Annotated in this window: 58 protein-coding genes, 4 pseudogenes and 2 other annotated features (2 of these 64 running past the window's edge); of the genes and pseudogenes, 18 read left to right on the plus strand and 44 right to left on the minus strand. The window is 45.7% G+C overall.

Features of this window, described 5'->3' with window-relative positions:
* A protein-coding gene (locus UJ203_RS12530; protein ID WP_024123206.1) for a Crp/Fnr family transcriptional regulator crosses the window boundary here: on the minus strand, positions 1-39 show its 5' portion. It extends 438 nt beyond the left edge of the window; only the first 39 of its 477 coding nucleotides appear in the window; its start codon is at positions 37-39; its stop codon lies off the left edge, out of view.
* Positions 40-181: 142 nt separating this feature from the next.
* Here UJ203_RS12530 and UJ203_RS12535 point away from each other — a divergent pair, with 142 nt between their 5' ends.
* Positions 182-901: a YwiC-like family protein gene (locus UJ203_RS12535; protein ID WP_322011193.1), complete on the plus strand. Its 720-nt coding sequence runs from the start codon at positions 182-184 to the stop codon at positions 899-901.
* Positions 902-933: 32 nt separating this feature from the next.
* Here the strand turns inward: UJ203_RS12535 and UJ203_RS12540 are convergent, their stop codons facing one another.
* The 4 genes from UJ203_RS12540 to UJ203_RS12555 all read right to left on the minus strand — a co-directional run bounded on the left by UJ203_RS12540 (position 934) and on the right by UJ203_RS12555 (position 5178).
* Positions 934-1650 (minus strand): Crp/Fnr family transcriptional regulator, encoded by a 717-nt coding sequence (locus UJ203_RS12540; protein WP_101864901.1) that lies wholly within the window; start codon positions 1648-1650, stop codon positions 934-936.
* 110 nt (positions 1651-1760) lie between these two features.
* On the minus strand, positions 1761-2948 hold the full coding sequence (locus tag UJ203_RS12545; RefSeq protein WP_322011197.1) for a nitrate/nitrite transporter: 1188 nt from the start codon (positions 2946-2948) through the stop codon (positions 1761-1763).
* Positions 2949-3082: 134 nt separating this feature from the next.
* Positions 3083-4753, minus strand: coding sequence for an arginine--tRNA ligase (argS, locus tag UJ203_RS12550; protein ID WP_059353713.1), 1671 nt, complete (start codon positions 4751-4753; stop codon positions 3083-3085).
* Positions 4750-5178: a DUF1934 domain-containing protein gene (locus UJ203_RS12555; RefSeq protein WP_322011200.1), complete on the minus strand. Its 429-nt coding sequence runs from the start codon at positions 5176-5178 to the stop codon at positions 4750-4752. The genes argS and UJ203_RS12555 overlap by 4 nt, the downstream gene beginning before the upstream one ends.
* 311 nt (positions 5179-5489) lie before the next feature.
* Here UJ203_RS12555 and sboA point away from each other — a divergent pair, with 311 nt between their 5' ends.
* From sboA to UJ203_RS12595, 9 genes and pseudogenes are all read left to right on the plus strand, one after another.
* Positions 5490-5621: a subtilosin A gene (gene sboA, locus UJ203_RS12560; RefSeq protein ID WP_003222002.1), complete on the plus strand. Its 132-nt coding sequence runs from the start codon at positions 5490-5492 to the stop codon at positions 5619-5621.
* Positions 5578-5718: pseudogene (locus UJ203_RS20915) on the plus strand (bacteriocin biosynthesis protein). Before sboA ends, UJ203_RS20915 begins: the two are co-directional and overlap by 44 nt.
* Positions 5719-5755: 37 nt before the next feature.
* Positions 5756-7102 (plus strand): subtilosin maturase AlbA, encoded by a 1347-nt coding sequence (gene albA / locus UJ203_RS12565; protein ID WP_322011203.1) that lies wholly within the window; start codon positions 5756-5758, stop codon positions 7100-7102.
* A 12-nt stretch (positions 7103-7114) separates the two neighbouring features.
* Complete coding sequence (gene albB / locus UJ203_RS12570) at positions 7115-7276, plus strand: antilisterial bacteriocin subtilosin biosynthesis protein AlbB (RefSeq protein ID WP_322011205.1); 162 nt, start codon at positions 7115-7117, stop codon at positions 7274-7276.
* On the plus strand, positions 7273-7992 hold the full coding sequence (locus UJ203_RS12575; RefSeq protein WP_322011207.1) for an ABC transporter ATP-binding protein: 720 nt from the start codon (positions 7273-7275) through the stop codon (positions 7990-7992). Before albB ends, UJ203_RS12575 begins: the two co-directional genes overlap by 4 nt.
* Entirely contained in the window at positions 7985-9298 is a 1314-nt protein-coding gene (locus tag UJ203_RS12580; protein ID WP_105990794.1) for a bacteriocin biosynthesis protein AlbD, read from the plus strand. The genes UJ203_RS12575 and UJ203_RS12580 overlap by 8 nt, the downstream gene beginning before the upstream one ends.
* Complete coding sequence (locus tag UJ203_RS12585) at positions 9288-10451, plus strand: insulinase family protein (protein ID WP_322011463.1); 1164 nt, start codon at positions 9288-9290, stop codon at positions 10449-10451. The genes UJ203_RS12580 and UJ203_RS12585 overlap by 11 nt, the downstream gene beginning before the upstream one ends.
* A gap of 5 nt (positions 10452-10456) precedes the next feature.
* On the plus strand, positions 10457-11734 hold the full coding sequence (locus tag UJ203_RS12590; RefSeq protein WP_322011210.1) for a pitrilysin family protein: 1278 nt from the start codon (positions 10457-10459) through the stop codon (positions 11732-11734).
* Entirely contained in the window at positions 11731-12432 is a 702-nt protein-coding gene (locus UJ203_RS12595) for a bacteriocin biosynthesis protein AlbG (protein ID WP_322011217.1), read from the plus strand. Before UJ203_RS12590 ends, UJ203_RS12595 begins: the two co-directional genes overlap by 4 nt.
* Positions 12433-12438: 6 nt before the next feature.
* On the opposite strand, the pseudogene UJ203_RS12600 reads toward UJ203_RS12595, so the two are convergent.
* The 3 genes and pseudogenes from UJ203_RS12600 to UJ203_RS12605 all read right to left on the minus strand — a co-directional run.
* Positions 12439-12794, minus strand: a pseudogene (locus UJ203_RS12600) (YncE family protein); the annotation flags it as partial.
* A pseudogene (locus UJ203_RS20920) lies at positions 12786-12953 on the minus strand (YncE family protein); the annotation flags it as partial. The pseudogenes UJ203_RS20920 and UJ203_RS12600, both read right to left, overlap by 9 nt.
* A 34-nt stretch (positions 12954-12987) precedes the next feature.
* Entirely contained in the window at positions 12988-14346 is a 1359-nt protein-coding gene (locus tag UJ203_RS12605; RefSeq protein WP_322011219.1) for a YncE family protein, read from the minus strand.
* A gap of 228 nt (positions 14347-14574) precedes the next feature.
* Here UJ203_RS12605 and UJ203_RS12610 point away from each other — a divergent pair, with 228 nt between their 5' ends.
* Together UJ203_RS12610 and phrF are read left to right on the plus strand one after the other, a co-directional pair.
* Positions 14575-15720, plus strand: coding sequence for a tetratricopeptide repeat protein (locus UJ203_RS12610; protein ID WP_105990790.1), 1146 nt, complete (start codon positions 14575-14577; stop codon positions 15718-15720).
* Positions 15704-15823, plus strand: coding sequence for a phosphatase RapF inhibitor PhrF (phrF, locus tag UJ203_RS12615; protein WP_059292327.1), 120 nt, complete (start codon positions 15704-15706; stop codon positions 15821-15823). Before UJ203_RS12610 ends, phrF begins: the two co-directional genes overlap by 17 nt.
* A gap of 109 nt (positions 15824-15932) precedes the next feature.
* On the opposite strand, the gene speB is transcribed toward phrF, so the two are convergent.
* Together speB and speE are read right to left on the minus strand one after the other, a co-directional pair.
* On the minus strand, positions 15933-16805 hold the full coding sequence (speB, locus tag UJ203_RS12620; RefSeq protein ID WP_105954411.1) for an agmatinase: 873 nt from the start codon (positions 16803-16805) through the stop codon (positions 15933-15935).
* 60 nt (positions 16806-16865) lie between these two features.
* Positions 16866-17696 carry a spermidine synthase gene (speE, locus tag UJ203_RS12625; RefSeq protein WP_059335162.1) on the minus strand — a complete coding sequence of 277 codons (831 nt, stop codon included), beginning with the start codon at positions 17694-17696 and terminating at the stop codon, positions 16866-16868.
* A gap of 200 nt (positions 17697-17896) precedes the next feature.
* On the opposite strand from speE, the gene UJ203_RS12630 reads away from it, so the two are divergent.
* The gene (locus UJ203_RS12630) at positions 17897-19972 is read left to right on the plus strand and encodes a transglycosylase domain-containing protein (protein ID WP_322011226.1); all 2076 of its coding nucleotides are present in this window, start codon (positions 17897-17899) and stop codon (positions 19970-19972) included.
* A 32-nt stretch (positions 19973-20004) separates the two neighbouring features.
* Here the strand turns inward: UJ203_RS12630 and UJ203_RS12635 are convergent, their stop codons facing one another.
* The 3 genes from UJ203_RS12635 to UJ203_RS12645 form a co-directional block, all read right to left on the minus strand.
* Complete coding sequence (locus tag UJ203_RS12635; protein WP_322011228.1) at positions 20005-20427, minus strand: hypothetical protein; 423 nt, start codon at positions 20425-20427, stop codon at positions 20005-20007.
* A gap of 152 nt (positions 20428-20579) precedes the next feature.
* Positions 20580-21098: a YwhD family protein gene (locus UJ203_RS12640; RefSeq protein WP_322011230.1), complete on the minus strand. Its 519-nt coding sequence runs from the start codon at positions 21096-21098 to the stop codon at positions 20580-20582.
* Positions 21099-21110: 12 nt separating this feature from the next.
* Complete coding sequence (locus UJ203_RS12645) at positions 21111-21770, minus strand: site-2 protease family protein (protein ID WP_101864913.1); 660 nt, start codon at positions 21768-21770, stop codon at positions 21111-21113.
* 108 nt (positions 21771-21878) lie between these two features.
* On the opposite strand from UJ203_RS12645, the gene UJ203_RS12650 reads away from it, so the two are divergent.
* Positions 21879-22067, plus strand: a complete 189-nt coding sequence (locus tag UJ203_RS12650) for a 2-hydroxymuconate tautomerase (protein WP_003222038.1) — start codon at positions 21879-21881, stop codon at positions 22065-22067.
* Between the two features lie 42 nt (positions 22068-22109).
* On the opposite strand, the gene UJ203_RS12655 is transcribed toward UJ203_RS12650, so the two are convergent.
* From UJ203_RS12655 to UJ203_RS12690, 8 genes and pseudogenes are all read right to left on the minus strand, one after another.
* Positions 22110-22529 (minus strand): MarR family transcriptional regulator, encoded by a 420-nt coding sequence (locus tag UJ203_RS12655; RefSeq protein ID WP_024123229.1) that lies wholly within the window; start codon positions 22527-22529, stop codon positions 22110-22112.
* Between the two features lie 118 nt (positions 22530-22647).
* A complete protein-coding gene (thrS, locus tag UJ203_RS12660; protein ID WP_322011235.1) occupies positions 22648-24564 on the minus strand; it encodes a threonine--tRNA ligase in 1917 nt (638 codons plus the stop codon).
* A 53-nt stretch (positions 24565-24617) separates the two neighbouring features.
* Positions 24618-24842 (minus strand) — a binding site (T-box leader).
* Between the two features lie 32 nt (positions 24843-24874).
* Positions 24875-25101, minus strand: a binding site (T-box leader).
* 137 nt (positions 25102-25238) lie between these two features.
* Positions 25239-25332, minus strand: a pseudogene (locus UJ203_RS12665) (hypothetical protein); the annotation flags it as partial.
* Positions 25333-25409: 77 nt separating this feature from the next.
* Complete coding sequence (locus UJ203_RS12670; RefSeq protein WP_322011243.1) at positions 25410-26807, minus strand: MFS transporter; 1398 nt, start codon at positions 26805-26807, stop codon at positions 25410-25412.
* Positions 26804-27277 (minus strand): Rrf2 family transcriptional regulator, encoded by a 474-nt coding sequence (locus UJ203_RS12675; protein WP_105990784.1) that lies wholly within the window; start codon positions 27275-27277, stop codon positions 26804-26806. The genes UJ203_RS12670 and UJ203_RS12675 overlap by 4 nt, the downstream gene beginning before the upstream one ends.
* Before the next feature lie 111 nt (positions 27278-27388).
* Complete coding sequence (locus UJ203_RS12680; RefSeq protein ID WP_024123233.1) at positions 27389-27889, minus strand: YwgA family protein; 501 nt, start codon at positions 27887-27889, stop codon at positions 27389-27391.
* Between the two features lie 36 nt (positions 27890-27925).
* The gene (locus tag UJ203_RS12685) at positions 27926-29227 is read right to left on the minus strand and encodes an HD domain-containing protein (protein WP_202852779.1); all 1302 of its coding nucleotides are present in this window, start codon (positions 29225-29227) and stop codon (positions 27926-27928) included.
* A 161-nt stretch (positions 29228-29388) separates the two neighbouring features.
* Entirely contained in the window at positions 29389-29613 is a 225-nt protein-coding gene (locus UJ203_RS12690; protein WP_024123235.1) for a DUF1450 domain-containing protein, read from the minus strand.
* Positions 29614-29827: 214 nt separating this feature from the next.
* Here UJ203_RS12690 and zapB point away from each other — a divergent pair, with 214 nt between their 5' ends.
* Complete coding sequence (zapB, locus tag UJ203_RS12695) at positions 29828-30604, plus strand: cell division protein ZapB (RefSeq protein WP_322011250.1); 777 nt, start codon at positions 29828-29830, stop codon at positions 30602-30604.
* Positions 30605-30746: 142 nt separating this feature from the next.
* Here the strand turns inward: zapB and UJ203_RS12700 are convergent, their stop codons facing one another.
* The 4 genes from UJ203_RS12700 to pta form a co-directional block, all read right to left on the minus strand.
* On the minus strand, positions 30747-31637 hold the full coding sequence (locus UJ203_RS12700) for a carboxylate/amino acid/amine transporter (protein WP_322011252.1): 891 nt from the start codon (positions 31635-31637) through the stop codon (positions 30747-30749).
* Between the two features lie 151 nt (positions 31638-31788).
* Complete coding sequence (locus UJ203_RS12705; RefSeq protein ID WP_105990781.1) at positions 31789-32634, minus strand: biotin/lipoate A/B protein ligase family protein; 846 nt, start codon at positions 32632-32634, stop codon at positions 31789-31791.
* A 47-nt stretch (positions 32635-32681) separates the two neighbouring features.
* On the minus strand, positions 32682-33581 hold the full coding sequence (gene cysL, locus UJ203_RS12710; RefSeq protein WP_322011255.1) for a cysJI operon transcriptional regulator CysL: 900 nt from the start codon (positions 33579-33581) through the stop codon (positions 32682-32684).
* Between the two features lie 129 nt (positions 33582-33710).
* Complete coding sequence (gene pta, locus UJ203_RS12715; protein ID WP_322011257.1) at positions 33711-34682, minus strand: phosphate acetyltransferase; 972 nt, start codon at positions 34680-34682, stop codon at positions 33711-33713.
* A 269-nt stretch (positions 34683-34951) separates the two neighbouring features.
* Here pta and hemQ point away from each other — a divergent pair, with 269 nt between their 5' ends.
* Together hemQ and bacG are read left to right on the plus strand one after the other, a co-directional pair.
* The gene (hemQ, locus tag UJ203_RS12720; RefSeq protein ID WP_003235942.1) at positions 34952-35716 is read left to right on the plus strand and encodes a hydrogen peroxide-dependent heme synthase; all 765 of its coding nucleotides are present in this window, start codon (positions 34952-34954) and stop codon (positions 35714-35716) included.
* 132 nt (positions 35717-35848) lie between these two features.
* A complete protein-coding gene (gene bacG / locus UJ203_RS12725; RefSeq protein ID WP_322011260.1) occupies positions 35849-36628 on the plus strand; it encodes an NADPH-dependent reductase BacG in 780 nt (259 codons plus the stop codon).
* A 14-nt stretch (positions 36629-36642) separates the two neighbouring features.
* On the opposite strand, the gene UJ203_RS12730 is transcribed toward bacG, so the two are convergent.
* From UJ203_RS12730 to UJ203_RS12760, 7 genes are all read right to left on the minus strand, one after another.
* Positions 36643-37842, minus strand: coding sequence for a pyridoxal phosphate-dependent aminotransferase (locus UJ203_RS12730; RefSeq protein WP_322011263.1), 1200 nt, complete (start codon positions 37840-37842; stop codon positions 36643-36645).
* A 12-nt stretch (positions 37843-37854) separates the two neighbouring features.
* The gene (bacE, locus tag UJ203_RS12735; RefSeq protein WP_322011271.1) at positions 37855-39036 is read right to left on the minus strand and encodes a bacilysin exporter BacE; all 1182 of its coding nucleotides are present in this window, start codon (positions 39034-39036) and stop codon (positions 37855-37857) included.
* On the minus strand, positions 39033-40451 hold the full coding sequence (locus tag UJ203_RS12740) for an ATP-grasp domain-containing protein (protein ID WP_322011273.1): 1419 nt from the start codon (positions 40449-40451) through the stop codon (positions 39033-39035). The genes bacE and UJ203_RS12740 overlap by 4 nt, the downstream gene beginning before the upstream one ends.
* A 22-nt stretch (positions 40452-40473) precedes the next feature.
* Entirely contained in the window at positions 40474-41235 is a 762-nt protein-coding gene (gene bacC / locus UJ203_RS12745) for a dihydroanticapsin 7-dehydrogenase (protein ID WP_322011275.1), read from the minus strand.
* Complete coding sequence (locus UJ203_RS12750) at positions 41232-41945, minus strand: cupin domain-containing protein (RefSeq protein ID WP_024123247.1); 714 nt, start codon at positions 41943-41945, stop codon at positions 41232-41234. Before UJ203_RS12750 ends, bacC begins: the two co-directional genes overlap by 4 nt.
* Positions 41935-42549, minus strand: a complete 615-nt coding sequence (locus UJ203_RS12755; RefSeq protein WP_095712765.1) for a bacilysin biosynthesis protein BacA — start codon at positions 42547-42549, stop codon at positions 41935-41937. Before UJ203_RS12755 ends, UJ203_RS12750 begins: the two co-directional genes overlap by 11 nt.
* A 150-nt stretch (positions 42550-42699) precedes the next feature.
* Entirely contained in the window at positions 42700-43941 is a 1242-nt protein-coding gene (locus tag UJ203_RS12760) for an MFS transporter (RefSeq protein ID WP_322011279.1), read from the minus strand.
* 267 nt (positions 43942-44208) lie between these two features.
* Here UJ203_RS12760 and UJ203_RS12765 point away from each other — a divergent pair, with 267 nt between their 5' ends.
* Positions 44209-44508, plus strand: a complete 300-nt coding sequence (locus UJ203_RS12765) for a hypothetical protein (RefSeq protein ID WP_415859190.1) — start codon at positions 44209-44211, stop codon at positions 44506-44508.
* An 80-nt stretch (positions 44509-44588) separates the two neighbouring features.
* Here UJ203_RS12765 and UJ203_RS12770 read toward each other — a convergent pair whose 3' ends face one another.
* From UJ203_RS12770 to UJ203_RS12825, 12 genes are all read right to left on the minus strand, one after another.
* Positions 44589-46001: an amino acid permease gene (locus UJ203_RS12770; RefSeq protein ID WP_322011281.1), complete on the minus strand. Its 1413-nt coding sequence runs from the start codon at positions 45999-46001 to the stop codon at positions 44589-44591.
* Positions 46001-47701, minus strand: coding sequence for a M20 family metallopeptidase (locus UJ203_RS12775; RefSeq protein WP_322011283.1), 1701 nt, complete (start codon positions 47699-47701; stop codon positions 46001-46003). Before UJ203_RS12775 ends, UJ203_RS12770 begins: the two co-directional genes overlap by 1 nt.
* A 71-nt stretch (positions 47702-47772) precedes the next feature.
* Positions 47773-49320, minus strand: coding sequence for an L-glutamate gamma-semialdehyde dehydrogenase (gene pruA / locus UJ203_RS12780; RefSeq protein ID WP_227598559.1), 1548 nt, complete (start codon positions 49318-49320; stop codon positions 47773-47775).
* 230 nt (positions 49321-49550) lie between these two features.
* Entirely contained in the window at positions 49551-50825 is a 1275-nt protein-coding gene (rocG, locus tag UJ203_RS12785) for a glutamate dehydrogenase (protein WP_322011288.1), read from the minus strand.
* A gap of 183 nt (positions 50826-51008) precedes the next feature.
* A complete protein-coding gene (gene bslB, locus UJ203_RS12790; protein ID WP_024123256.1) occupies positions 51009-51473 on the minus strand; it encodes a biofilm surface layer hydrophobin BslB in 465 nt (154 codons plus the stop codon).
* 327 nt (positions 51474-51800) lie between these two features.
* A complete protein-coding gene (locus UJ203_RS12795; RefSeq protein WP_010332322.1) occupies positions 51801-52256 on the minus strand; it encodes a dTDP-4-dehydrorhamnose 3,5-epimerase family protein in 456 nt (151 codons plus the stop codon).
* Positions 52249-53100 carry a dTDP-4-dehydrorhamnose reductase gene (gene rfbD / locus UJ203_RS12800; protein WP_095712760.1) on the minus strand — a complete coding sequence of 284 codons (852 nt, stop codon included), beginning with the start codon at positions 53098-53100 and terminating at the stop codon, positions 52249-52251. The genes UJ203_RS12795 and rfbD overlap by 8 nt, the downstream gene beginning before the upstream one ends.
* Before the next feature lie 13 nt (positions 53101-53113).
* Positions 53114-54061 (minus strand): dTDP-glucose 4,6-dehydratase, encoded by a 948-nt coding sequence (rfbB, locus tag UJ203_RS12805; RefSeq protein WP_322011300.1) that lies wholly within the window; start codon positions 54059-54061, stop codon positions 53114-53116.
* A 2-nt stretch (positions 54062-54063) separates the two neighbouring features.
* Positions 54064-54801 carry a sugar phosphate nucleotidyltransferase gene (locus UJ203_RS12810; protein WP_202852789.1) on the minus strand — a complete coding sequence of 246 codons (738 nt, stop codon included), beginning with the start codon at positions 54799-54801 and terminating at the stop codon, positions 54064-54066.
* Between the two features lie 24 nt (positions 54802-54825).
* A complete protein-coding gene (locus tag UJ203_RS12815; RefSeq protein ID WP_322011305.1) occupies positions 54826-55845 on the minus strand; it encodes a PseG/SpsG family protein in 1020 nt (339 codons plus the stop codon).
* Position 55846: 1 nt separating this feature from the next.
* The gene (locus tag UJ203_RS12820) at positions 55847-56587 is read right to left on the minus strand and encodes a cytidylyltransferase domain-containing protein (RefSeq protein ID WP_024123261.1); all 741 of its coding nucleotides are present in this window, start codon (positions 56585-56587) and stop codon (positions 55847-55849) included.
* Positions 56580-57671, minus strand: the 3' portion of a protein-coding gene (locus tag UJ203_RS12825) for an N-acetylneuraminate synthase family protein (RefSeq protein WP_322011308.1). It continues 30 nt past the right edge of the window; 1092 of the gene's 1122 nt are visible here — the last part of the coding sequence; the start codon falls outside the window, past its right edge; its stop codon occupies positions 56580-56582. Before UJ203_RS12825 ends, UJ203_RS12820 begins: the two co-directional genes overlap by 8 nt.

Here is a 57671-nt window from a genome sequence, read left to right on the forward strand (position 1 = left end):
AAGTTGTTTCAAAAAAAATAAATAGTCACACTGATTCATAGGGAAGCCTCCTGTGCTAAGGATAGCTTTAGTGTAGCCCGGCCGATCCATGACAGCAGTGATATATTTCACAGATGATATGATGAATGTCACTTATTGGCGTATTTTTGCTTTTATAATGAAACAAGAAAGGAGTGTTTCGATGAAGGCGCTTATTCCGAAGCAGCACGGCGCTTGGGCCATGCTGCTGATTCCGTTTTGCCTCGGTATGGTGAAGGGAGGAGCGGTTCTTTGGCATATCCCCCTATTTTTAGGCTGGCTTTTTCTTTATTTAGCTGTTTATCCTGTTACGCTGGCATTAAAAAAGAAACAAATCAACCCCTATCAAAAGTGGATATTTTCTTACAGTTTTCCAGCCTGCAGCTTTTTGCTTGCCGCTGTCATCCATAAGCCGTCTTTTATCTGGCTTGCCTTTTCTTTGCTGCCGCTGTTTCTCATTCATGTGTATTATGCCCGACAAAAAAATGAACGAGCGCTGCTGAATGATTTTGCGGGCGTCTTATTCTTTTGTACAGGCGGACTCGCCAGCTGCTGGCTGGGGACGGAGACTCTTGACGGCTGGGCATGGTCTATTTTCGCACAATCTGCTTTGTTTTTTATCGGAAGTTCATTTTATGTGAAGTCGGTGATCCGGGAGAAGAATAATAGAGTATTTGCCTACTGGTCGTGGGGCTATCACCTGATCCTCCCCTTACTTTCCGCAGCTCTCGGAGGTGGATGGGCCGTTCTCGCCTTTATCCCCAGCAGTTTGCGTGCATGGTTTTTTCATGGAAAGAAGTGGCCTGTTCAAACGATCGGCATTCTTGAAATCGTCAATGCGTGCTTCTTTTTCGCCATCATGTGTATTTGGCTGACAAGATAAAAACAAGGACATATTGCTGTCCTTGTTTCCTCTTAATCAATATTACAAATCTCTAACGGGCAATTTTCGCACTCAATCTCACACCGTAAATAGTCCCGCTGATGCAGTACAATCTTTCCGGAATCCTCTATTGAAATAACCCCTTGTTTGCGGAGATCACCCAGCATGCGGTTGACGCTCTCTCTTGCAGCCGCGCAAAATTTCGCCAAATCCTGGTTTGTCAGGGCAATGTTAATGAGAATGCCGTCACTCCGGTTCACCCCATAGCTGTTTGACAAGCGGATAAGGGTGGAGTAGAGCGCCCCTTTTTTGCCATGAAGAAGAAGGTCTCTGATTTTGGATTGAATTTTGCGCAAATGGGTGCTCATCCATTTCATAAATTCAAATGTCAAAGCACCGTTGTGGATAAGTTCCTTTTCAAGTCTGCTCTTATTGATGACGAGCACTTCGCCATCCTCCAGCACTTTTGCACTGAGCATATATCTCGGTTCTTCTGTGAAAAGTGTTAATTCACCGACAATATCATTTTTTTGGCAGATTCTAAGCGTCAGGTCTTTGCCGTCAGCCGTAAGCTTCCCGATTTCAATGAGTCCTGACTGAATCAGATAAAGCTCTTCTGCATCCATTCCTTCTCGAAACAGGTATGTGTGTTTTTCGATTTTTCTTTTTGTGCTGATGGATTCCAGCAATTGATGAAGATCACTGGAAATAAGATCCTTATCAGATGTTCGAACAGAGAGAAAGTTCATGAGCTCACCTCGAAGAAAAGTCACGTTGTGTATCTATTGTAACGTGAAATCATTTGCGCTTTTCAGAAAAAACTTACAATCTCGTGAATTCCCCAATCGCCGGCGGCCCGTCAGTTTACGCTGTGCCCGCTTCTCTCTGTATGTGTTTTCATTCTTTCCTGCCAATACATCCATATAACAATGACAAAGCTTGCTAACGCGACTTCCGAAAGCGCCATAAATCCGATGGCGTATTGTCCCGTCGCCTGAAATACACTCGCCAGGATCAGCGGAGGGAAAAAACCGCCTAATCCGCCCATGGCAGACACAATTCCGTTGGCAATTCCCGCCTGCTTAGAAAAATAGAAAGGAACCAGTTTAAAAACCGTCCCGTTTCCAATCCCGGAGCACACCGCAACCGTTAACGCCCCAAAGGCGTAAATGCCGATCGTCGGCGAAAACGACAGGATGACGCCCGATAATGTCAGGCCTGCAAAGACAAACATCAGGATACGGAGCGGACTCACTTTATCAGCCAGCCACCCGCCCGCCGGCCTGAGCAGCGTGGATACAGCAATAAAACCTGCCGTCCGCAGCCCGGCATCCGCAGGACTCAGATCAAACTGCTCAACAAGAAAGTTTGGCAGATAGATTGTAAAAGCAACAAAGGCGCCAAACGTAATAAAATAAAAGAGACTCAGAAACCACAGCACATGATTTCGGTAAACGGCTTTGATTTGAGTCTTTACGGACACCTTCACTTTCTTCTCATGCCGGTCACCGAAGAAAAAGTGCAGCAAAGCAAATAAAGCCAGCAGAACCATATACATTTGCACCGTACTTTTCCACCCCGCCGCTTGAGCAATCACGGGAGCTGCAAATGTAGTGATCGCGGTTCCGATATTCCCGGCACCGTAAATACCGTTTACAACGCCATGTTTTTCTTTAGGATAGTACTTCGGAAGAGATGTAACCCCAATGGAAAAAACGGCTCCCCCAATCCCTAAGAAAAAACCGCCCGCGATTAAATCAAACAGGGAATCTGCAATACTGATCCAAAATACAGGGAATAAAAGCAATATAAAGCTAATCATAAAAATGATCCGCGCGCCAAACCTGTTGGTCAAATACCCCAGCGGAATGCGAAGAAGCGATCCTAATATAACGGGTATGGCCGTTACCAGGGAGATTTCGCCTTTGCTCAAATGAATATCTAATGTGATTTGGGAAATAAGTGACGAAATCAGCACCCAAACCATAAACCCTGCCACCAAGCTTAATGACTGCAGCGATAATTGAAAGTGTTGACGGTTAATCATTCGGCTTGCCCCTTTCACTGATTCAATAATCAGCCTTATCATACAAAAACTCGGCGAAGAAGATTGTGAACTATATCACACGATTTTTTAACAAAAAAAGGACAAAGCCCTCTGGCTTTGTCCTTTCAGCTTGATTACATTTTTTCAGGAGCCGATACGCCGATCAATTGAAGCGCGTTGTTCAGCGTGATTTGCGTTGCTTTCATTAAAGCTAAGCGCGCACGGCTTTTCTCTTCGTTTTCAGGGTCGATGACTTTCTCCGCATTGTAGAAGCTGTGCAGAGCTGAAGCCAAGTCATAAATATAATTCGTCACACGGTGCGGAATTCGTTTTTCCGCCGCTTCCGCCACTGCCTCTGGGAAACCGCCGATTGTTTTCAGCAGATCATATTCTTTTTCTGATTGAATAGGGCTGAAATCAAGATCTGCCGCCGGCTTAAGTCCCTGCTCTTCCCCTTGGCGAAGCATGCTGCAAATGCGGGCATGTGCGTATTGCGCATAATATACAGGGTTTTCGTTAGATGTTGATACAGCAAGATCCAAGTCAAAATCCATATGCGTATCAGCGCTGCGCATCGCGAAGAAATAACGCACGGCATCAAGGCCGACTTCGTCAATCAGGTCGCGCATCGTTACCGCTTTCCCCGTCCGTTTGCTCATTTTCATTTTCTCGCCGTTTTTGTAAAGGTGCACGAGCTGAATGATTTCTACTTCCAACGTTCCTTTTTCATAGCCAAGTGCTTCGATTGCCGCTTTCATACGCGGGATGTAGCCGTGGTGGTCGGCGCCCCATACGTTGACCAGCTTATCAAAGCCGCGGTCAAGCTTGTCCTTATGGTAGGCGATATCAGGAAGCAGGTATGTGTATGTGCCGTCCTTTTTGATCAGTACGCGGTCTTTGTCATCACCGAACGTTGTGGAACGGAACCAAGTCGCACCGTCTTCCTCATAGACATGGCCTTTCTCACGCAGCGCGTCCAGCGCCTTATCGATTTTTCCGTTTTGGTACAGTGATGTTTCAGAATACCACACGTCAAACGGCACACGGAAGTTTTCCAAGTCTACGCGAAGCTTTTCCAGCTCGTATTTCAAACCGTACTCACGGAAAAATGCGAGGCGTTCGCTTTCTTCTTCGTTGACGAAACGGTCGCCGTATTCCTCAGCGAGACGCTTTCCGATTGAAATGATATCCTCACCGCGGTAGCCGTCCTCCGGCATCGGTTTTTCCAGTCCAAGCGCTTCAAAGTAACGGACTTCTACAGAAAGCGCCAGGTTGTTAATCTGGTTTCCGGCATCGTTAATGTAGTATTCGCGGCTCACATCGTAACCCGCTTTTGCAAGCACATTGCACAAGGAATCGCCGACAGCCGCACCGCGCGCGTGGCCTAAGTGAAGGTCCCCCGTCGGATTTGCAGATACGAATTCCACTTGAACGCGTTCGCCGTTACCGATGTTTGTTTCTCCATACGCGTCTCCCGCTTCCAATACAGACGGGATCAGCTTCGTTAAATATTGATTGTTCATATAGAAATTGATAAAACCAGGACCGGCGATATCAAGCTTTTCAATAGAAGCCTTTCCTTTATCAAAAGAAGCGACAATTTCCTCAGCGATTTGGCGCGGCGCTTTTTTCGCGATTCTCGCGAGCTGCATCGCCATATTTGTTGAATAATCGCCGTGTGTTTTATCCTTCGGTGTTTCTAAAATGACATTTGGAATCTGGCTTTCTTCAGCCAGTCCCGCTTTCAGAACGGCTGCTTTGATTTCTTCTTTCAGCACGTCCTTCATCTGTTCCGCAATGTTCATGCGTGAGTTCCTCCCTCATACGTGATCGTCATATTATGTAAATGCTGCTGCTCTTCTCCGACATGCATATCATATGCGATACTGATACGGCCTTGTTCTTCGCCGAGATCAGATTGAATCGATTTTGTGCTCGTTTTCAGCTCAAGCTCACCAAATGACATTTTATATTTGGCGATTGTAGAAGCTCCAGTTACGAAACGCTGGTTCATTTTGACAGCGCCTGATCTCATGACAAGCACTTCGCCTTCGCTTACTTTTACAATCGTTTTCACTTTGCCTAAGTCGTGTTCTTCATAATAAGATAGATACACTTTATTCTGTTTCACATAGTAAAATCCGGTGGTGCGGAATTCGATCACTTCTTCGTTTCCGTCATCCTCGATTACAGATTTCACATGGATTGTTATCGGTGTCTCTTGCTTCATTCTGACACGTCCTTTTCATCTTTCCACTTTGACTTGAATAGTATAATCATTCGGTTTGTAAACTTCAACTGCTTCTATCTTACCATCATTGCTCATCAGATTTGAAGATAAACCTCAGAAAAAGCAATTCCTTTATAGAAGAGAAAATCATACCACTGATTACCTTTAGGAAATATTACATTTTTCCGAATTCTACCGTTTGCAATTCACATTTTCTTCAAAATATATGTATTGAAATGGTAATTTGATAGTTTTAATATAAAAGTACATCAAAGATCTGCTAGAAAAACAAAAAAAGGGAGGATTCAATTATGAAAAAAGCTGTCATTGTAGAAAACAAAGGTTGCGCGACATGTTCAATCGGAGCCGCTTGTTTAGTGGACGGACCTATCCCTGATTTTGAAATTGCCGGTGCAACAGGTCTATTCGGTCTCTGGGGATAAGGTTCTCCGGAAAAGGGCATAGTAAATTACTATGCCCTTTTTAACTAAAATACAAATTTTAACTAAAATCTACATCTTAGTTATACATACACAGTGATTTTTATATTTGAATCATATGTATAGGGGATGGTATTTTGTTTATAGAGCAGATGTTTCCATTTATTGATGAAAGTGTAAGAGTCCACCAGTTGCCTGAGGGCGGCGTGCTGGAAATTGACTACTTGCGTGATAACGTCTCGATCTCTGATTTTGAATACTTAGATCTCAACAAAACGGCTTACGAGCTTTGTATGCTGATGGACGGTCAAAGAACGGCTGAACAGATTTTAGAAGAGCAATGCGCAAAGTATGATGAGTCGCCGGAAGACCATAAGGACTGGTACTATGACATGCTCAGCATGCTTTTGAACAAGCAGGTCATTCAGCTTGAAAACCGGCCCCGCTTTCACAAAATCGCCACCAGCGGAAGCAATGAATTTCCGATGCCGCTGCATGCCACCTTTGAGCTGACGCACCGCTGCAATTTAAAGTGCGCCCACTGCTATTTAGAAAGCTCGCCGGAAGCGCTCGGCACCGTATCCATTGATCAATTTAAGAAAACGGCTGATATGCTGTATGATAACGGCGTTTTAACGTGTGAAATCACAGGCGGCGAAATTTTCGTCCATCCAAACGCCAATGAGATTCTTGAATATGTGTTAAAGAAATTCAAAAAAGTCGCCGTCTTAACCAACGGAACGCTGATGCGAAAAGAAAGCCTGGAGATGTTAAAAGCCTATAAGCAAAAAATCATCGTCGGCATATCACTGGATAGCGTACAGTCCGAAGTGCATGATTCATTTAGAGGGAGAAAAGGCTCTTTTGCCCAAACCTGTAAAACGATAAAATTGTTGAGTGATCATGGTATTTTTGTCAGAGTCGCCATGTCGGTTTTCGAAAAAAACATGTGGGAAATCCACGATATGGCCCAAAAGGTGCGCGATCTCGGGGCGAAAGCGTTCTCTTACAATTGGGTTGATGATTTCGGAAGAGGCAGAGATATTGTCCATCCGACGAAAGATGCCGAACAGCACCGCAAATTTATGGAGTACGAGCAAAATGTCATTGATGAATTTAAAGATTTGATCCCGATCATTCCGTATGAAAGAAAACGCGCGGCGAACTGCGGCGCCGGCTGGAAATCGATTGTGATCAGCCCGTTCGGAGAAGTACGCCCGTGCGCGCTCTTCCCGAAGGAATTTTCATTGGGAAATATATTTCATGATTCATATGAAAGCATCTTTGACTCCCCTCTTGTCCATAAACTGTGGAAAGCGCAGGCGCCGCGGTTCAGCGAGCATTGCATGAAAGACAAATGCCCGTTCAGCGGCTATTGCGGAGGCTGTTACTTAAAAGGGCTGAATTCCAACAAATATCACAGAAAAAACATCTGCTCCTGGGCCAAAAATGAACAATTAGAAGATGTGGTCCAGCTTATTTAGGAGGGAAACAATTTGTCACCAGCACAAAGAAAAATGTTACTGTATATCCTTTCAATTATTTTTGTCATCGGCGCGGTCGTCTACTTCGTAAAAAGCGATTATGTGTTTACGCTGATTTCTATCGCCATCGCCATTATTTTCGGTATGCGCGCGCGGAAGGCTGACTCGCGATGAGCATTTTGGATATACACGATGTATCCGTGTGGTACGAGCAAGACAACGTTATCTTAGAAAACGTAGATTTACATTTAGAAAAAGGCGCCGTTTACGGACTGCTTGGGGTAAATGGCGCCGGAAAAACAACGCTGATCAATACGCTGACTGGGGTTAACCGCAATTTCAGCGGACACTTTACGCTGTGCGGCATTGAAGCGAACGCCGGCATGCCGCAGAAAACATCAGATGAGCTGAAGATCCGCCGCTACTTCGCTGCCGATTATCCGCTTCTTTTTACAGAAATTACGGCGAAGGACTATGTTTCTTTCGTTCATTCTTTGTATCAGAAAGATTTCTCAGAGCAGCAATTTAACAGTTTGGCAGAGGAATTTCACTTTTCCCAATACACAAACCGGAGAATTTCCGAGCTGTCCCTCGGCAACAGGCAAAAGGTTGTGTTGATGACCGGTCTATTGCTCGGGGCTCCCCTGTTTATATTGGATGAGCCGCTTGTCGGCTTGGATGTGGAGTCAATAGAAGTCTTTTATCAGAAAATGCAGGAGTATTGCAAGGCAGGCGGAACGATTTTGTTTTCTTCCCATTTGCTCGATGTGGTGCAGAGATTTTGTGATTATGCGGCCATCCTTCATCACAAACAGATCCGGAAGGTCATTCCGATTGGAGAGAAGACTGATCTTCGGCGTGAATTTTTTGAGGTGATCGGCCATGAATAACCTGTTTCCGATTCTGTCATTGCTGTTCAAACAGCTTTACGGCCGCCAAGGAAAAAAAGACGCTATTCGCATCACCGCAGGGCTTGCCGTTCTGGCCTTGTTTGAAATCGGGCTGATCCGCCAGGCAGGCATTGATGAATCAACCTTAGGAAAAACATACATCACGCTCGCGCTTCTGTTTATGAATGCGTACATGGTGTTTCTCTCTGTTACATCCCAATGGAAGGAATCTTACATGAAGCTGAGCTGTCTATTGCCGATCTCTTCCCGGAGCTTCTGGCTCGCTCAGAGTGCGGTTTTGTTTGTTGATACTTGCTTGAGAAGGACGCTCTTCTTTTTCATATTACCGCTGTTCTTATTCGGAAACGGAACGCTGTCAGGAGCACAAACCCTGTATTGGCTCGGCAGATTTTCGTTTTTTACTGTCTATTCGATTATTTTCGGCGTTTTGTTAAGCAATCTTTTCGTCAAAAAAAGGAGAACGGCACTCCTGCTGCATGCGGCGGCATTCACCTGCGTGTGCTTCAGTGCGGCTTTGATGCCTGCCGTGACGATCCCGCTATGTGCGATTCATATGCTCTGGGCTATTGCGATTGACTTCCCTTCATTTTTGCAGGCGCCTCAGCAGCAGAGCAAAATGCATTCTTTTATGCGGACATCAGAATTTTCATTTTATAAAAGAGAATGGAACCGATTTATTTCCTCCAAAGCGATGCTGTTAAATTATATCGTGATGGGAGCATTCAGCGGCTTCTTTTCGTTTCAGATGATGAACACCGGCATTGCCGATCAGCATGTCGTCTATATCGTAATTAGCGCTCTTCTGCTGATCTGCTCACCGATTGCTTTATTGTATTCTCTTGAGAAAAATGACCGGATGCTGCTGATCACGCTTCCGATTAAACGCAGAACGATGCTTTGGGCGAAATATCGCTTTTATTCCGGTTTATTGGCCGGCGGGTTTATTTTGATTGCCATGATAATGGGCTTGATCAGCGGCCGGCCGATTTCACTTTTGACTTTTTTGCAGTGTATGGAATTGCTGCTGGCAGGGGCTTATATTCGGTTAATTTCAGATGAAAAAAAGCCGTCCTTCAGCTGGCAGACGGAGCAGCAGCTCTGGAGCGGTTTCTCTAAATACCGTTCCTATGTATTTTGTATTCCTCTTTTTTTAGCTACTTTAACAGGCACTGTTATTTCCTTGGCAGTCATTCCGATTGCCGGGCTGATCATTGTCTATTTACTGCAAAAACAGGATGGTGGTTTCTTTGATACAAGCGGAAAAAGAGAACGGCTTGGAAGTTAACCTGCTGACGACTGATCAATTTTCAACCATCTCGATCGCCGCGAGCTTTCTGAAGCCGATCGAAAGCGCGGCGGAACCTGAAGAAGAAACGATCTATTTTTATGGCGCGGCTGCATACCAGAAGCAAAACATCATCGACACTTTCGGCTATGCCGCCGGCCGCCGCTTCATGTATTCAGCAAATCTCTTTTTTGACCGGCAGCTGAAAACGTACGGGACCCGCATGATTCATCCGTTATATGCTGAGGAGATTCATACAGATGCCGTTCTGAACACCTTTGTTGACATGTCCTCCTTTCCTGCTTCTCTTTCTGCCAGCGCAGCGGAAAAGGCAAAAGCCGAACTGCTGCTGAAAATGGAAAAGACATTCGCTGACCCGTTCTCCTATTCAGCAGCCCGTCTGGCGGAGGAAGCCTTTGGGAACCCGATATACGGCACTGCCATGTTTGGCCGGAAAGACAAGCTTATGGCTGTGCATCCTAAACGTTTTCTGGATGCGTCGGAATTTATCGCTGATTTATTTTCTCAGCAGAAACAGCTGAACATATTAGGAAACATACAGTCCTGTGATGTTCAGGGACATGCCCCACAGGCGTCCGCCATGTCTGCTGTAAGAAAACCCGTGAATCAGGATATTTTCGAAACAGAGACACGCAGCACAGCAGGTCCGTCCGTTATGACACTTGGCTTTGACTGCGGAGACATGAAAGATGTCCGCGATTATTTAGCCATCCAGCTGATAGACGGATTGCTCGGCAAGTACGGCCATTCCGCTTTATTTCGGCATTTTCGCGAAAAAGATCTGGCCGTTTATCATGTGATCACCCGCTATGACATCATGAGCAATATGCTGCTTGTTTCCGTATGCACCGACCAGCTTCGTGAAAACGAGATTCCTCCAAGAGTTTTGGAAGCTGTATCGCATTTCCATGCGGATGAACCGGAATTAAAAAAGGCACAACAATTTTTAATCAATGAAATCCTGCTGCAATTTGATTCTCCTGAAGGACTCTTAGCCTATATGGGAATCCTGCGCCGTTTCTCTTGCAAAAAAGAAGACTTGCTGGACAGCATCTCAGCGGTCACGTGCCGCGATTTGCTGCAATTCATCAAAAATCTTACATATATCGGAGCTCATGTAGTAAGGGGATGAGAGATATGGAAAAGGAAGCCTTTTTTCAACAGCTGGATGAACGAACCGATATCAGATACACAGACAAGGGAATGAAAATATTCAGGTTACAATTCCCCCGCGCCCATTTAAGATTGTGCAATGTCAAAACCGGCTTTGGAAGCCGGGATATCCGTTTACAGTCAGAAACCGGCGGCCGGATGCTGCCATATGGCACAGCGCACTTTTTAGAACATCTCCTCTTTTGGCATAACGGCCGGAACCTGTATAGTGATTTTTTTGAACACGGCGCGCTGTTAAATGCGTTTACCACTTACACTGATACAAATTTCATGTTTACCTCATTGCCGGATCGGCTTAGACAAACCATTCCAATCCTGCTTGACGCTTTATGGAACCACTCGTTTGACGAGCAGATCATCGCTCAGGAAAAAGCCGTGATTACAAGTGAAATAGAAACGGCGCTTCTCAACCAGTGGCTTCATTACCATTATCAGCTGATCCAGATGCTGTCTCCTGCCTCACCAGCCGCAGTCTTCCCCGCAGGCAGAAAAAAAGACATTGAGGCTCTGACGATCTGTGATCTGCAGGAAGCCTATGCTGCCGCCTACCAGCCCCATCGGATGACGCTGTTTCTGATTGGCGGCCCAGAAGATGTGGAAACTCTTTTGCCTTCTCAGCTCAGGCTGGAAAAGCGCTCTGGCAGCCGCTCTGACAGAAAGATCGTCCCTGCGTGCCCTCCCCTCTCACCAAAAGAGGTAAAGGGTGATCTGGAGCGGCCGGAAGACACTTGGACCGGAATACAAATCGGGGCGCTCCCAGGAGAAAACGGACTTTTGACCTTGAAACTGTACTGGGACATTGCCTCTCGCATCCTGTTTCACATGGATTCGCCGTTTTTTCAAGAGATCCGGCAAACGTACCGCTTGAATATCCAAAGCCTATCAGCGGATGTTCACTTATCAGAGGATGGCGGCTTTTTGATCCTTCACAGTAAAGGGGCGCATTCTTCCGCATACATCGATGTGGCATCTTACTATATCACGCAGCAGAAAAACAGTACCGAAGCCTGGCTTGAGTACGGCAAGGATTCTTTAGTCAACGCGATCATCTATGACAGTGATTACACGCGTAAATGCTTTGAATGGGCAGCAGAGTGTGAACAGTACGATTGCTCGTTTCTCGGCCTTTACCGCACCATTCAGCAGATGAATTCTCATGATTTCTTGGCTCTCATTGAAGCAATGGCTTCTTCTCACAAAGCAGTCATTCATGTACCCCAGAAAGAAGTGATGAGACAATGAAAAAAAGCACTGTCTTTACTTTATTATTGCTGCTTGCGGCCATGGCGGCTTATTCCTTCGGCTGGTTTCACTCAGGTGCCGAAGCCGCGGGCCAATATGTACAGCTGATCAAAAATGACGCTGCCCGCCTTGGGCTGTTGGGTTGTGCAGCTTCCGTACTGATGCTGCCCGCCTTTTTGTATCTTCACTACGTGACGCAATCTGTCAAAAACATGACAGCAGCTTTTCAGAAACTCACACAGTCTCATCAAAGCTGCTGTGACTTTCAGCATCGCAAGCTGTGCAGCCGTTATGCCGACGATGTAAAATCGCTGCGCGACAGCTATAAGGGCATCCGCCAATCATATGTGATGGCTGCTGTATTGTATCAGGTTATCGTTTTCGGCTGCATGTTTGAAATCGTCAAGGCCGTTCCCTTCAGCTTTCACACGCCCCCTGCCGTTACAATGGGGCTTGCGGTGTTACTGATGTTGTATTTATTGTTTTATATGCGAACGTACTTGCTGCAGCTTTTTCAGCATGGAAACCTGTTCCGAAAAGTGCTGGTGGGAGTGCTGACAGGAGCCGGGATTGGGTGGATGCTCAGTTTTACTATAAGTGAACTGCTGTTTCTGATCATCTTAGCTGCCATCCAGCAGATCGGATCTTTTATTTATAAACGATTCTCTTATCGCAGTTCCGCTTCTCTCGATCTATAAAAACATCTACATCGCAATCGCGGACGGACCGGCGCCAATCGGAATGACCGTCACGGCTGAATCATCACTCGTGCGGTACACGGTCACTGCATTGTCGCCGGGCTTTGTCGGATGTTACTGTAAGGTCATAGACATTAGGAAGAGACACGTTTGCAATGATCCTTTGTGCAGCAGTATTAACGACATATACATTGTTAATGAGAAACGGTTCACTATAAGGCTCTAGAAAATAAGCCCTAATACTGCCCAGAGAAAATACAATTGTCCTCAAAGTTTCAAATAGACGGTCAAAGTCCTCCCCTGCTCAAGGGTGACAAACTGATCTCTGTTACACCCTTCGGCCCCAGTTCACCATTCATCACGTCTGTACTCCATGTAACCGCAGTGACTGCTTCCGCAGGATCAACGGCAAACCCCTCCGGAACTTCAATCGGCACTTGAAATAGCGCTTCACTGCTGGCATCTTCATCACAAAAACAGAAACAATTTTCCTGTAAAACAGAAAAATCATTCTTTTTCATGATTTCACATCTCTTTTTAGAAATGCATAGTTGATTAAATCGCAATGTCACTCGGTGAAACGCCAAGCGATATGACAGTTTCCACAGAATAATCATCCGTGTTGTAAACAGTGATGCTTTGCTCTATAAAATTTGTTGCATACAGAAATTCGCCATTTGGGGTAAACGCAAAGTCTCTTGCCGATTGCGGAAGATTTCCTATTACGCCTGCACCACTTGGACTGACGGAATATAGATTGTGAGTGAAATCATCAAACAAATATACCCCTGATCCGCTCTTAAACATTCCATATTCACCCTCATACTCCAGCTCTTGTGTGCTGCTGATCGTAAATGTACTTAAATCAATCACCGTCAAATAATTGAAAAAGAATTCTTGTTCTAATACATAAAGGTAACGTTCCGGCCAACCCGTTTCTAGGGAATTTACGATAAGATCCCGCTCAATGATTCCTGTCACTTCACCTGTGTTTAAGTCCAATCTTTGCACTGAACCGAAACCAAGCAGATACGCGAACAATCCATTTGGATCAATTGCAACATCAAAGCCTTCAAAAGGAATAGACCTTTCAACAGTTAAGGTTTCAATTCCTATCACATCTATGGCACCACCGGCGACAACATAAAAAAATTCGTGTCCAGGTATAAAAGATATGGATTCCGGCGGCTGATCCAGCAAAATAGAAGCTGTAACACTCAATGTGTCTTGATTGATGACAGAAATGACACGATCATAGTAATGCAAAACAAACACAGAGGTGTTATCTGGCGTCTTTTCTACCCTTGTAGGTTGGTATGGAAGAGAAATCGTCGTCACAACAGTATGAGTGTTTGTATCAACCACAGAAACCGACTGATCATCTGGATTCGCTGTAAACGCATAAACAGGCTCCGGCTCAGGCTCCGGGGCGAGCACAATCGTTCCCGTCACCGATAAAGGACTGCCGTAAAATGGCGGGACGACAACAAGGTTCTCGATCGTAATGTCACTGACATCCGGACAATCATCCGGTTCATCAGAATAATAGACAACTTGATCGATCTCTGCATTGTGAATGACAGAAACAGCCCCCTCCCCTTGTCCATATTGGTTTCGCACAGGTGAGACACTGACAAGAAGCGTGACGGTTCCCTGCAAGCGTACTGCAAATTGAACACCGATTTCATCAGGCTCAGGCCCCGTCTCAATTAAGCAACGTTCACTGACACAAGAAAGACTGTCTGCATTCCACGTGACGTTTGCAACAGCTTCAGCCGGATCAACGACAAACCCCTCAGGCAATTCAATCGGCGCTTGAAACATGGCTTCACGACTGGTTTCTTCCTCACAAAAACATAAACAATCTTGTGCAGCTTCTGCTTTTTCTTTAAAGGAAAGCTTGTTTTTCCTCATTTCATCACTTCCTTTTCAGACATACACTGCTCACGCAGATACAACAGAATATGGAAGGTGAATGTGTTTGCTTGTACAAACAGCCGAGGGTAAAAGCTGTTTTTGAAGAAATTCCGGCCACCATGCGGTGTAACGAAAGAAAAGATTGCGGTTTTTTTGCGCTTCTCACAAGAATGATGATGATAAAATATGACATATATAGAATAATGAAGGGAGGGATTTTCAAACGTGACAAGTGTCATATCTTCTTCTTCCGTTGGAGAAAAGATTAATGAATGGTATATGTACATACGCCGATTCAGCATACCGGATGCGGAATATTTACGAAGAGAAATCAAACAAGAGCTGGATCAAATGGAAGAAGACCAGGATCTTCATTTGTATTATTCACTGATGGAATTCCGGCACAATCTGATGCTTGAGTATCTTGAACCGTTAGAAAACATGCGGATAGAGGAACAGCCGCGACTGTCCGATTTGCTGCTTGAAATCGATAAAAAACAGGCTCGTTTAACCGGAGTCCTTGACTATTACTTTAATTTCTTCAGGGGCATGTACGAACTGGATCAGCGTGAATACTTATCTGCTATTAAATTTTTCAAAAAAGCCGAAAGCAAGCTGATTTTTGTAAAGGATCGAATAGAAAAAGCTGAATTTTTCTTTAAAATGTCTGAATCTTATTACTATATGAAACAAACGTATTTTTCTATGGACTATGCACGGCAGGCATATGAAATATACAAAGAGCACACAGCATATAATATTAGATTGCTTCAATGCCATTCTTTGTTTGCTACCAATTTCTTAGATCTCAAGCAATATGAGGACGCCATATCACATTTCAAAAAAGCTTATACAATGGCAGAATCCGAAAAACAGCCCCAATTAATGGGAAGAACGCTGTATAACATCGGACTTTGCAAAAACAGCCAAGAACAGTATGAGTCAGCAATCACATATTTCAAAAGAGCCATATCTGTTTTTGAAGAAGCTAACATTCTTCCTTCTCTGCCTCAAGCTTATTTTTTGATTACACAAATTCATTATAAATTAGGAAAAATGGATAAAGCTCATGAATATCATAGTAAAGGAATTGCTTATTCTAAAGAGGCTGGAGATATCATTTACTTATCAGAGTTTGAATTTTTGAAATCTTTATACTTATCAGGCCCGGATGAAGAGGCAATTCAGAAATTCTTCGATTTTCTCGAAAGTAAAATGATGTATGCTGATCTTGAAGATTTTGCGCTTGATGTGGCAAAATATTATCATGGACGTGAAAATTTCCAAAAAGCTTCCGCGTATTTTCTGAAGGTGGAACAAGTAAGGCAACTTATTCAAGGAGGAGTGAGATTGTATGAAATTGAAGTCTAAACTATTACTCTCTTGCCTGGCCCTAAGTACAGTGTTTGTCGCAACGAATATTGCAAATGCACCTACACACCAAATGGAAGTTGCACAGCGAGGAATGATTTAAGATAAACCGCCTTTATCGGCGGTTTTTTTCGTCCCCTCTTTCCACCTTGTATAAGATGTTTGCAAATCATGGGAACAAAAAACATCCAGACAAAGTCTGGATGTTTCTCTTATTTCACAAACCCAAGCAGCATTTCACGAATGATTTTGCTGGCTGTGTTTGCCGTTTGCTCTGAGTGGTCGTAAATCGGAGCTACTTCCACTAAATCTGCGCCCTTCACGTTTACTTCTGAGCGCGCGATTTCATGGACGGATGCAAGCAGTTCTTTAGACGTGATGCCGCCTGCGTCAACGGTTCCTGTCCCCGGTGCGTGAGCAGGGTCTAATACGTCAATGTCGATTGTGACATATACCGGACGGCCTGCCAGCTTCGGAAGAACCTCTTTCAGCGGCTCAAGCACTTCAAACTTAGAGATGTGCATGCCGTTTTCCTTTGCCCATTCGAACTCTTCTTTCATACCGGAACGGATTCCGAATGAATACACATTTTCCGGGCCGATTAATTCCGCCGCTTTACGGATCGGCGTTGAGTGAGAAAGCGGTTCTCCCTCATAGTCGACGCGAAGATCCGTATGTGCATCAAAATGAATAATCGCCAGGTCAGGAAATTTCTTGTACATTGCTTTCATGACAGGCCATGACACGAGATGCTCCCCGCCCATACCCATCGGGAATTTTCCTTTTTCTAAAATGCTGTCCACATATTCTTCAATCATATCAAGACTTTTTTGCGGGTTGCCGAATGGCAGCGGAATGTCGCCTGCGTCAAAGAAGTTCAGGTCCGCCAGATCACGGTCCAGATACGGGCTGTATTCTTCAAGGCCGATTGACACCTCGCGGATTCTTCCCGGGCCAAAGCGTGATCCCGGACGATAGCTCACCGTCCAGTCCATCGGCATGCCGTAAAGGATGGCGTCCGCCTCTTCCCACTCTGGACGGCTCGCGATAAATACTTTTCCTGAATAAGCTTCATCAAATCTCATCTATAAAACCCTCGCTTTCCTTTAAAAAAGCGCAAGATTCGCTCCTGCGCCATACATTCTTTATTTAATCAGGTCACTCACAAATTTCGGCAGAACAAACGCCGCTTTATGAATATCTTTTGTGTAATATTTCGTGTCAATATCAAAGAAACGGCTGTCTTCCACTGCAAGCGGATCATATGTTTTCGAACCGATTGTAAATGTCCACAAACCGCTTGGGTATGTCGGAATGTTCGCCGTATACAGCTTCGTAATCGGGAAGATTTCCTTCACGTCACGCTGTACATTTGTGATTAATTCCGGTGTGAACCATGGGTTGTCCGTCTGCGCGACAAAAATGCCGTCTTCTTTAAGCGCCTTCGCGATTCCGGCATAGAACCCTTTTGTAAACAGGTTTACCGCAGGCCCGACTGGTTCAGTTGAATCTACCATAATGACGTCGTATTGATTTTCAGATTTCGCAATGTGCATAAATCCGTCATCCACCTGTACGTCAACACGCGGATCGTCAAGTTTTCCCGCAATAGAAGGAAGAAACTTTTTAGAGTATTCGATGACTTTGCCGTCAATATCAACAAGTGTCGCTTTTTTCACGCTCGGGTGCTTCAGAATTTCTCTGATGACGCCGCCGTCACCGCCGCCGACTACAAGCACATGCTCCGGATTCGGGTGCGTAAACAATGGCACATGCGCCACCATTTCGTGATAAACGAATTCGTCTTTTTCAGATGTCATCACCATGCCGTCCAAAAACAGCATGTTGCCGAACTCTTCTGTTTCCACCATTTCTAAATGCTGAAACTCAGTTTGTTCTGTATGTAATGTTTTATTAACCTTCAATGTAATGCCAAAGTTTTTCGTCTGCTTCTCTGTGTACCAAAGTTCGCTCAATTGTCATCTCCCTTTCAAGGCTGTATTCATTTATTGTAAGCGTCTTTTCAGCTTTTATTCCCGGTTGAAATCGCATTTTCACCTAAGGAAAAAGTATAGAGGATGGCGGGGAAAAAGTAAAGATGCGTCCTGTCACACGATGTTTAAAAACAATCTTTTTTTCTCATAATAGTAGAAACATAAAAAAAGGGGGAACCATTGTGGATGCAATGACAAATAAACGGCTGAGACTGACGCTCAAAACCGTTCGCGCCTTTATCTTTCTTGGGGCTTTCGCGTGCTTAGCGGCAGCTGCTGTGTTTATGACTGTCATTTTGATAGCCAAATACCAGGGCGCTCCCTCGGTTCAAGTGTCGCAATCCACGATTTTGTTTGCGAGCGACGGCTCAAAACTCGGGGAGACGAACTATGGCGAAAAACGCTATTGGGTCCCCTTAAAAGACATGAATCCGACGATTGTAAAAGCGACGGTGGCGATTGAAGACCAGAACTTCTATGATCACCATGGCTTTGATTATAAACGCATGGCCGGTGCGGCGCTGGCCGACTTAAAAGCGCTGGCCAAGGTGCAGGGCGCAAGCACCATTACCCAGCAATATGCGAGAAACCTGTATCTTGAACACGACAAAACGTGGAAACGCAAATGGAATGAAGCATTCTATACAATTCGTCTGGAACAAAACTATTCTAAGGACGAGATATTAGAAGGCTATTTAAATACGATATACTACGGCCACGGCGCCTATGGCATCGAAGCAGCGTCCCGCCTCTATTTCGGCAAGCATGCCAAAAACCTGACAGATGCGGAGGCGGCGCTTTTGGCCGGTATTCCGAAAGGCCCTTCCGGCTATTCGCCTTATGTCAATGAAACAAAGGCCAAGGATCGCCAAAAAACAATTGTGCGGATGATGGAAAAGCAGCGGATGATCAGCCGCAAAAAAGCGGACGAGCTGATCAAAGAGCCCCTTTCCTATCAGCCGTTGAATAAACACGCCATCAGCAGAAAAGCGCCTTATTTCTATGATAATGCGATGAGAGACCTGGAAAAAAAACTCGGCATGACGCGGGAGCAAATTGAAACGAGCGGGTTAAATGTGTATACAACCGTGAATAAACGGCTTCAGCGCATTGCCGAGGAGACCATTACCGAAACGGTTAACGCCGGTTCTGACATTCAAGTCGGATTTTCAGCCATTGATCCACGCACAGGAAACGTTCTCGCTCTTGTCGGCGGCAGGGATTATCAAAAAAGCCCGTTTGACCGGACGACACAGGCGAAACGCCAGCCCGCTTCGACAATCAAACCGTTACTGTATTATAAAGCGATTCAGAGCGGGTTTACGCCAGTGACACTGATGAAAAGCGAAGAAACCGAGTTTCAAATCGATGCAAAGGGAGAAACCTATTCTCCAAGCAACTATAACGGTTACTACGCAAACAAACCGATCACGCTTCTTCAGGCCCTGGCGCTGTCTGACAACATTTATGCTGTGAAAACCCATCTCTTTCTCGGAATGAACAAGCTCGTTCAGGCGGCAAAGGAATTTGGCATCACCGCGCAGCTCCAAGCGCTGCCATCCTTGGCCCTCGGCACGGAACCGGTGCGCCCGATTGAGATGGTCAACGCCTATGCCATGCTGGCAAATGGCGGAAAGAAAATCGAACCGACCTTTATCACGAGGGTGAATGATGCGGCCGGACATGTACTGTACGAAAGCCCGAATCAGCAGAAACAAGTGCTGGATGAAAAAGCTGCCTTTGTAACCGCTAATATGATGACAGGCATGTTTGATACAGACTTAAACGGCTATACATCCGTGACAGGACGAACAATCGCGGATCGCCTGACAAGAACCTATGCTGGAAAATCAGGCACAACAAGCGCAGACAGCTGGATGATCGGCTTCAATCCGAAGCTGGCTGCGGGTGTATGGACGGGCTATGACAAAAACAGCACCATCGACTCAGTCGCAGAAAAAAACTATGCCAAAACCATTTGGGCGGAGTTTATGGAGGATGCGCTCAAAGGAGAACCAGAAACAGCCTTTAAACCGCCAAAAGGCGTGACCGGCGTCTACATCGATCCGGCAACAGGCTACTCCTCCGGCCCGGGCTGCGCAGCCAAGCATTACACGTATTTTGTGAAAGGCACAGAGCCAGCGAATGTGTGCTACGGCTCAGAGCCTGTCAAACAAACAAAAGACCAGCATCCAGTCAAGGATAAGCCCGCTTCCCCGAAAAAGTGGTGGGACAAATGGCTGGGACGGAATCATTAAAAAATAACCTGGCTGCCTGGATGCCGGGTTATTTAATATGGTTCTTCCATTATCCATGGGAGCAGCGTCACGCAGTCAAGCTGGAGAACCGGTTTCGGGAATCCTTCGGGGATAAAGTGGTCATCTCTCGGCACTTCAAATGATATATACCAGTTACGATCCGGATCCCATTCTTTTTTCCCTTCTATAATACGTCCGACAATAAAATAGCTGGCCACATAAAGCTGACGGTCACCCTCCGGCCCAAATTCATTAATATCCGTACAAACAGACGGCTGAAGACCAAAATCCGCAAACATTTCCGCCTTCTCACACGGCAGTGTTTTCATTACTTCCCGGTCATTTTCACAAAGAAGACATTCGCACATATCCTCAATATCTTTTGCATACTGCCTTCTCGTTTCCTCCACGTCCGCTTCAATGACCCAATCACCAATCCTCATGGTTTGAAACACGATATCTCCCCTATCTGCTGTCAAAAAAAATGAAAAACCCCGAGTCTTGGTTCGGCTCGGGATTTTCCATGTCCTATTTCTGTATCACCAGTTTACTCAATGTTCACAGAAAATAATTCAAATTTTCCAAAAGTTCACAGAAAGTTCACAAATTAATTTTCTTCTTGAAGCAGGCCTTTTTTCAATTCATCAGAAGAGCGTTCCCACAGGCCTTGGTCATGGTTTTTCAGAAATTCGCCAAGCACTTGCTTCGAGCTGTCATCCATTTTATCAATGATAATGTTCCGTTTCATCGATTTATCCATCAGATTCACATGCTCCGGGAGCGATTTGTAGCCTCTTCTGATGCTTCTGTCGACCGTCAGTTCACAGGCTGTTACCCCTGCGTAATAAGGGCCCTCTTCTCTTCTGTCAATCGTCACCCACACAAGCCAGTATAGTTTTCCGTTTGGAACATCTTCTTTATTAGGCAGAAATTTAATGCCTTTTTCAACGACGCTGCGGGCGTGCATCGCGCCGATATCAACGAACGCTTCTTTTTCCTCTACATCAACGAATACAGGTGAAATATTATCCAGGCTGAGTGCGCCTACGCCAAAGCCGCCGTGTCCGTCTGTCGGATCACTTTTGATAATATTAAACCCGATTGATTTTTTCTTTTTTTCTTCCATGAGTTCTACCTCCTACAAAAGCGGTTGAAATATCGCTGAAAACAAATGTAAAATCGAATCTCTTCCGGCGTTGAGCATTGGCCAAAGCACGTAGGACCCGAGCGGTGTCACAAACAGTACCAAAAAGACGATAAAGCCGTAGCTTTCCGCTTGCGTCATCTTGGCACGCGCCCCCGGCGGGACGAGATCTTCAATAATACGATAGCCGTCGAGCGGCGGCAGCGGCAGCAGATTAAATAAAAACAGAACGAGGTTCAGCTGTATCCAGATTGAAAAGAACTGGTCCAGTCCTGTACTGAATGCCGCAAGCAGTTCCATTCCGTAAGCATGCATCAACACTAACAAAGAGAAACCGATAAACGCAAGAATCAGGTTACTGATCGGCCCGGCAATGGATACGAGTACGCCTGCCAGACGAGGTTTCTTAAAGAAACGGCGATTGACGGGAACAGGGCGAGCCCATCCAAAGCCGGCCACCAGGATCAAAATGGTTCCGAACGGATCAAGGTGTTTGATAGGATTAAGCGTCAGCCTTCCTTCTTTTTTCGCCGTATTGTCACCAAATTTATATGCGACATAGGCGTGAGCGAGTTCATGCATTGTAAACGAAACAATTAAGGTAATGACCAGATATGGCATTAGAGACAACGGGTAATATAAAAAACGGTCCAAGTGAGATGATCCCTCTTTCTAAAAATGCAAGAATTTACTTTATTCAGTATACTATAAGAAGCCTCTTTTCCTAAAGAGAGGAAACGATATAAAGGAGGATTCACACCTATGCCATACGTAACCGTCAAAATGCTTGAAGGCCGTACAGACGAGCAAAAACGCAATCTAGTTGAGAAAGTAACAGAAGCCGTGAAAGAAACGACCGGTGCCTCTGAAGAAAAAATTGTTGTCTTTATAGAAGAAATGAGAAAAGACCATTACGCGGTCGCAGGCAAACGCCTCAGCGATATGGAATAATCTGATATTAAGCCGGCGCTTCGCAAGCCGGCTTTTTCATCTCTATTTCGTCATTTTTTCAATAATAGCTAAAAACGCTGCCTTCTCTTCGGCAGTCAAACGTTCAAACATGCCGTCAATCAGCTGCTGGCGATTTTGAATCATCTGAAGAGCCGCTGCCTGCCCCGATTCAGAAAGCGTAATCCAAACGGTGCGGCGGTCATTGTTATTTCTGGATCTCTTAATAAACCCTTCTTGCTCTAAGTGATTCAGAGCGGTTGTGGTGGCAGACGGAGACAGCGTGACCTCTTTTAGAATGTCCTTTATGGTGCAGCTCCCGTGTCGATATATAATCCGCAGAATAAATCCTCTTACATTATTCACATGTTTCGGAACGGTGGCTTCATCTAATAGTTTCGTGCTTTTCAAATATTTTGTTAGTGCGTGATCCAGCAAATTTGCTTCCAGTTTGTCATGATCCATGTAGATTTCCCCATTTCGAGATGCATTCATAACATACGAACGATATGATTACTTATTATTTTACTGATACCAGATAGGGAAAGTCAAAAAAGCAAACAGCGAATTCGCAACTTTTCTCCTACATGCTTCGATTTTTCACCTGTTTGACAATATTCTCTTTAAACACCTGAAAAGGAACTTGTTCACTCTTCTGATGTCCGAATTCACGAACGTTTACCGCCTTTTCACTCACTTCCTGATCCCCAAGCACCAGCATGTACGGGATTTTCTGCATCTGTGATTCTCTGATTTTGTAGCCAAGCTTTTCATTGCGTTCATCAATATTGGCTCTTATCCCGAGCCGCTTTAGCTCAGACTGCACCTTTTCGCAGTAGTCCATATGAACGTGAGAAACCGGTATAATTTGGACCTGCACCGGCGCAAGCCAGACTGGGAAAGCTCCGCCAAAATGCTCAATCAGAATGCCGAAAAAACGGTCAATTGAGCCGTATACCGCTCTGTGAATGACGACGGGACGAACCTTTTCATTGTGCTCATTAATATATATTAAATCAAATTTTTCCGGCATTTGAAAATCAAGCTGGATTGTGGCGCATTGGTGGCTCCGCTTCAGAGCGTCTTTAATATGAAAATCGATTTTCGCTCCGTAAAACGCTCCATCCCCTGCGTTTACTTCATAAGGAAGACCTAGATCCACAAGGACGTGTTTCAAGGCGTTTTCAGACATTTCCCACACGCTGTCTTCACCTGATGAATCCTCCGGGCGAGTGGAAAGCTCAACCGTATACTCGAAACCGAATGTGCGGTATACCTCGTCAATCAGCCGAATGGCTTCTTTAATTTCACTCTCGATTTGATCCTCCCGAACAAAGATATGCGCGTCATCCTGGCAGAACGTCCGGACGCGGAGCATTCCGTTTAGAGCACCGCTGTATTCATGGCGGTGCACCTGGCCGAACTCCGCCATACGAATCGGCAGATCCCGATAGGAGTACAGGCTGTTTTTAAAGATGAGCATATGGCCGGGGCAGTTCATCGGCTTCATTGCAAATGCAGTATGATCTACTTCCGAAAAATACATATTGTCGCGATAATGGTCCCAGTGCCCCGACTGCTCCCATAACCGCTGATTCATCATAAACGGCGTACGCACCTCGGCGTAGCCGGCATTTGTTTGCAGTTCACGCGAAAAGCGTTCCAGCTCATTGCGGACAATCTGCCCTTTTGGCAAATAAAACGGCATTCCCGGAGCTTCTTCCGAGAACATAAACAGCTCTAATTGTTTTCCCAGCTTGCGGTGATCCCGTTTCGCTGCTTCTTCCAGCATATGCAGATGCGCCTCGAGATCTTTTTTCTTTTGAAACGCAACACCGTACACCCGCTGAAGGACTTCATTTTGGCTGTCTCCTCGCCAATAAGCACCCGACACCCGTGTTAATTTGAACGCCTTGATCATTCCTGTTGAAGGAAGATGCGGCCCGCGGCACAGGTCAACAAATTCTCCCTGCTGATACAGCGTCATTTTCTCCCCGCGCGGAATGTCTTTCAAAATCTCCAGCTTAAACGGCTCGCCTTTCTCTGCAAAAAGCGCTTCAGCCTCCTCGTAAGAAACCTCTATTCGCTTGATATCCATATTTTCGTTTATAATATGCTTCATCTCTTTTTCGATGGCCTCTACATCTCCGGAAGTCAGACTCCGATCAAGCTTCATATCATAATAAAATCCGTCTTCAATGACAGGCCCTATTCCCAAGGACGCTTCGCCGTACAGCCGTTTCACTGCCTGAGCCAGCACATGCGCTGATGTATGGCGAAGCACCTGCAAGCCTTCTGGAGAATCCAGTGTGATAATTGAAAGCTCAGCATCTTCCTCCAGCTTGAAGCTGACATCAACGAGCCGGCCATTAACCTGTCCCGCTGCTGCTTTCTTTTCCAAACTGGAGCTAATGGACGCAGCCGCCTCTTTGACTGTAGTGCCTTTCGGATATTCCTTTACCTGTCCGTCCGGAAGCTGAATACTTACATGTTTACTCATTTCAAACACTCCTTATTAATTGTGAATATATAAAAAAACACACCCGTCCCTCTGTAAGGGACGAGTGTGTGATTAACCCGTGGTTCCACCCAAGTTCCCAACGAACTTTCATGTTCATCGGCTCGGTGCTGTAACGCAGCATAAACGGCATTGGATACTGATTGTTCCCCAATGCTGCTCCAAGGCGGTAAATGATATTCCTAAGCTGGGAAGCTCGCACCTTTTCTTCCCTCTCTGAAAACCGTAAATATCATTCATGTCCTTTTCATCGCATTTCTATATGTATATAAAAAAACACACCCGTCCCTCTATAAGGGACGAGTGTGTGCGATTAACCCGTGGTTCCACCCAAGTTCCCAACGAACTTTCATGTTCATCGGCTCGGTGCTGTAACGCAGCATAAACGGCATTGGATACTGACTGTTCCCCAACGCTGCTCCAAGGCGGTAAATGATATTCCTAAGCTGGGAAGCTCGCACCTTTTCTTCCCTCTCTGAAAACCGTAAATATCATTCATGTCCTTTTCATCGCATTTATTGACTCATATAAAAAAACACATCCATCCCTCGCAAGGGACGAATGTGTTAAAATTCGTGGTTCCACCCAAATTCCCAACAAACATACATGTTCGTCGGCTCGGTGCTGTAACGCAGCATGACGGTATCAGATACTTAATTTCCCCGATACGGCTCAAAGGCGGTAAGCTGCTTTCTCTGCGTTAGGAAGGTTTCAGCTGATCCTTCCCTCTCTGGAAACCGTAAAAAGCATCTCGTGTCCTTATCAGTGCCTGTTTGAATAATTTCATATATCTTACTATATATTCCTTGAAAAGACAATGGACGATTTTAAGATGATGCAGAAGCGGACGTTTCTTTATGAAAAGTCAGAAACCGCCACACAAGGAATGCGGCAAGACTGTATGCCGCGCCCATCATCAAAAACGTAAACCCAGCTCCAGTGTACCAAGTGGCGGACAGATGAATGACCACTCCGGAAACCGCTACGCCAACCAATGCCCCGATTTGCCGGTTGGCATTTAAAGCTGCTCCTGCGATATTGGCATGCTCCTGTCCCGCTGTCTTCATAATCACAGCCGTCATGGCAGGAACCGTAATGCCGACACCAAGATTCATGGCAGATGTCAGAACCGCAAGCTGCCAGTAAGGCAAATCCGGAGAAACCATGACAAATAACAGCAATGCCATGATGCAGCTGACAGCCATTGAAACAAACATAAGAAGCCCCGCTTCAAAACGGTTCGCCAGCCGGGCAAACAGCAGATTTCCGACCACAAAGACAGCCATCATCGGCAATAGTTCGACTCCCGCTAAAAAGGAACTTGCGCCTCTTGCTTCCTGCAAAAATAGACTCAGCATAAACATACCGCCGAAAAGAGCAAAATTCAGCAAAAACCCAACGAACTGCGCTGCCGAGAAACGTCCATTTTTATATAATGATGCAGGAAGAATAGATGTTGCCGAAAAAATTTCTCTCAGAAGAAAAAGCACAAACGCCAAAACCGCCGCCGCGAAAGCACCGAGAATGGAGGGCGAACTCCAGCCTATTGAAGCGCCCTGTATCAGCGCAAATGAAAGAAATCCGAGAGCCGCCATTCCAAGCAGATGCCCTGTGATATTCACCCGGCTGCCTTTTCCCGGGAAACTGCTGAGCGTTCGATAGGCGAAAATAAGCGCCGCAACCCCTAACGGCACATTGATCAGAAAAATACTCTGCCACCCTGCCGCATTCACCAGAACACCCCCGATAAAAGGCCCCAGTCCGGAGGCGGCGGAGACGAGAGCGGCCCACAAGCCAAACATTTTGGCCCGCACCCGTTCATCGGGGTAAGAGGCAGCCAAAAGGCTGAGTGAACTTGGCATAAACAAAGCCGCGCCAAGACCCTGCAATAGCCGACCTGCGATCAGCATTTGGCCATTTGCTGATACAGCGCATAGACATGAGGCAAGAACAAAAACGGCCAAACCAAGCATATAAATGGTCTTTGAGCCGTAACGGTCAGCCAGCGCACCGCCGGCCAGCAGAAGCGAAGCAAATGTAAGCATGTACCCGTCTACAACCCACGTCACACCTGAAAGTGAAAGGGAAAGAACGTTTTTCATATCAGCAATTGCAACATTCACCACGGTCACATCAAGCGTAGCCATGAGAAAACCGAGAGCGAGCACGAGTAACACTGAGATACCTGTTGATCCTGATTGATGTAAAGGCCCGCTGTTTTTCATTGCCATTGCCCTTTCAGCTGATGATGTACCCAATCATCGATTTTTTCGAGGTCATAAAGTTTCCCGATTCTGTTCATGACACCCTGCAAGGTTTCTTCCTTCATGAGCGAAGCCCATTTATCCTCAATGTCGCCCATTACCGTCTCCAGCACACAGGGATTTCCGCTCTCAAATACAGATGGCAAAAGGCCTTTTCCTTGATACATGGAACCTCTTCCTTCAACAGCTTGATAGACATCATAGAGGGTAATATCCGTCAATGGCTTCGTAATCGTAAAGCCTCCCTTCGTACCTGGTATAGACTCTGCCAAACCAGCCTGCACCAAAGTTCTCATCAGCTTTTTCAGATAAGACGGAGACATGTGCAAGCGCTGGCTGATCGCCTCTGATGTTAAAGAAGCCTGCACGGGCAGCCGTGACAGTAACAGAAGTACAGAAACTCCCTGCTCCATTCCCGATTTCATTTTCATTATGTTCCCTCCCGATTCATTATGGATAACTATTATCCACAATAGATTCATTAGCAGGTTTTGTCAATAAAAAAAGCAAAAGAAACGATTCATTTCTTTTGCTTGGTATGGTTAACAAATCTGCTTCAGCTCTTCTATGTATTGAAGCGCTTCGTCATATTCTTCATTGGTATACTTTTGCTTGCTTTTGATTGTAAATACTTTCTCTTTCTTTTCCTCAGCCTCAAGCCCGTCAAAGTAAAGAATCGTGGAGACCAGCTCTAAAAACCGTGATGAACGGTTGTTTACACTGTCAATATAGTGCTTGATATCAGGCATATCAAGATCGGCGTGGTCTAAAAACGCGGAGCCCGTCTCTGTCAGCGAATAACGGTATTGAAAGTAGCCGCCCTTTTTTTCCTTTACCTCATGCAGGAATCCAAGGTTGCACAGCTCTTCAATTTGGAGCGTCAGTTCCTCCGAATACGGCCCGTAAAAGTGAAAATCATATTTCTCATAGAAAGGAAACTGCATTTTCTTCGCAATATAAATCATTTTTTGCAGCTTCTTTCGCCCGATGATTTCTCCAGAATCCGAGAACACCTTCATCAGTTTTGCATGTTCTTTCAACAAATTCCCGACATCTCCTTTTTCCTTCTTTACCAATTTCTATGTCAGTCCCAGCAGCTGCCGGATTTTCATTTTCGCTTCCGGGTGTTCAGTGCCGTCACAAATCAGGTCCTTCGGATAGTACAGTTTGTGGTCCGTCCGCCGCTTCCCGGAGATGGATTCCACAATGGCCGACTGTCTGGACAGCTCTTTGATTTGACCGTTTTGCGTCAAGAGATGGATCGGCAAACGCTCCTCTTCCTCCCCTGGACGGTAAAAATCGTATGGCAGATCTGAAGAAGAATCCACGACCAAATAATAGCTCGGATCGATTCCAGCCTCTTTGAATAATGAGGTCAGCTCAAAATAGGCCGACATCTCTTCATTCGGATTAAATTCAACGTATTGGAACAGCTGGCGGTTAATGAACCTGCGGCACAAATCGGATAAAATCGGGTCTTCTTCATCCTCCCAGGCCTGGAAATAATACAAAATAATAGATTCATCCAGCCTCAAATAATCCTCCAGCGTCAGTTTCCCTTCAAAAATAGAATAGAAATGAACCGGAGCATGAGTGAACACATAACCTTCATCATGGAGCTGCTTCGCTCTGTGGAGAATCTTCGTTAAAATAACCTCCGCACTTCTCGTCACAGGGTGGAAATAGACCTGCCAGTACATTTGGTAGCGGCTCATAATATAGTCTTCTACAGCGTGCATTCCGCTTTGTTTAATGACGATTTGATCCTCACGCGGGCGCATCACCCGGAGAATCCGCTCCATGTCAAAATGGCCGTAGCTGACGCCCGTATAGTAAGCGTCGCGCTGCAGATAATCCATGCGGTCCGCGTCAATCTGACTCGAAATCAGGCTGACCACTTGTTTGTTTTTATATGTTTTGGCAATGACTTCAGCAACATCCTGCGGGAAACGCGGGCTCACCTTTCTGAGCACCTGATTAACCTCTGTGTCTCCCAAAATGATATCTCTTGTAAAATCTTCATGGTCAAGATGAAAGACTTTTTCAAATGAATGCGAGAACGGCCCGTGCCCGAGATCATGAAGCAGCGCCGCGGACAAACAGAGTTCGCGCTCACTGTCATCCCATTCAGGACGGCCTTTAAAGACATCATCAACCATTCTCCTGACAATTTCGTAGACACCGAGAGAATGGTTGAACCGGCTGTGCTCAGCGCCATGGAACGTCAAGTATGTCGTGCCGAGCTGCTTGATTCTGCGGAGACGCTGAAATTCGCGGGTTCCGATCAGATCCCATATCAGCTTGTCCCGTACATGAACATAGCGGTGCACCGGATCTTTAAACACTTTTTCTTCTGATAATTTTCCATTTGGATACGCCATCGTCATTCCCTCTTTTTTTTAGCCGTGTTTCTATTATATCGACTCTATTCTTTGAAAACATCCTTGAATTTGTCCGGCGATTTGTTCCATCTTTCCGAAAATCACATGATGTGAAGCAAAAAAGCCTGACCAGAGGGCCAAGGCTATGAAAAAATATGTTTTTACTTTTTTAATTTCTTTTTCACTTTGTCAATCAGCTCATCCTCTGTCGGAGCTGACAGCGGGCGATTGTTTACAAAAGCAAACGATTTTTTCCGTCCGGGCCCGCAATAAGATTGGCACCCTACCTCAACCTTTGCGTCCGGGTCTACTTCTTTTAAACGCGGCAGCAATGTTTTGATATTAGTGGCTTGGCAATCATCACACACTCGAAATTCATTAGCCATGACGTACGCTTCCCTTCATTTCTATGTTCATCTATGTTTTATACCTAAAATCGCTTTGTCGAAAAAATCACATCACTCCTCATTGTACAAGGATTCGACTGTTCCTGCAAGCCGCTTCAGCCTCCGTATCTCCTATTCTTCCAGCCAATTTGTATAAATATTTTCCAATCTGGACATTCTAATATCATGAAAAGAAAAATGGGAGTTGAGATAAATGACAAAACAGCGCCAGGACGCTTGGTCAGAAGAAAATGATTTGCTTTTAGCCGAAACCGTGCTTCGGCATGTAAGAGAAGGCAGCACTCAGCTGAATGCCTTTGAAGAGGTCGGCGATAAATTAAATCGGACGTCCGCAGCCTGCGGATTCAGATGGAACGCGGTGGTGCGCCATCAATATGAAAAAGCGCTTCAGCTTGCAAAAAAACAGCGGAAACAGCGCATGAGAGCCCTCGGAAACGGGCAGCCTGCGAAGAAAAGACTGTTATATCAGCCTCCTGCGGTTGATCCCGAAACAATTCAAGAAACTGCAGTGCAGGAGGAGCAGGTGAAACCTGAAACCCCGACTGCCGAAAATGAGAAGCAGGCTTTGATGTCAGGCGAGCACATGCCTTTTGTGGATGACAGCTTTAAGGAAGAGTTAGCTAGTCTATCACACTTATTGTCTCCTCAAACGTCTGCGCCTGAGATGACGATGAATGATGTCATCAAATTTCTGCAGAATTACGAAGGCAATCATGAGCAATCCTCAGCTTTAAAAATGGAAAATGAACGTTTAAAGAAAGAAAATCAAGAATTACAAAGCAAAACAGAACAGCTGGAAGCAGAAGTTCAAAAACTTGAAAAAGATCAAAAAACGATTCAGGAAGATTATGAAACCTTGGTAAAAATCATGAATAGAGCCAGAAAACTAGTTTTATTTGAAGATGATGAACATGCCTCTCCGTCCTTCAAAATGGACCGGAACGGAAATTTAGAAAAAATGGCGGAATAGCTTTTAAAAACCCCAAAACGAGATATCATGTTTTGGGGTTTTGCCATTAAAAAATCCCCTTTTCCTTTTAGAAAAGAGGATTTTCTGTTTTTGCGGCGCATCCGTTAGTCTTGTAAAATGAGCCCAAGCTTATGCTAATCTATTAAGACACATGAGCCGCTTCAGCTGGCTGTTGCTTGCGAGGCGCCCCTGAAATGACCAGAAGCCCTAACATCATCAGCACGATGCCGAGCCATGAGGAAAGAGAAAGCATTTCACCTATGAAAAACACACCCAGCAATGAGGCGGTCAGCGGCTCAGCCAGGGACAGTGTAACCGCTGCCGAAGCCGGAACTCCGGTGAGCCCTTTTGCAAACAAAAAGTAGGCCGCGCATGTCGCAATTAACCCGATGTAAAGGCTCGTTCCCCATCCTTTTGGGGTCAGCATCCAAGAGAGATCCGACTGCCACAATAGCGGCATCAGCAATATGGCGCTGAGCATAAAGACAACAGCTGAGGTAGCTCTCGGCGGCTGTGTTTTCATCATTGATTTACTGATCAAGGTATAACCCGCAAAAGATGCACCTGCTCCAATCGCCATGAGAACCCCTGACACATCAATCCGAACATTGGAGCCGTCTGAAAACAGGAGCCAGCATCCCGCCAAAGCCAATACAGTTGCAATCCACCAGGAATTTCGCGGACGTTTTTTCAAAACGGCCCATTCTAAGCTCCCGGCAATAATAGGCGCACTGCCGATGGCAATCACTGTCCCAACTGCAATCCCTGTTTCTTTTACGGCAGTGAAAAAAAGCGGCTGATAACAGGCCATACAAATCGCTGCTAAAAACACGGGCGGCCATGACCAATTTTTCACGTGAAGCTCTCGGCTGATCCAGACCACAAGAAGCATGGCACTGCCGCCTACCAATAATCTGACCGCTCCGAATGCCAGCGGAGTGGCGCTTTCTGGAGCCAGCGCCTGAACAGTGCCGGTTGTTCCCCAGAAAAAAGCCGCGATCAGCACAAACAGGCTGTAAACATTCCCTTTCATTTGCCTCTCCCCTTTGTATGCAGATGCTGCTGTTATTTTATCGCTTTTTTTGCTGCAATTGTTTTCTGTTTATAAGAAAGATTTATCTGAAAACAAGATGATAGGCGAAAAAAAAGCATGCCAGCCGTATCGGCTGACATGCAAACGGCGTTCATCCAAACACCTTTTCATTCCGTTCTGTCATCCGGACAAGATTTTTCTCAAATTCCAATTCCTCGTCAATGGACAGTCCGGCTGAGTAGAGGTGGTTGCTTAACGCTTTTAATTCCGTAAGCAAAGCAAGCATTAAATCCTGTACGGAGATATCGGTATGCAGAAGCTCACTTAACGATGCCATGGTTTCCGGACGTATATCCGGGTAGACGCCTTTTTTGTCGTTTTGTTTATCCTTCAGGGCGGCTTGATAGAAACGTCTGATCAGATCTGCCCTCTCGCTGCCGCTTTTATCTGCACAGAGATAAATTTGAACAGCTGCACCGCCGCGAAGACGTCTTTGAGAAATGCCGGCGAACTTTTTGCCGTCAATGCTGAGATCATAGCTGCCTGGACAATAGGAGCCCTCAATTTCATAGGCTTCAATCTTTGCCCCGTACGGCTTGAGCATCCGTTTCATCAGTTCCACCATTGCTTCGTATCCTCTGTCTATATCGATGCCCTTCTTTTGGTCCTCGAATATGAGAGAAATATTTAAAACGCCTTCATCCAAAACAACAGCCAGACCGCCGGAATTGCGGACGATGACGCGGTATCCCTCATTTTCCAGCAGGGCAATGCCGTCCTGCAAAAACGGGAGCCGCGTATCCTGAATACCGAGGACAATCGTGTCGTGGTGCACCCAAGAGCGTGCTGTCGCCGGCGACACGCCTTTTCCTACAGAGGCGCACAGCGTATCGTCCATAGCGAAGGATTGCTTCGCATCAAATAAAGGGCCGAGACTGGATTGGTCAATGACTCTCCATGTCGGCTGCATCAGTAAATCAATCGGTTGGTTTGCCATCTATGTAAAACCCTTTCATGTTAGGCTTATGAACGAAAACTATTATATCATTTCAGCCGTGATGATTGAAAATTGCTTTTCAGCATCGTAATGAAAATTTCTTTATTTTTTGTATTCTCCATGAGAGGAGAATGAATATAAGACAGCTTGCGCTTTAATGAGAAATCTTTAATGTGGAGAATTGAAATGTCACGGTGGATCAAATCCTTATGCAGCACGCTTCTTGATAAGACCGATAAACCCATGCCGCTGATCACCGCTTCTTTTACACCTTGATTGCTGCTGATGGTGAACATCGACTTCGGCCGCAGTCCGTTCGAGCTAAGCACATGATCGAGATATTCCCTTGTGCCGGAGCCTTTTTCCCTTGTCACCCACGCTTCATTTTGCAAATCGCTGATTGAAATGCCTCTTTTTCCGGCAAGCGGATGCTGGTTCGGCGCTGCGATGCACATTTCATCCTCCATGAACGGTTCAATTTCCAGTTCATTCTCGTCCGTATGTCCTTCAATCAGCCCGATATCAGCCTGAAGCATTCGGACACGTTCGCTTACCTCCTTTGTATTGCCAATCATGACGTCCAGATTCAGCTCAGGATACAGCTTTTGCAGCTGGGCAAGAAGCGGCGGAAGAATATACTCTCCGATTGTAAAACTGGCGGCTATTTTCAATTCACCTTTTACATAATGATGATGCGCGTAAATTTCAGCCTTGGCCTGCTCGTAGAGAAATACCATTTGCTTTGCCCTTTGATACAAAATGTCCCCTGTCGGTGTTGTCGTAAAATGCTTCGGCGACCGATTCAGCAGAGCCGTTTGAAATTCTTTTTCAAGATTTTTAATATGCAGACTGACGCTGGGCTGGGAAATCATCAGCTTTTCTGCTGCTTTTGTGAAATTTTTTTCTTCCACCACTGCGATAAAGGTTTTCAGCACGTCGTAATACAAAGGCCCCACCCCTGTCATGAATAAGATTTATAATGATGATCAGTTTTCTTTATTTTACTCATATCATCTGTTCTGGTAAAGAAGGCGCAAAAAAAGCAGCCCTCTGCGAGAGAGCTGCCATCGCTTTTCTTACAGTGCTTGTGCCGCTGTAATTAATGCAAGATTGTAAACATCTTCAGCGTTACAACCTCTTGAAAGATCGTTAACAGGCATATTTAAGCCTTGCAGGATTGGTCCTACAGCTTCAAAGTTGCCTAAACGCTGAGCAATTTTGTAGCCGATGTTTCCCGCTTCCAAGCTTGGGAATACGAATACGTTCGCGTCTCCTTTGATCTCGGAATCCGGCGCTTTTTTCTCAGCTACAGATGGAACGAATGCAGCGTCAAATTGGAATTCGCCGTCAAGCGTTAATTCAGGCGCTTTTTCTTTCGCGATTTTCACAGCATCCGCTACTTTTTCTGTTTCATCAGATTTTGCTGAGCCTTTTGTAGAGAAGCTGAGCATTGCTACGCGAGGATCAATGTCGAACATTTTTGCCGTATTGGCGCTTTCGATCGCGATTTCTGCAAGATCTTGGCTGTCTGGTGCAATGTTGATCGCGCAATCTGCGAATACGTACTGCTCATCGCCGCGTGCCATGATGAAGACGCCTGAAGTCTTTTTCACGCCTTCTTTTGTTTTGATGATTTGAAGAGCCGGACGGACAGTGTCGGCGGTTGAATGAGCCGCTCCGCTCACAAGACCCGCTGCAAGGCCTTTGTACACAAGCATTGTGCCGAAGTAGTTCTCGTCTAAGAGCGCTTTTCGAGCCTGTTCTTCTGTTGCTTTGCCTTTGCGGCGTTCCACGAATGCCTGTACAAGATCTTCCATGCCTTCATATGTATGAGGATCATAAATATCAACGCCGTCAAGCGTCACATTCAGTTCTTTTGCTTTTGCTTGGATCTCATTTTCATTGCCGATCACAATCGGATTCAGCACTTTATTGTCTGCAAGCTTGCTGACCGCAACTAAAATACGTTCGTCCAAGCCTTCAGGAAATACAATTTTAACGTCTTTTCCAGCTACTTTTTCTTGCACTGTTGAAAATAAATCTGCCACAATAAACCCTCCTCAAAAAGTTACAAAAACGCTTTCTTTTACTAGCATACTCTTCTTCCAGTCAAATTCAAACAGCCAACTTTTATTATAGCGCTTTCATCAAAAAATCTTATTTTTCTAACTAATTTAAGCAACTGATTCTTTCCTTATATGTTCTCTAATTTTTGAGGAGATATACGAATCGGATGTTCAAGGTTTCTCCACAGTAGAATCGGATAAACTATGATATAGTGAAGGCATTAACGAAAAGATAATAGGAGTGAAGATAAATGAGTGAACAGCAAATGACAAATGAAGCGGCAAAAACGCTGGACGGCTGGTATGCGCTTCATGATTTCCGCACAATGGACTGGACTTCCTGGAAGCTGCTGTCCAGTGACGAGCGCCAGTCTATCATTCATGAATTTACAGGATTGCTTGAAAAATGGGGAGTCGCCCAAAAAGAAGGGAAAGGCTCGCAAACCCTTTACAGCATCGTTGGCCAAAAAGCTGATTTTATGCTGATGATTCTTCGCCCTACTATGGAAGAATTAAATGAAATTGAGCTCGAATTCAACAAATCAAGACTTGCTGAGTTCACCATTCCGGCTTACTCCTACGTGTCAGTTGTTGAACTGAGCAACTATTTGGCGAGCGGCGACGGCGACCCGTATGAAAATCCGCATGTACGTGCGCGTCTTTACCCTGAACTGCCGGAATCAAAATATGTATGCTTCTATCCAATGGATAAAAGAAGATCCGGCAATGACAACTGGTACATGCTTTCTATGGAAGAACGAAGAAACTTGATGAGAAGCCACGGCTTAATCGGACGCAGCTATGCTGGCAAAGTGAAACAGATCATCACAGGTTCAGTCGGCTTTGACGATTACGAATGGGGCGTTACGCTGTTCAGTGATGATGTGCTTCAATTCAAAAAGCTTGTATATGAAATGCGTTTTGACGAAGTCAGCGCGCGCTACGGCGAATTTGGCTCGTTCTTTGTGGGCAACCGCCTTTCGCTTGATACACTTCCTCAATTCCTATATGTATAATTTCTCCTCCCGCCGCAGCTGGCGGGAGTTTTTCGATTCCTCTTTATCAGAATTTAAATAAAATTTGCTATTTTCTCCGTTTTTTTTTACGATGTAGATAATAATCCAATTTTTTCAAAGGGGTGCAGTTATTTGTCAAAACGAACCGCATTTATTATGGGAGCCAGTCAAGGTATCGGAAAAGCAATTGCTCTAAAATTAGCAGACCAGCATTTTACCCTCGTCATCAATTCGCGAGTCTTGGACAATATTGAGCCTGTCAAAGAAGATATTTTGGCCAAGCATCCTGAGGCGAGTGTCATTGTCCTTGCGGGTAATATGTCTGACCAGCAAACGAGAGAGGAGATTTTTAAAGAAATTGAATCTCAATGCGGACGGCTTGATGTTCTGATTAATAATATCCCGGGCGGCGCGCCTGACACATTTGATAACTGTAATATAGAGGATATGACGGCCACGTTCACACAGAAAACCGTTGCCTATATTGACGCTATCAAGCGTGCCGCCTCTCTGATGAAACAAAATGAGTTTGGCAGAATCATCAACATTGTCGGAAATCTGTGGAAAGAACCGGGCGCCAATATGTTTACAAACAGCATGATGAATGCCGCTTTAATTAACGCCAGTAAAAATATTTCCATTCAGCTTGCTCCTCACAACATTACTGTCAACTGCCTGAATCCTGGTTTTATCGCTACAGACCGTTACCATCAATTTGTGAAGAATGTGATGGAAAAGAACAGCATATCCAAACAAGAAGCCGTAGAACAGATTGCTTCTGGCATCCCGATGAAACGGGTCGGATCAGCCGAAGAAACCGCAGCGCTCGCCGCGTTTCTCGCTTCCGAGGAAGCCTCCTATATCACCGGGCAGCAAATTTCCGCTGACGGCGGCAGCATGAAAAGCATATAAAAAAATCCCGCTTTTTAGCGGGATACTTCTTCTAATGAAGCAAACGGCAGGTTCAGCTTTTGAATCCTCATGACAAATTCCCGCAGATCCTCCTGCTTCGATACCATTGATATTCTGACATGACGTTTTCCGTTGCTGCCGAAAATCTCGCCCGGCGTTACGACAACATGGGCCTGCTCCAGCAGGTAGTCAGAGAATTGGTGAGAAGACTCAAACATTTTTGGAATTTCAGCCCATACATAAAATGTTCCTTTTGGTTTTTCTATCTTCCAGCCCAGTTCTTTTTCACAAAGCTCCGTAAAAAAGTCAATCCGTTCCGCATAGATGCGTTTCAAGCGATCTGTTTGTTCCGGATCTCCTGACAGCGCCGCACTGGCCGCCTGCTGCAGTCCGCCGAACATGCCGACAAAGACGTGATCCTGAAATTCATTGACCGCTTGAATGATCTTTTCATTTCCGACGGCAAACGCCATTCTCCAGCCGGCCATGTTAAATGTTTTTGAAAACGAATAAAGCTCCGCGCCCACAGTTTTTGAGTCCTCCGCCTGCAGGAAACTGGCCGGTTTTTTATCAAACTCAAATGCGCCGTACGCAAAGTCATGGATCAAATGAATCTGGTGCTCTTTTGCAAATGCGGCCGCTTTTGCATAAAAAGCCGCATCCGCCACAGCTCCCGTCGGGTTATTCGGATAGTTCAAAAACATCAGTTTCGCTTTTTGTAACACAGCGGGTTCTATTTTCTCAAAGTCAGGCAGATAGCCGTTTTCTGCGTGCAGCGGCATTTCGTGCAGCTCTGCTCTTGCCATTGTAATACCCGAAAGATATTCAGGATAGCCCGGGTTCGGGACCAAAGTGATATCTCCCGGATTGAGCAGGCATTGGGTCAAAACATACAAGCCTGCTTTTCCCCCGCCAAAGAGCGCCACTTCTGTTTCAGGATTGATTGTCACTCCGTATTCTCTTTTATAGAAAGCGGCAATCGCTTCCTTCAGAAAGGGATAGCCTCTGAATGGCCCGTACCCGTGGAAAGAAGGGTTCACAGCCGCCTCCTGCAATGCCTGCACGATATGCGGCGGAGTAGGAAGGTCAGGGTTCCCCTGTCCAAGATTAATGACTTGCGCCCCCGTTTTTTCCATTTCTTTTACCTTTTGAAAAACGAGAGAAAATTCTTGCCTTGGAAGTGTCTTGATGACGTCGGACGGTGTTATTTCCATCTGAAAGACTCCTTATAAGTGAATTTGCTCAGTTTTTTTATCCCGTTCCAAAAAAGATTTGTTCACCAGCTTCGTATGCAAAAATAAACCGCTTACCATGATAACAATCAGCCCCATGATGACAGGAGCCTCTAACACGTTGATAAGCATGGAACCAATCGAAATGCACAAGCCAATGGACGCTTCAGCCACCGAAAAAATACGCCCTTGAATCTGGTTCGCCGCGTTTTCCTGAACTTTAACCTTTGCAAGCACTTCCCCATATTCCATGGCGATGAAAAAGAGAATGGCAGCAATGACAGATACAGCAAAAATGGGCGTGAATAAAAACAGCGCCAGCGAGACGATTGATAAAATGGTAAAGTACATCAAGCCTTTATTGTTGTTAAAGCCCCACTTGCTGACAAGCGCCGCTCCGATGAAACCGCCGAAGCCGATGCAGAAGGTAAGGATAAAGTTGCCGATCTCCCCGTCACCCAAAAAGCGGCTGACAATCGGAAAATAGCTGTACACGATCCCCCAAAGCATTGCCATCGTAATCATCGTAAACATGGCGTTTAACACGAATGAATTGGTTTTGATTTCCTTCAGCCCTTCTTTAAAAGACTGAAAGACTTCTTTTATATTTTCAGACTGAATCGGGACAAATTGCAGCTTAATTCGCCTGATAAAAAACGCTGAAACCAGGTATGTCACACCGTTAAAGGCAACAGCCATCTCTACAGACCCGGCTAACAGGAATAACCCCCCGGCGGCCGCCCCGACAATGATAGAAATGGTCGTGGCTTTAGCGAATAAGGTATTGATATTTTTAATATCTGATTCCAGAGAAGACATGACCGCGAGACGCGCCGGATTAAAAAATACGCCGCTCCCGTAAGAGACAAACAGCAGAGCAAGAAAAATCAGCGGATACTCGCCTTTTGGGAGAAAGGTGAGCCCCAAAAAGATGATGCCCCTGATGACATCCGTCCACAGCATAATTTTAATTCTGTCCAATCGGTCAACGAGCACCCCCAAAAATGGCTGAAACACCATCGGAATGCTTCTGACCGCGATGACTCCCGACGTCACCCAATAATCGTGATAATATGTAGACAAAATGAGCAGGGCCGGGAGAACACAATAGTCTCCCATAAACGAAAGCGCCTGCCCGTAAAGCAAGTATTTAGAATTTGGCTTTAACTGTTTCATACCGGCAGCACATACTTCGCAGTCAGCTTTGCATGCTGCTGGATGTGTTTAATTGAATCGGCTACATCCTGGGAATTGCTGCCTTTCAGTTCAAATGCGGCAATGGAATTGAAGGCTTCAAACAGGCTCAAATCAACAGACGTACCTGGTGCCGCAGCCGAGAAAGAAACCAGTTCCGTATCTCCCTTCAGCAGCCCGTCCGGAATGTTGATGGATTCAACGATCATATCCTCCGCCGCTTCAGGAAGCTGCCCGTTTTGTTTGAAATGCTCCGGGTACAAATGACAGTCGGCGATATAGCAAGGTTCTTGCTCCAGCAATCCATCCGGTAGATCGGCGTCTTTTCCGAAACAGAGAACATCCAGCAATAATTGCGCCATGTCGACGCCGAAGACCTTTTTAATATTCGGGATCATATTCCATCCGGCGAACCTGGCCGCAGACTCTATTAAACCGGCTTCTCTATTTTTCATTAACTTGATTTCTGTATGTGTCGCGCAGTTTTCCAGCCCAAGCCCTTCATTTGCTTTTTTGGCCGCTTCAATAATGATCTTTTTCGCTTCATCATCCAAGATAGACGGCGTGATATGCGATGTTTCCGTAAATCCGATTTGCGGTGTTTTGTCATGAATCGCGACTGGAAAATATTCTCCGTCCGCCATGATCCCTTCTATGCTGATATAGTCGGAGTATCCCTCGGTTTGATACCAGTCCGGGTATTCTCCCTGTAAAAATTCCTCCGCAATAAACGGGGCTTCAAACGTAACCGCCTTCGGCACATTAATGGATTTCAGGTAGTCATTCACTCTGTTAAACTCGGCTTCTGCTGTTTTGGTGTCCGTAATCAGCGTCACGCCGATTGAACTCGCCAAATATGTCGGTTTTAAGATGAGCGGCGTGCCGATCTCTTTCAGCGCGGCGCGGAAATCTTCGAGGGTTGTAACCCGTTTGTTTTTGATTGTTTTGACCCCGGCTTTATTAAACGCTGCCCTCATTTTATTTTTATCTCTGGCATTTTCGGCAGCTTGTACACCCGCTCCTCTTAAGCCGAGACGTTTACAGGCTTTCGCCATCGGAGCGATGAATAATTCATTGTTTGTTATGATGGCTTCCGCTCCAAACATTTCGGCAACCTTGACGATTTGCTCGACTACCTCTTCTTCGGGTTTGTCATGATCCTCATGCGCCCAGTAAATGGAATCGGGATGCTCGAAATCTGTGATACTCTGAAAATAATCTTTATCCTTTATGACCGCGACCGAGTATTTTTCAATAAGTGCCGCATGGGAAGCTGTAATGGCAAATGGTCTCGGAATAAAGCTGACCAGGTTATATTTTTCAGCAGCGCTTTGATAAAACATATGCGGCGGGCAGCCTCCAAGATCAGCGATAACCAAAACTGTTTTTCTCTCCATATGTAAAACACTCCTTCTCTCTCTATTGTGCGGTATATCCTCCGTCTGCGGTGATGGCGCTTCCGGTCATGTAGCTAGATAAATCAGAGGCTAAAAACAGCATAACGTTTGCTATTTCTTCAGGTTTTCCAAGTTTTAGCATCGGATTCACCTTCGCCTTTTCTTTCTTGATTTCTTCAAGTGTGCCTTCGTTATTTTCCATAAAGGATTTCTCATTTAACGGCGTATCAATAATCCCCGGACATACACAATTAACGCGGATTTGATGTTTGGCGTAATCAACAGCCATTGACCTTGTCAGCTGCAACACGCCCCCTTTGCTGGCGTTATATGCCGGGATATCAGGCCATGCCACGACTCCGCCGACAGAGCACGTATTAATGATATTGCCCTTGCCGGCAGCCAGCATATGCTTGAGTGCGTGCTTGCTCATTAAAAACATGCCCGTCAGATTGACTTGGAGCACCTTATTCCAATCGCTCAGCTCCATCTCATGAATAGGCGCCACGATTTCGATCCCCGCATTATTAATTAAAATATCTAATCCTCCGAATGTATCGATTGCCGATTGAACAGCGTGCTGGCAGGCCGCTTCGTCTGTTATATCTGTTTGCACAAAGTGCAGCCGGTCATTATTTTCTTGCCGGATCATGACTTCTCCCTGTGCTGCATCAATATCCGCCACAACCACATTTGCCTGCTGGTTCAAAAAAGCTTGAACCGCGGCATAGCCGATGCCTGATGCGCCTCCTGTTATGAGGACGGTTTTATCGATGAGGTTCATGATGATTCATCCGCCTTTATCTTTTTCGTTTTTGCTCTGTTGTAGCGCGGCGGAAAGAAGATGTTAATGGATTGAGATTCTTTTTCAGAACGGTTGATGGCACCGTGGTCTTCACGAGGTTCACAGAAATAAGCGGTGCCGAATGTCATATCCACTGTGCAGCCTTCAACGGTCATATCATATCCGCCGCCGATGCAGATGCCGATTTGTTCATTGCGATGTTTATGGAAAGGCATTTCGCCGCCGTTTCCAGGAATCTTGGCCAGCATAATTTCTATCCAATCCTCAACAAAAAATGTGACTTCCATGCCGGGCAATAAATCTCTCGTTTTGAAAATATTCAAAAAGTAGTCTTCAGGACTTGTATACGTTTCATCAGCTTTATACCGTTTAATATCAATGGCAATGACTTCTTGGTCTGTTTCATTTCTTGCTCCGTGAGGCACATGCGGCGGCGCGATATATGCCGATTCCAAGGCTGTCATTTTTTTTGTGACGTCTCCGACAGTCATGGACAGCTCGCCTGAAACGACCATGCCGATTTGAACTTCCTTGTGCTGATGTGGTTCAACGTTAGTATGCGGCGGAACGTAAGACATTAGCACTTCAGTATCGCCGCGGACGGTGGAATACTGTCTCACTCCGTTCTCCCACTCTATTAATTTTGGTGTCGGGAAATAAATCTCCTTCACATCTTGTTCAGTTTTCATAATCAACGTCTCCTTTTCCGAATAATGACCAGCTCATAGGAATGCTTTTAAATGTCTTAACAAATTTGAGCCCGTATTTTTGTCTTGCCAGTTCATTGGTTAAAGCAATGTCAGAAAGACCTTCTTTTACTTTTTTTGCTGCGGCGCTGGTTGAGTTGACCAGCTCGAACCTGACGTCTTTGCGGGTAAAATATTTAATTAAATTGATAGGTGATGGGTGTGAAACAATAATAGATGTGTCGAGCATGTCGTCGCTGAATGTGAAATCAGGACGGACAGCCAGGCCGTACATCGGTGTATCGCACCTGAAGATTTGCAAAAGCTGTAAATCCGGCCTCATGTAGAAATGTTTAATGCCGTCGTAAGCATGTGGAACAATGGTGTATTCCAGCGGGCTTTGAAGAGTCCTTTCGATGCATGATTCAAATGTATCATGCAAAGATAATTTACTGTTTAGCCCTTGGAGAAGAGTAAAATTAGAGATGAAATGTTTTGCTGCGTACTCACTGCTTGTCCCTTCTGGACCGAGCGTGTTGACTGTAATCAGTTTTGATATTGAATAAGCTTTGTTTTTTGTCTGAATGCTATTATCCAATATAATCATGAGCACCAACCAATCTTTTAAATTTTAAGTAAATTTTATCCAGCGGCAATCGAACTGTCAACATTTTTTGAAAATACTGATAATTATTCCCATACAAACAGAAAAACCCTTAAGAAAGGGTTTTTTGTTATAGGAATTTAGAAACTTTGTTTATTGGGATAAGGAATGATCTGCTTTCTGCTCATGCTTGCCGTACTTTTTATATGCGAATACACTGAGCACAAAACCGAGCACTGTCATGATGGCGCAAATCAATCCGACAGCTGCATACCCGTATCCCACATATACAGGTCCCATCAAAGCAGAACCTAATGTCACAGCCAAATTTGAGGCAAGGCTGTAAAACGCCATAATTTTCCCGCGATGACGCTCTGAGCAATCACTCAAAATGGTGCTGAGCAGCGTCACCGTCAAGCTTTGCATTAACCCCCAGATGAATAGACTGATGATTAACAGGGGCATTGATGCGGGCGCATACGCGATACAAGCCAGCAGAATGCTGATGACCGCCAGCGCAATGATCAGGGAGCGCATTTTTCCAATGCGGTCGGCAATCTTACCTGTAAAGACACTCATGGAAAACCCGATGCCATAAATCATAATAAATAAGCCAGCAGCCGTATTGCCTCCGGTAAAAACGTCCTGTAGGTAAGAGCCTAAAAACGAATACATACCGTAAAAACCAATCATATTGCACAAAGTGATTATGATATAAACGGGAACACGCGGCACTTTAAGCGCGTCTCGAAATGTCCCCGCCGGCTCGTCTTTTTCCTCCTGGACGTTGTTTTTATTATTATCGTTATGGCGGCGCATTTCAAATAGGACGAGCAAAACAACAAGTGCACCCATCAAGGCGAAAATCCAGAATGTCCATCTCCAATGTAAGACGCCACCTATAAATGATCCGATCGGCACACCGAAAATCAGTGCAAGCGACCAGCTTGATACGATCAGACCCATCACTTTGCCCCGATATGTATACGGAACACGATCCCCGACAACTGCGTAAGCGGTCGGGACAAACGCACCTGCCGCCAACCCTGAAAGCGCACGGCCTAAAAAGAAGAAAAAGATATTTTGCGCCAAAGCGCATATCACGGTTCCTATAATAAAGATCACAAGTCCCAGCATTAAACTCAGTTCTCTCGAGTATTTATCCCCTAAAGGCACCAGCAGCGGGGCACCGATAAAGATCATGATCCCATATATACTGATAGATAGCGCAAGCACGCTGACATCTGAGTTGAAGGCATCTGCTAAATCAGGCAGCAGCGGTGAAATGACAAGCTCTTCAGATCCAGCCGCAAATACGCCCATTGTTAAAGCCAGCGCAAGAAATAGCGGAAAATGATGTTTTGATTTGATGTGATTGTTTTGTTTACTGTTCATTCTCCCTTAACACCTCTTCCGGAATCTTAAAATAAAGTTGAATTATAGTTTAGCATCCTTTATTTACAATTTACAATTCGAACGAAAATAATTTCCTTTTTATTATTTACATTCAAATATGAATAAGGAATTTCTTGATTCAAATTTAAAATAAAACAAAAACATATTTTGGGATATGCTATAGTAATGCATTTGTTAAGGCGGGTCAGGTGATGAATCAAGGTTATTCAACAGTTAGCCCGATTTCGGGAGGATTCATCCTTCCATTTGCTGACTGGTCAACTGTGTTTATCGTGCTGGCCGGGATCGGGTGTTTTTATTTTTGTCACGGTTCTGACCGCATTTCGGCACTTGCTTGGCGGCCGGGCGTTTATGGGTTTTGCTTTCAGCCAGGCCTTTATCGGGACCGGCATGTTTGCGTATATTTCCGGTTCGCCGTTTGTCCTGCAAAACATATACGGTGTGTCGGCTCAGATGTTCAGCATGCCGTTTGCCATCAACGGGGCTCGTCGGTGTAGCCGGGGAAGAAAACGCGCGGCCGATGGCGTTGAGTATATTCGGCTTTGATGTGCTCGCGATATTGTCCTATGTGTTTCTTGTCAGACGTAACGCGTAAAAAAGCTCTCCGGTCTCCCGGAGAGCTTCTTCTATTGCGCTTCTGTTTGCTCTTTTTTCAGCGGTTCATTTTGTAAGCGTTTCTTGACGCTCAGATGATAGTACGCATAGCAGAAAATAATGATTGGTACACCGCAGTACAAGCCGATTCTTTGATCTGGGATGAATATAAGGCTTATCAATACGCATCCGTATAATACAAACCCAAGAATCGGCACCAACGGATAAAGAGGGGTTCTGAATTCCAGGTCGTTCACGTTTCCGCCTTCAGCGAGGAACCGCCTGCGAAAGAAAAATTGCGAGGCGCAAATGGACATCCACGCGACAACTGTCACCATACCTGAGATTGATATACACCACAAATACACGGTTTCTGCAGCCATGACGCTAGTCAGCAGCGAACAGCCGGAAATCCCAATCGTAATCAGCAGGGCATTGATCGGCACCCCTTTTTTGGTCAGTCTCGTTAAAAGGGCCGGGCCCATTTTGTTTGTTGAAAGCGACCACATCATACGTGAGGCTGCATATAAACCAGAATTGGCAACAGATAAAATCGCCGTTAATATAACAAAGTTCATCACATCAGCCGCAAATGGGATGCCGATTTGATCAAGCACCGCTACAAACGGACTCTCAATCACCCCAGCCGTTTCATACGGAAGAATGGCAACCAAGACAAACATAGCCAGCACAAAGAAAAACAGCGTTCGCCAGATGACATTTCGAATGGACTTTGGCAGTGTCTTTTCCGGACTTTCACTCTCCCCTGCCGCAATTCCGACCAGCTCCGTCCCCTGAAATGAGAAATTGACCATAACCAGCGTAAACATAACAGCCAGCACGCCATTTGGAAACAGTCCTTTATCAGTCATGAAATGAGATAGAAAAGGCGTTTCCTGACCGCCTTTAAAATCAATCAAGCCAAACACGGCGCACCCGCCGATCACGATAAATAATATGATCGCTGTCACTTTGATGCTCGAAAACCAAAATTCCATTTCCGCAAAGCTTCGGACAGACAGCGCATTAATCAAAAAGATGATGACACCGAAAACAAGACACCATATCCAGATCGGCACGGAGGGCAGCCATCTTTGCATCAAAATGCCCGCTGACGTTAACTCCAAGCCGACTGTATTCGCCCAGCTGAACCAATACAGCCAGCCGATCATAAAACCTGTCGACGGCCCCAAAAACTTTGTGGCGTAGGCTTGAAACGATCCGGCCACCGGCATGGCGACAGCCAGCTCCCCTAAACAAAGCATGACCAGATACATTAAAAATCCGCCAATCATATAGGCGACAATGGCTCCGAGAGGACCCGCCTGGCTGATCGTAAAGCCGGAACCTAAAAACAGACCGGTGCCGATGACGCCGCCCAAGGCAATCATAAACAAATGCCGGCTTTTCATACTGCGCTGCAATTCATTTTTATGATCCTGCATCATCCTTCTCCCTTCGGCTCTTTTGTGCTGATATTCATCCGATAGCTTTGCAAAAGGTGAACAGTGGTCTGCTGTATCAGATCAGGCAATACATGAAATGTGTACGGCTTGTATACTCTTTCAGTCCATTTATGTCCGTCTTTCCCGTATACACCCATGTTAATGGAAGGAATGTTCAGTTTCCGTATGGTTTTAAACGGAATGGTTCCAATCATCTCCCACCCCGGGAAGTTTCTGATAAAGGAATCAATTTCCTCATCGGTTTCATGCAGCGATAAAAAGCTGCCGTCTGCCAAGTAAGGGAAAAACTTTTTGAAAACAAAGGTTTCGCCTGTCGTTTCGGCGGTTTTGTCCACCGCTTCTTTGATCACATGCTGCAATAGCTGGTCTCTTGTGCTTTCTTCTTTTAAATAGTTATGCGGTAAATAAGGAGGAGCATAAAACAGAATGACTTTTGCGCCCTGATCGGGATCAAGCTTTTGGAGTTCTTCAATTGCATGAAAACATCTCATGCGCAGTTCAAGGTGCTCATTGGCTTTGAATGCTTGCTCTATACACTGCTCAGGATCAACGCCGCGGCTTCTTAGCTTTTCCATGTATTGATCCAGACTGAAGACTTGAATATCCCAAGACAAATGTCTCTTCGGAAGATTTGTTCGCTTCAGATATTCTTCATAATACTCTGATAATTTTCGTTCTGTGTTCCGGCACGCCTCCTCAGCGACTTGGGTAAGCTGGTCCATGACTTCCTTTGCTGTTTTTTCATAGATAAAATAATTGAAATACAAATAGCTGCTGACGGCGGTTTGGACGTTATAGGATTCTTTGTTATCACGCTGGTACAAGCAGGATGGGGGCAGAACCAATTCGCCTTCAATCTTTTCTGCTAAATGAATATTGTTGTGGATGCGTCTTGTGATTTCAGAAGAAATGAGATTTGGATCGATGCCCGCAAGCGTGTCTCCGACATGCACTTCCCGGCCGGATATATAAAAGCAAGGCAGCAGCTTTCCCGCGGCTCCGGTATAGATATATCTTGTTGAATCACCATCGTACAGCGGCGTAATAAAATCGGTATTAATGGCAGCCAAATACTGAATCTGTTTCTCCTTTTTTAATCGGTTCAGCTCAGAAATACTGGCGAGAATACCGGCATGCTGACTTTCTTCATCCGGGTTTGCCATAAATAATAGATTTCCCGGCAATGCTTTGGGGTTCTCTGAAAAGTGCAGGAGATTGGACAAATGCACCGCGATGCCGCTTTGCATGTCGACAGAGCCTCTGCCGAACATCCACTCACCCGACTTGGCGTCCCGCTGAACGTCTTCATCAAAGTCATAGTTGGAGAAATACTCAGCCAATTTTCCAGAATCAAAAGCGATATCCTTAAGCGGGCCGAAATCTTCAATTCCCACCGTATCCAAGTGGGCGTGATAAATGACAGTATTCCGGCTTTCCCCGCTGCCTTCCACAAACGCAAAAATATTTTTCCGGTTGTACGGGTCATTAGGAATAGCCTGTTCCCATACATGGCAAGGATGTTCCTGAAAGTAAGGATAGCTCATGATGACTTCTTTGATAAAATCTGCTTTCGTCCCTTCGCCGATGGTGCCGTTTACACTGCTGAGGCTGACCAAAGACTTTGTCAGTGTCTCAACCCGTTCTGCCGGCGGCATGTGACTGATTTTTGTATAGAGCATACATCATCCCCCTCATCCAAACATGTAAATAGTGCGATCTAAAAACAATCGCACTATTTCGGTTTTCTCAATTAATACGCTTCGGACGTTGTTTTCGCCTGCATATGAAGAATTAAATAATCCGGACCTCCTGCTTTTGAGTCTGTTCCGGACATATTAAACCCGCCGAATGGCTGATAGCCGACAATAGCTCCGGTACAGCCTCTGTTAAAGTATAAGTTTCCGACATGAAAATCCTCGCGAGCCCGTTCAATGTGCGCACGGTTTTTCGTCAGCAGAGCGCCTGTCAGTCCGTATTCTGTGTTATTTGCAATCTCAAGCATATGGTCGAAATCACGCGCTTTGCAGATGGCAGCAACCGGCCCGAAGATTTCTTCCTGCATAAGACGCGCATGTTCATCAACATCTGCAAAGATCGTCGGCTGAATAAAGTAGCCTTTTGAATCATCGCCTTCTCCGCCGGCCAAAAGCTTGCCTTCAGACTTGCCGATTTCAATATAGCTCATGACTTTATTGTAGGAAGCTTCATGAATCACAGGCCCCATATACGTATCAGGATCTTCCGGACTTCCGACTGTCAGCGTTTTGGTCAGCGCAACTGCTTTTTCTACGACTTCATCATAGACATCCTGATGAATCACTGCACGGGAACCCGCTGAACATTTTTGCCCTGAGTACCCGAATGCGGAGTAAACGATAGAAGAGGCAGCAAGATCCAAATCGGCATCTTTGTCGACAAGCACTGTGTCTTTCCCGCCCATTTCAGCAATCACGCGTTTCAGCCATTTTTGGCCCGGCTGCACTTTTGCGGCACGCTCATAAATCCGGCAGCCGACCGCACGGGAGCCTGTAAATGATACAAATCTTGTTTTAGGGTGTTCTACTAAGAAATCACCAATTTCCGCTCCGTCTCCCGGAATGTAATTGAGAACGCCGTTTGGCAAACCCGCTTCCTCCATTACCTCGACAAATTTAGCCGCCACTACTGGCGCAGCATCTGCCGGCTTCAACAGGATCGTATTCCCCGTGACAATCGCAGCCGCAGCAGTCCCTGCCATAATGGCGAGCGGGAAATTAAATGGCGAAATGACAATGCCGACGCCAAGCGCTTCATAATGATATTGATTGTACTCGCCTGCCCGGCTCTTTACCGGAGCTCCGTTCTTCAGCTTTAAGATTTGGCGCGCATAGTATTCTAAAAAGTCTATTGCTTCCGCTGTGTCAGCATCTGCTTCCTTCCATGGTTTTCCCGCTTCCTTTACAAGATAGCTTGAAAATTCATGCTTTCTTCTGCGCAAAATGGCCGCAGCTTTAAAAAGGATATTCGCGCGGTGCTCCGGTCTTTGTTTTTTCCACGATTCAAATGCCTGTAACGCCGATTGCATCGCTTTTTCAGCAAGCTCTTGATTAGCCGTTGAGGCGTAGCCGATCACTTCTTCCTTATTGGCCGGATTAATCGAAACAATTTTACGATCTGTTTCGATCTTTTCTCCATTAATGACAAGCGGATAATGCTTGCCGAGCTGAGTATTTACAAAGGCCAGTGATTCTTGAAAGGCTGTTTTATTCTTTGCTTCCTTAAAATCAGTGAATGGTTCGTGCGCATATGAAACGGTCATATGTAATCCCCCTCGTTATGTAATATGTCTTCCTACGAAATATAAAAGCAAGATTCGTACCAATATTTCGTCTTTTCACAAAAAAACTTGTAGAATCGCAGAGAACTTTGTCAGAAATCTAAACATTTTTCCTTTTATGAATATAACGTGCAAAATCACTTTGCGATTTTCATGCCATACGCAAACAAAAACGCAAAATAATTTTGCAGAAGAAAGGGGGATTATCCCCCCTAAACCCATCCGCGGAATTGAGACGCCTCTGCAGATTTTCTGATGCCCGTCATGTAAGCCGCCAAGCGCATATCGACTTTGTGTGCGGCCGCGGTCTGATAAATCGTTTCAAATGAATTGACCATCACGTTTCTCAGCTTTTCAGCAACCTCTTCTTCTGCCCAATAATATCCTTGGTTGTTTTGAACCCATTCAAAGTAAGAAACCGTTACGCCGCCTGCACTCGCCAGTATATCCGGCACCAGGAGTACGCCTTTTTCATTCAAAATCTTTGTCGCGTCGATTGTCGTCGGCCCGTTAGCCGCTTCGACCACAATTGAGGCCTTAATGTTATGGGCGTTTTTGGCTGTGATTTGATTTGAAATAGCCGCCGGCACTAAAATATCGCATTCTTGTTCGAGCAGCTCTTCATTTGTGATGACATCTGTAAATAAATTGGTGACCATTCCGAAACTGTCCCGCTTATCGAGCAAATAAGGAATATCGAGGCCATCCGGGTTGTACAGCCCGCCGTGGGCATCCGAAATCCCGATAACCTTGGCGCCGGCATCATGCATAAATTTAGCCAGAAAACTGCCGGCGTTCCCAAAGCCCTGTATGATGATGCGCGCGTTTTGCAGCTTGATTCCTTTTTTCTTAACCGCTTCTTCTATACAAATGGTTACGCCTTGAGCGGTTGCTGTTTCCCGGCCCTGTGAGCCGCCTAAAACGAGCGGTTTTCCTGTGATAAAACCCGGGGAATCGAATTCCCGAAGCCGGCTGTATTCGTCCATCATCCACGCCATAATTTGCGAATTGGTATATACATCGGGAGCGGGAATATCCTTTGTCGGGCCGACTAACTGGCTGATGGCGCGGACATACCCCCGGCTCAGCCGTTCCAATTCTCCAAATGACATCGTCCGCGGATCACAAATAATGCCGCCCTTTCCGCCGCCGTACGGCAAATTCGCGATCCCGCATTTGAGCGTCATCCAAATCGATAACGCCTTTACTTCCTCTTCATTCACCTCGGGATGAAAACGCACGCCCCCTTTTGTCGGGCCGACCGCGTCATTGTGCTGTGAACGATAGCCTGTAAACACTTTCACACTGCCGTTATCCATTTTCACCGGAATTCGTACAGTGAGCATTCTCATCGGCTCTTTCATTAACTCATACATTCCGCTCGGATAGCCCAATTTCCGCAGGGCTTCCTTTATGATCGCTTGCGTAGACAGAAATAAATTGAGAGCTTCTTTTTCTTCATCCTTTGTGATTTGTTTTTCTGACATGTTTTTTCACCTCATCATATTTTTATCTTCAGAAAAATGTAAGCGCTTTTAAAATACTGCAATAGATCAATTCCTTTCTTGATTGGGTTCACCCTTATCTACATGCAAGATTCGTACCAGTTTTTTAACCATACAAAAAAAAGAGGCTGATATCACACCAGCCCCTGATCATTTCTATTGATATTAACGAGGGTCGATAACCAGCTGTGTTTCAGCATAAAAACTGCCGATTCCGAGACCGTTTACCACATCCCCTTTAATCGTGTATGTGCCTGCACGCGGAAGCGTTTTGCGCACCATGACAAGATCGAATTCAGACGCCCCTAACAAATCAAGAGTAAGCGGGAGCCTGACCGTTTTTCCATCGTTTAAAATCTGTGTTTCTTTCAGTGTTCTTCCATTCACAGAATCTCTTGTTGTCGCGTGGAATCCGTCAGGAAATTGAAACTCGACTGCCCCCAGAGAAAGCACTGCGTTTGGTTTATAAGTCACTTCAATATCTGAAGTCGTCCATTCTTTTGTACTGTTTACGGTTTTTGCCTCAATTGATGCAGACTGTGCATGCGCTTGGCCTGAAGGAAGCAAGATTGATAGCAGGACAGCTGAACTGATGAAAAATGAAGATACGAATGAATTTCTTTTTAACATGACATTTCCTCCTCAAATCACGGTTGGAATTTGGCCAGAGCGTCCTCTGCAGAAAAAGCGTTTTACCGTAACTCGCGAATTACCATTTCTTTTTCTTAAAAGTTAATCTATCACCATTTTCCATGGAAGTAAATGTTTTTTAAGGAATATTAACACTTGGAATGATGTAATAAATTCATCCTATTTACACAAGATTCTAATAGACTGTTTCTGATCCGTATCTAGTAAAATATGCGCCTGTTACCCCTGTCTTTTGTCCTGATATCAAAACAGGACAAAAAAAGTCGAAGATGCCTCATGATCTTCGATGGATAACTGCTCTATGATTTATTTAAATTCGGTATTCCAGTTAAAACCGATTGTCTCATCATTCCATGGGATTCTTTTTTCATCGGGCTGATCAGGGTTATACGAGGTTGTCGTAAAATAGATAATTGTCAGCGGCGTTTCGCCCAGCACTCTGTATCCGTGAGCGACGCCTTTTGGAATCAATAACAGCATCGGGTTGTCTTCTCCCATATAATAGACATCGGTTTCTCCCTTTGTTTCTGAATCCTCCCGCAGGTCGTAAAGGACGACCTGAGCGTGGCCGGTCGGGAAAAACCAGAGATCATCCTGCTTCTCGTGATAATGAAACGCTTTAATCACACCCGGATAGCTTTTGGACCAAGACGCCTGCCCAAAATGCTCAAGAAGGTTCTCATCATCGCGAACCAGTTCGGCAAAAAAACCTCTGTCATCACAATGCTTTGTCAGTTTCTTAACCTTGACTCCTTCAATCACGCGCACTGCTCCTTTCCTGCAAAAATTCCCGTAAAGCTTCCCGCCAATGGCGCGGGCGTATGCCGGCTTCTTCAATGGCCCGGTGGCTCAGCACAGAGTAAGCCGGCCGGGGTGTCGGATTCCCGTATTCCTCTGTCGTCACGGGCGTAATCGTTGTGTTCAGCCCGCTTTCTTCCATAATGGCCTTTGCGAACTCATACCAGCTGCATATGCCTGAATTGCTGACATGGTAGATGCCCGGCGGATGACTGAACAGCTTGATGACCGCTTCCGCCAAATCCTTCGTATAGGTCGGCGAGCCGATTTGATCGTTCACAACCCGCAGCTCTTGTTTTGTTTCTGCGAGCTTCAGCATCGTATGAACAAAATTGCTGCCGCTTTGTCCATACACCCACGATGTTCTGATGATCGTGCTGTCGGTTCTTGCTAACTGGATCAGCTCTTCTCCGAGTTTTTTGCTTTTACCGTAGATGGTGTTCGGGTCAAGGTGGCCGTCTTCCCTGTATGGCTGGGTCCCCTTCCCGTCAAATACATAATCCGTGCTGATATGAACATATTGCGCTCCGATGCGGGATGACTCCAGGGCAGTGTAATAAGCGCCAACTCCGTTGATCAAGTATGCTTTATCCAGCTCCGTCTCGCATTTGTCCACGGACGTAAACGCGGCGGTATTGACCACGATATCCGGCTGATAATGCCCGAACGAATGCCGTACAGAACGCTGATCGGCGATGTTCATCATCTGCTTTGTTAACGCAATGACCTCATATCCGGCTTGCTTCAGCTGGCGGCACAGCTCCAAGCCAAGCTGTCCGCCCGCGCCGGTTACCAATACCTTTGTCAATCGAATCACCTTCTCATCGGTCATTGTCTGTATACCAGCGAATCGTGCGCGCAATGCCTTCTTCAAACGGCACTTCCTGCCGCCAGCCAAGCTCATTTTTCAGCTTTGACGCATTGATCGCGTAGCGCCGGTCATGCCCTTTTCGGTCTTCGACGTGAGCAAACAATTCCTCACAGCCCAAATGTTTCATGATGATACTCGCCAGCTCTTTATTCGTGCGTTCATTTCCGCCGCCGATATTATACACCTCACCGTCGGTTCCTTTTTCTAAAATAAGCTTGATGGCGCGGCAATGGTCTTCTGCAAAAAGCCAATCTCTGATCTGAAGCCCGTCACCGTAGAGCGGAACCGGCAAGCCTTGTTTTGCATGGCGGATAATCGTTGGGATCATTTTTTCACTATGCTGATATGGGCCGTAATTGTTGCTGCAGCGTGTAATAATAGCCGGCAGTTTGTGTGTTTTCACATACGATAGAACAAGAAGGTCAGAGCTCGCTTTGCTCGCGGAATAAGGGTTGTTAGGAGAAAGCGGCGTTGTTTCCGTAAATGCGGGATCATTCGCTTCTAAATCCCCGTACACCTCGTCTGTTGAAATATGAATCAGCTTTTTGGCTTTTCCTTGTAAGACTGCCTCAGCCAGACGGTATGTGCCCATGACATTCGTTGTGATAAACGGCTCTGCTTGGGAGATGCTTCTGTCTACATGCGATTCCGCGGCGAAATGAATCACGGCGTCATAGGTCTCGTCAAACGCCCGGTCGATATCCTCCTGAATGCTGATATCCCCTTTTACAAACCGAAACCGGCTGTTTCCCTTTAGTTTTTCGATTTCCTGCGGGTGGCTGGCATACGTTAATTTATCTAGAACGGTAATGCGCGCATCCGTTTCCTTCAGCATGAGCTTTGTAAACGTGAGCCCTATGAATCCGGCCCCGCCTGTAATGAAATATGATTTTGTCATAGCTATTCGTCCTGTCCTTTCTGTAAAGCCTGATGTACCAGCCGGGAGGCGAGATAAAGCGATTCGTGTGTTCCTGCATCGACCCACCAGCCCGATAACACATCATACGTAAGCTTGCTGTTTTCAATGTATAAATTATTTACATCAGTGATTTCCAGCTCGCCGCGCTTGGATGGTGATATTTGTTCAATATACGAAAACACCTCTGCATCATACATGTAAATGCCGGTTACACAAAGGTTGGTCGGCGGATGTGCAGGTTTTTCAATAATGGATCGAATGTGTTTGTTTTTCTCATCAATCTCAGCAATCCCAAAACGTTCTGGATCATCCACTTCTTTCAGAAGCACTTTCGCCCCTTTTCCCTGCTGTTGAAATCGCTCCGTATAAGGCTGTAATGAATCTTCGAATATATTATCACCTAATAATAAAATGAAAGGCTCCTTTCCGGTAAAGCGTTTTGCATATGATAACCCATCTGAAATTCCCGATGCAGCGGGCTGCACTTGATAAGTGACGGAGACGCCAAGCTCCTCCCCGCTTCCCAGCAGCTTATAAAACTGCGGCATGTGCTCTTTTTGGCTGATGAGTAAAATCTCTTTAATTCCGGCTTCCTCAAGCTTCATTATCGACCAGTAAATCATCGGATAAGGGCCTACAGGAAGCAAATGCTTGTTGACGGCTTTGGTTAAGGGCATAAGGCGTGAGCCGTTTCCTCCGGCTAAAATGACACCTTTCACATTAACACTTCCTTACGTGCATTTTTATATCTTATCATCAAGCAAATCATAAAGAATGGCTGATACCCGTTTCATTCCTTTTCCATCTACGAGCGGCCTTCCTCCCTCGTGCAGAGAAAGACGGAGAGGATAGCTGCTGAATATTTGAGACATATGATAAGCAAGCTTTTCGACGGATACATTCTCTCCCAGGCCGAGATCAAGAACGGCGCCATGTTCCGCAAATTTTGCAGCGGTTGCGGTTTGATGGGCAATCTGAGAAAGCACGAGGCACGGCACGCCGATACAGATCGCTTCATAAAGCGAGATGCCGCCGGCGACAATGGCTGCATCTGCTTGTTTCATAAACACAGCCATGTCATTTGTCTGCTCGATTAGTGCGTATTGGGGTTTGTTTTGAATCAATTTACGGACCGCCTCTTGATGCGGTGAAGCGCTGCCCATGATAAAAATCATTTTCTTGTCTTTCCTGTCCGGGAGCTGACCGGCCGCTGCTATCACTTTAAAAACAAGCCGCTTTGGATCGCTTCCTCCTAATGCAACAAGGATATTGCGGCAGTCTTCCTTAAGTGCGTAATCAGCTCTTGCGGCTTGAAAGGCAGGGTGGAGAATAAGATAATCCGGGCCTTCATAGACACGGGCGTTTCCCTGATCGTAAACCTTGCTTCTGACATCGCCGTAAATTCCGTTAATGACCGCATCACTTTGCCCTATCGCTTTCTCATTTTTTTCTTCGAACAGAACGATTTTGGCATCTGTGCCTGCTTTTATTTTTGTTAATAAATCGACAGGTGCACCAAGGATATCGAATAAAAGCAGATCGAGCTTTTTATCGTTTATGTCCCGGAGAATACATTCATTTTGCTGAAGCTCCGGTTTTACGATGACCTGCCAGTACTCTTCTTGAAGAAATTGTTCAGACTCGTCATTTGTGTAAAACGTAATGGAACAGCGGTGTTTGAGTTCTTCCGCAAGCCTTTTCATTCGAACGACGTGCCCCATTCCTTTCTCGAACCCGCCGTCTGCGAATATCCCGATATGCATGCTACTCAACCTCTTTTTGCTTTGTCATACCGTTCATCGCCGCCAGATCAGGGTGCTGGTTCAGCAGGCTGATTAACTCTGCAGCCGAGACATCAGGGCGCTCGCCTGCTTTTTGATAGAGGGCTGAGACCAATTGATAATCTTCCTCCGTATCGACGGTCAGCCGATATTGAGGAGCGCAGAGCTGTTCCGGAGCCTCTAAAAACTGCAAACGGTAAAGATGGGGATGTTTCCGGACATACAAGGTGACATGCTCTTGGTATTTATCCTCCAGCATTTTGATGCCGCTGATATCGAGCAAAAGTTTGGCGCTCACCGCTTCACCGCAAATGCCTAACGGCGTGTTCAGGATATACGTATAATCCGCACCTTGATCAAGATGAGCCGAAATCATCATATCGAGCAACTCTGGATCGACAAACGGATTATCCCCCGTTAAGCGGATGACGACTTCCGGTTTCGCAGCCTTTATGACTCGCGCAAATCTGTCGAGAACCCGTTCCTCACTGCCGCGGAAAACGCGAATGCCGTTCTTGATGCAGTGTGCCTCTAATACATCGTCGGCTTTTTTGTCAGATGTAGCGATGACAAGATTATCGCGCTCCTTTTGATAGAACGCGCTTTGCCGTACGCGCTGCACGAGAATATCGAGTAAATGCTCCGAGCCAAGCGGACGCAGTACTTTTCCAGGAAGGCGTTCCGATCCCATTCTCGCCTGCACGATAAAAAGTATGTCATCCATGGGACGGGCTGTCCTTCGTTAAAATATCTTCCCATGTAATGCCTGTGTCTGCCGGGATGTCCCTTACCGCACGAACGCCGCCGGTCAATAGCTCAAAAAATCTCGGGTGCAGCCCCTGAGGCTTTTGTCCGGGGCGGAGCACGGCAATATTGTCTTCACTGAAGGCATCCCCTTTTTGAATCGGAGCCGTTGTGAAAATTCCCCTATATGCAAATTTTCTGATTTCACCCTCAATGGCAGTTGTTGTTTTGTATGAACTGCCCAGCAGCTTTTCAGAAACTGGCTTCCTGATGCCTAGTTTCAGCTCGGCTTCCGTTTCCCTGATGGCCTTGACCATTTCCTTTAATTCATCCGGATTTAATGCAAATGAATGATCAGCCCCCGGCAGGTTTTTATCGATAGTAAAATGCTTTTCTATCAGTCTGGCGCCGAGCCGGACCGCGGCACATGGCGCTTCTGTCGGGTGCTCGCTATGATCCGAAAAACCGATGGGCGCATCCGGAAAAGCGGCGGCAAGCATCGGGATCACACTGAGGTTGCTGTATTCAGGCGGTGCAGGGTATTTCGCCACACAATGCATAATGGCAATTTCGTGGTTGCCCTCTGCTCTGATGGTGCGCCAAGCCTCATGAATATCAGCAATTTCCGCTCCGGCTGTCGAAAAAATCATCGGCCTGTTCATGCGGGCGACGTACTTGAGCAGCGGGAGATGGTTAATTTCATAGGATGCGATTTTAAAAGCACTTGGAGAAGTAGAAAGCAGCAGATCAGCTGATCCTTCATCACACACCGTGCTTAAAAAAATTACCTGTTTCTTGCGACAGTAGTCCAAAAGCGGATCAATCCACTCCGCGGGCAATTCCATGGACTGAACGAGAGAAAAAATTGATACATCATTGCCCGCAGCCGTTTTGTATAATCCAGGATCTTTCTGATACATCTTATCAGCCTGGAACATTTGAAATTTAACGGCATCTGCACCCGCTTCCGCCGCGGCATCAATCAGTGCAAAGGCCTGATCCAATTTCCCGTCATGATTAATTCCTGCCTCGGCAATGATAAAAACGGGAGCATCTTTGCCGAC

It is taken from the genome of Bacillus sp. V26 (assembly GCF_034296245.1).
Lineage (GTDB): Bacteria > Bacillota > Bacilli > Bacillales > Bacillaceae > Bacillus > Bacillus halotolerans.

Excerpts from the sequence above, each read along its gene's own strand:
- hemQ (WP_003235942.1), top strand. The coding sequence starts at position 34,952 with ATGAGTGAACAGCAAATGACAAATGAAGCGGCAAAAACGCTGGACGGC.
- UJ203_RS12690 (WP_024123235.1), bottom strand. The coding sequence starts at position 29,613 with ATGGCTAATGAATTTCGAGTGTGTGATGATTGCCAAGCCACTAATATC.
- argS (WP_059353713.1), bottom strand. The coding sequence starts at position 4,753 with ATGAACATTGCGGAACAGATGAAGGACGTGCTGAAAGAAGAAATCAAA.
- UJ203_RS12760 (WP_322011279.1), bottom strand. The coding sequence starts at position 43,941 with ATGAACAGTAAACAAAACAATCACATCAAATCAAAACATCATTTTCCG.
- bacE (WP_322011271.1), bottom strand. The coding sequence starts at position 39,036 with ATGAAACAGTTAAAGCCAAATTCTAAATACTTGCTTTACGGGCAGGCG.
- UJ203_RS12815 (WP_322011305.1), bottom strand. The coding sequence starts at position 55,845 with ATGCATATCGGGATATTCGCAGACGGCGGGTTCGAGAAAGGAATGGGG.
- bslB (WP_024123256.1), bottom strand. The coding sequence starts at position 51,473 with ATGTTAAAAAGAAATTCATTCGTATCTTCATTTTTCATCAGTTCAGCT.
- UJ203_RS12540 (WP_101864901.1), bottom strand. The coding sequence starts at position 1,650 with ATGAACTTTCTCTCTGTTCGAACATCTGATAAGGATCTTATTTCCAGT.
- UJ203_RS12650 (WP_003222038.1), top strand. The coding sequence starts at position 21,879 with ATGCCATACGTAACCGTCAAAATGCTTGAAGGCCGTACAGACGAGCAA.
- sboA (WP_003222002.1), top strand. The coding sequence starts at position 5,490 with ATGAAAAAAGCTGTCATTGTAGAAAACAAAGGTTGCGCGACATGTTCA.
- UJ203_RS12595 (WP_322011217.1), top strand. The coding sequence starts at position 11,731 with ATGAAAAAAAGCACTGTCTTTACTTTATTATTGCTGCTTGCGGCCATG.
- UJ203_RS12740 (WP_322011273.1), bottom strand. The coding sequence starts at position 40,451 with ATGGAGAGAAAAACAGTTTTGGTTATCGCTGATCTTGGAGGCTGCCCG.
- rfbB (WP_322011300.1), bottom strand. The coding sequence starts at position 54,061 with ATGACAAAATCATATTTCATTACAGGCGGGGCCGGATTCATAGGGCTC.
- bacC (WP_322011275.1), bottom strand. The coding sequence starts at position 41,235 with ATGAACCTCATCGATAAAACCGTCCTCATAACAGGAGGCGCATCAGGC.
- speB (WP_105954411.1), bottom strand. The coding sequence starts at position 16,805 with ATGAGATTTGATGAAGCTTATTCAGGAAAAGTATTTATCGCGAGCCGT.
- UJ203_RS12700 (WP_322011252.1), bottom strand. The coding sequence starts at position 31,637 with ATGAAAGGGAATGTTTACAGCCTGTTTGTGCTGATCGCGGCTTTTTTC.
- phrF (WP_059292327.1), top strand. The coding sequence starts at position 15,704 with ATGAAATTGAAGTCTAAACTATTACTCTCTTGCCTGGCCCTAAGTACA.
- UJ203_RS12775 (WP_322011283.1), bottom strand. The coding sequence starts at position 47,701 with ATGCTCTATACAAAAATCAGTCACATGCCGCCGGCAGAACGGGTTGAG.
- UJ203_RS12535 (WP_322011193.1), top strand. The coding sequence starts at position 182 with ATGAAGGCGCTTATTCCGAAGCAGCACGGCGCTTGGGCCATGCTGCTG.
- UJ203_RS12820 (WP_024123261.1), bottom strand. The coding sequence starts at position 56,587 with ATGGATGACATACTTTTTATCGTGCAGGCGAGAATGGGATCGGAACGC.
- zapB (WP_322011250.1), top strand. The coding sequence starts at position 29,828 with ATGACAAAACAGCGCCAGGACGCTTGGTCAGAAGAAAATGATTTGCTT.
- UJ203_RS12675 (WP_105990784.1), bottom strand. The coding sequence starts at position 27,277 with ATGAAAATGAAATCGGGAATGGAGCAGGGAGTTTCTGTACTTCTGTTA.
- UJ203_RS12755 (WP_095712765.1), bottom strand. The coding sequence starts at position 42,549 with ATGATTATATTGGATAATAGCATTCAGACAAAAAACAAAGCTTATTCA.
- UJ203_RS12580 (WP_105990794.1), top strand. The coding sequence starts at position 7,985 with ATGAATAACCTGTTTCCGATTCTGTCATTGCTGTTCAAACAGCTTTAC.
- UJ203_RS12750 (WP_024123247.1), bottom strand. The coding sequence starts at position 41,945 with ATGAAAACTGAACAAGATGTGAAGGAGATTTATTTCCCGACACCAAAA.
- UJ203_RS12670 (WP_322011243.1), bottom strand. The coding sequence starts at position 26,807 with ATGAAAAACAGCGGGCCTTTACATCAATCAGGATCAACAGGTATCTCA.
- UJ203_RS12655 (WP_024123229.1), bottom strand. The coding sequence starts at position 22,529 with ATGGATCATGACAAACTGGAAGCAAATTTGCTGGATCACGCACTAACA.
- UJ203_RS12685 (WP_202852779.1), bottom strand. The coding sequence starts at position 29,227 with ATGGCGTATCCAAATGGAAAATTATCAGAAGAAAAAGTGTTTAAAGAT.
- UJ203_RS12590 (WP_322011210.1), top strand. The coding sequence starts at position 10,457 with ATGGAAAAGGAAGCCTTTTTTCAACAGCTGGATGAACGAACCGATATC.
- pruA (WP_227598559.1), bottom strand. The coding sequence starts at position 49,320 with ATGACCGTTTCATATGCGCACGAACCATTCACTGATTTTAAGGAAGCA.
- UJ203_RS12575 (WP_322011207.1), top strand. The coding sequence starts at position 7,273 with ATGAGCATTTTGGATATACACGATGTATCCGTGTGGTACGAGCAAGAC.
- UJ203_RS12555 (WP_322011200.1), bottom strand. The coding sequence starts at position 5,178 with ATGAAGCAAGAGACACCGATAACAATCCATGTGAAATCTGTAATCGAG.
- UJ203_RS12705 (WP_105990781.1), bottom strand. The coding sequence starts at position 32,634 with ATGGCAAACCAACCGATTGATTTACTGATGCAGCCGACATGGAGAGTC.
- thrS (WP_322011235.1), bottom strand. The coding sequence starts at position 24,564 with ATGAGTAAACATGTAAGTATTCAGCTTCCGGACGGACAGGTAAAGGAA.
- UJ203_RS12640 (WP_322011230.1), bottom strand. The coding sequence starts at position 21,098 with ATGGAAGAAAAAAAGAAAAAATCAATCGGGTTTAATATTATCAAAAGT.
- rocG (WP_322011288.1), bottom strand. The coding sequence starts at position 50,825 with ATGTCAGAAAAACAAATCACAAAGGATGAAGAAAAAGAAGCTCTCAAT.
- UJ203_RS12605 (WP_322011219.1), bottom strand. The coding sequence starts at position 14,346 with ATGAGGAAAAACAAGCTTTCCTTTAAAGAAAAAGCAGAAGCTGCACAA.
- UJ203_RS12730 (WP_322011263.1), bottom strand. The coding sequence starts at position 37,842 with ATGGAAATAACACCGTCCGACGTCATCAAGACACTTCCAAGGCAAGAA.
- UJ203_RS12545 (WP_322011197.1), bottom strand. The coding sequence starts at position 2,948 with ATGATTAACCGTCAACACTTTCAATTATCGCTGCAGTCATTAAGCTTG.
- UJ203_RS12770 (WP_322011281.1), bottom strand. The coding sequence starts at position 46,001 with ATGCAGGATCATAAAAATGAATTGCAGCGCAGTATGAAAAGCCGGCAT.